Annotated in this window: 51 protein-coding genes, 1 tRNA gene, 1 pseudogene and 1 riboswitch (1 of these 54 cut by a window edge); of the genes and pseudogenes, 18 read left to right on the forward strand and 35 right to left on the reverse strand. The window is 64.7% G+C overall.

Annotated elements, in window-relative coordinates; all coding sequences use genetic code 11:
* Positions 1-235 precede the first annotated feature (235 nt).
* From holA to leuS, 3 genes are all read right to left on the reverse strand, one after another.
* Positions 236-1,264: a DNA polymerase III subunit delta gene (gene holA / locus ABIA90_RS07095; protein WP_354118387.1), complete on the reverse strand. Its 1,029-nt coding sequence runs from the start codon at positions 1,262-1,264 to the stop codon at positions 236-238.
* Positions 1,265-1,395: 131 nt separating this feature from the next.
* Positions 1,396-1,947, reverse strand: a complete 552-nt coding sequence (gene lptE / locus ABIA90_RS07100) for an LPS assembly lipoprotein LptE (RefSeq protein WP_028150179.1) — start codon at positions 1,945-1,947, stop codon at positions 1,396-1,398.
* Complete coding sequence (gene leuS / locus ABIA90_RS07105; protein WP_354118388.1) at positions 1,934-4,558, reverse strand: leucine--tRNA ligase; 2,625 nt, start codon at positions 4,556-4,558, stop codon at positions 1,934-1,936. Before leuS ends, lptE begins: the two co-directional genes overlap by 14 nt.
* Positions 4,559-4,749: 191 nt before the next feature.
* Between leuS and ABIA90_RS07110 the strand changes: the two genes are divergently transcribed.
* Complete coding sequence (locus ABIA90_RS07110; protein ID WP_354118389.1) at positions 4,750-5,796, forward strand: GGDEF domain-containing protein; 1,047 nt, start codon at positions 4,750-4,752, stop codon at positions 5,794-5,796.
* Here ABIA90_RS07110 and ABIA90_RS07115 read toward each other — a convergent pair.
* On the reverse strand, positions 5,793-7,496 hold the full coding sequence (locus tag ABIA90_RS07115; protein WP_085403080.1) for a diguanylate cyclase domain-containing protein: 1,704 nt from the start codon (positions 7,494-7,496) through the stop codon (positions 5,793-5,795). The genes ABIA90_RS07110 and ABIA90_RS07115 overlap by 4 nt on opposite strands.
* A 109-nt stretch (positions 7,497-7,605) precedes the next feature.
* On the opposite strand from ABIA90_RS07115, the gene ABIA90_RS07120 reads away from it, so the two are divergent.
* Positions 7,606-8,295, forward strand: a complete 690-nt coding sequence (locus ABIA90_RS07120; protein ID WP_354118390.1) for a YggS family pyridoxal phosphate-dependent enzyme — start codon at positions 7,606-7,608, stop codon at positions 8,293-8,295.
* A gap of 182 nt (positions 8,296-8,477) precedes the next feature.
* On the opposite strand, the gene ABIA90_RS07125 is transcribed toward ABIA90_RS07120, so the two are convergent.
* Both ABIA90_RS07125 and ABIA90_RS07130 read right to left on the reverse strand, forming a co-directional pair.
* Entirely contained in the window at positions 8,478-9,263 is a 786-nt protein-coding gene (locus ABIA90_RS07125; RefSeq protein WP_354118391.1) for a 2-keto-4-pentenoate hydratase, read from the reverse strand.
* A gap of 6 nt (positions 9,264-9,269) precedes the next feature.
* Complete coding sequence (locus ABIA90_RS07130; RefSeq protein ID WP_354118859.1) at positions 9,270-9,839, reverse strand: L,D-transpeptidase family protein; 570 nt, start codon at positions 9,837-9,839, stop codon at positions 9,270-9,272.
* A gap of 204 nt (positions 9,840-10,043) precedes the next feature.
* On the opposite strand from ABIA90_RS07130, the gene ABIA90_RS07135 reads away from it, so the two are divergent.
* Positions 10,044-10,730 (forward strand): response regulator transcription factor, encoded by a 687-nt coding sequence (locus ABIA90_RS07135; RefSeq protein WP_007598630.1) that lies wholly within the window; start codon positions 10,044-10,046, stop codon positions 10,728-10,730.
* 59 nt (positions 10,731-10,789) lie between these two features.
* Positions 10,790-11,236 carry a cyclic nucleotide-binding domain-containing protein gene (locus tag ABIA90_RS07140; protein ID WP_071908749.1) on the forward strand — a complete coding sequence of 149 codons (447 nt, stop codon included), beginning with the start codon at positions 10,790-10,792 and terminating at the stop codon, positions 11,234-11,236.
* Between the two features lie 14 nt (positions 11,237-11,250).
* Here ABIA90_RS07140 and xth read toward each other — a convergent pair whose 3' ends face one another.
* The 13 genes from xth to ABIA90_RS07205 form a co-directional block, all read right to left on the reverse strand.
* Positions 11,251-12,066 carry an exodeoxyribonuclease III gene (gene xth, locus ABIA90_RS07145; protein WP_354118392.1) on the reverse strand — a complete coding sequence of 272 codons (816 nt, stop codon included), beginning with the start codon at positions 12,064-12,066 and terminating at the stop codon, positions 11,251-11,253.
* A gap of 202 nt (positions 12,067-12,268) precedes the next feature.
* A complete protein-coding gene (locus ABIA90_RS07150; RefSeq protein WP_354118393.1) occupies positions 12,269-13,021 on the reverse strand; it encodes an outer membrane lipoprotein carrier protein LolA in 753 nt (250 codons plus the stop codon).
* A 150-nt stretch (positions 13,022-13,171) separates the two neighbouring features.
* On the reverse strand, positions 13,172-15,649 hold the full coding sequence (locus ABIA90_RS07155) for a DNA translocase FtsK (protein ID WP_354118394.1): 2,478 nt from the start codon (positions 15,647-15,649) through the stop codon (positions 13,172-13,174).
* Positions 15,650-15,658: 9 nt separating this feature from the next.
* Positions 15,659-16,873 carry an aminotransferase class I/II-fold pyridoxal phosphate-dependent enzyme gene (locus ABIA90_RS07160; RefSeq protein ID WP_354118395.1) on the reverse strand — a complete coding sequence of 405 codons (1,215 nt, stop codon included), beginning with the start codon at positions 16,871-16,873 and terminating at the stop codon, positions 15,659-15,661.
* 321 nt (positions 16,874-17,194) lie between these two features.
* The gene (locus ABIA90_RS07165) at positions 17,195-17,599 is read right to left on the reverse strand and encodes a GFA family protein (RefSeq protein WP_354118396.1); all 405 of its coding nucleotides are present in this window, start codon (positions 17,597-17,599) and stop codon (positions 17,195-17,197) included.
* A 137-nt stretch (positions 17,600-17,736) separates the two neighbouring features.
* A complete protein-coding gene (locus tag ABIA90_RS07170) occupies positions 17,737-19,335 on the reverse strand; it encodes a caspase family protein (RefSeq protein WP_135213954.1) in 1,599 nt (532 codons plus the stop codon).
* A 217-nt stretch (positions 19,336-19,552) separates the two neighbouring features.
* Positions 19,553-21,001: an ammonium transporter gene (locus ABIA90_RS07175; RefSeq protein WP_085403070.1), complete on the reverse strand. Its 1,449-nt coding sequence runs from the start codon at positions 20,999-21,001 to the stop codon at positions 19,553-19,555.
* A 37-nt stretch (positions 21,002-21,038) separates the two neighbouring features.
* Positions 21,039-21,377 carry a P-II family nitrogen regulator gene (locus tag ABIA90_RS07180; protein ID WP_008142813.1) on the reverse strand — a complete coding sequence of 113 codons (339 nt, stop codon included), beginning with the start codon at positions 21,375-21,377 and terminating at the stop codon, positions 21,039-21,041.
* Between the two features lie 389 nt (positions 21,378-21,766).
* Positions 21,767-22,369 carry an ATP-dependent Clp protease proteolytic subunit gene (locus ABIA90_RS07185; protein WP_038932646.1) on the reverse strand — a complete coding sequence of 201 codons (603 nt, stop codon included), beginning with the start codon at positions 22,367-22,369 and terminating at the stop codon, positions 21,767-21,769.
* A gap of 42 nt (positions 22,370-22,411) precedes the next feature.
* Complete coding sequence (locus ABIA90_RS07190; RefSeq protein ID WP_354118397.1) at positions 22,412-22,768, reverse strand: SRPBCC family protein; 357 nt, start codon at positions 22,766-22,768, stop codon at positions 22,412-22,414.
* Between the two features lie 12 nt (positions 22,769-22,780).
* Positions 22,781-23,095, reverse strand: a complete 315-nt coding sequence (locus ABIA90_RS07195) for an ArsR/SmtB family transcription factor (protein WP_014490770.1) — start codon at positions 23,093-23,095, stop codon at positions 22,781-22,783.
* Between the two features lie 42 nt (positions 23,096-23,137).
* Entirely contained in the window at positions 23,138-24,439 is a 1,302-nt protein-coding gene (locus tag ABIA90_RS07200) for an ammonium transporter (RefSeq protein ID WP_354118398.1), read from the reverse strand.
* A 133-nt stretch (positions 24,440-24,572) separates the two neighbouring features.
* Positions 24,573-24,911, reverse strand: a complete 339-nt coding sequence (locus ABIA90_RS07205; RefSeq protein WP_008142802.1) for a P-II family nitrogen regulator — start codon at positions 24,909-24,911, stop codon at positions 24,573-24,575.
* Positions 24,912-25,150: 239 nt separating this feature from the next.
* Here ABIA90_RS07205 and ABIA90_RS07210 point away from each other — a divergent pair, with 239 nt between their 5' ends.
* On the forward strand, positions 25,151-26,047 hold the full coding sequence (locus tag ABIA90_RS07210) for a DUF4339 domain-containing protein (protein WP_354118399.1): 897 nt from the start codon (positions 25,151-25,153) through the stop codon (positions 26,045-26,047).
* A gap of 37 nt (positions 26,048-26,084) precedes the next feature.
* Here ABIA90_RS07210 and tesB read toward each other — a convergent pair whose 3' ends face one another.
* Positions 26,085-26,948 carry an acyl-CoA thioesterase II gene (tesB, locus tag ABIA90_RS07215; protein WP_354118860.1) on the reverse strand — a complete coding sequence of 288 codons (864 nt, stop codon included), beginning with the start codon at positions 26,946-26,948 and terminating at the stop codon, positions 26,085-26,087.
* A 216-nt stretch (positions 26,949-27,164) separates the two neighbouring features.
* On the opposite strand from tesB, the gene ABIA90_RS07220 reads away from it, so the two are divergent.
* Positions 27,165-28,385 carry a ubiquinone biosynthesis hydroxylase gene (locus tag ABIA90_RS07220; protein ID WP_354118400.1) on the forward strand — a complete coding sequence of 407 codons (1,221 nt, stop codon included), beginning with the start codon at positions 27,165-27,167 and terminating at the stop codon, positions 28,383-28,385.
* A gap of 112 nt (positions 28,386-28,497) precedes the next feature.
* On the opposite strand, the gene ABIA90_RS07225 is transcribed toward ABIA90_RS07220, so the two are convergent.
* Complete coding sequence (locus tag ABIA90_RS07225) at positions 28,498-28,695, reverse strand: Trm112 family protein (RefSeq protein WP_011083431.1); 198 nt, start codon at positions 28,693-28,695, stop codon at positions 28,498-28,500.
* Between the two features lie 122 nt (positions 28,696-28,817).
* On the reverse strand, positions 28,818-29,348 hold the full coding sequence (locus ABIA90_RS07230; RefSeq protein WP_354118401.1) for a TetR/AcrR family transcriptional regulator: 531 nt from the start codon (positions 29,346-29,348) through the stop codon (positions 28,818-28,820).
* A gap of 107 nt (positions 29,349-29,455) precedes the next feature.
* Between ABIA90_RS07230 and ABIA90_RS07235 the strand changes: the two genes are divergently transcribed.
* From ABIA90_RS07235 to ABIA90_RS07245, 3 genes are all read left to right on the forward strand, one after another.
* The gene (locus ABIA90_RS07235) at positions 29,456-29,806 is read left to right on the forward strand and encodes a hypothetical protein (protein ID WP_071908737.1); all 351 of its coding nucleotides are present in this window, start codon (positions 29,456-29,458) and stop codon (positions 29,804-29,806) included.
* A gap of 216 nt (positions 29,807-30,022) precedes the next feature.
* Positions 30,023-30,301 carry a PepSY domain-containing protein gene (locus tag ABIA90_RS07240; protein ID WP_028150199.1) on the forward strand — a complete coding sequence of 93 codons (279 nt, stop codon included), beginning with the start codon at positions 30,023-30,025 and terminating at the stop codon, positions 30,299-30,301.
* A gap of 44 nt (positions 30,302-30,345) precedes the next feature.
* Complete coding sequence (locus ABIA90_RS07245) at positions 30,346-30,939, forward strand: cytochrome b/b6 domain-containing protein (protein ID WP_354118402.1); 594 nt, start codon at positions 30,346-30,348, stop codon at positions 30,937-30,939.
* 168 nt (positions 30,940-31,107) lie between these two features.
* On the opposite strand, the gene ABIA90_RS07250 is transcribed toward ABIA90_RS07245, so the two are convergent.
* Entirely contained in the window at positions 31,108-31,785 is a 678-nt protein-coding gene (locus ABIA90_RS07250; RefSeq protein ID WP_135213945.1) for an LON peptidase substrate-binding domain-containing protein, read from the reverse strand.
* A 104-nt stretch (positions 31,786-31,889) separates the two neighbouring features.
* Positions 31,890-32,813: a thioredoxin gene (trxA, locus tag ABIA90_RS07255; protein WP_063980302.1), complete on the reverse strand. Its 924-nt coding sequence runs from the start codon at positions 32,811-32,813 to the stop codon at positions 31,890-31,892.
* A 274-nt stretch (positions 32,814-33,087) separates the two neighbouring features.
* Here trxA and ABIA90_RS07260 point away from each other — a divergent pair.
* The 4 genes from ABIA90_RS07260 to ABIA90_RS07275 all read left to right on the forward strand — a co-directional run bounded on the left by ABIA90_RS07260 (position 33,088) and on the right by ABIA90_RS07275 (position 36,676).
* Positions 33,088-33,162 (forward strand) — tRNA-Gly (locus ABIA90_RS07260).
* A gap of 76 nt (positions 33,163-33,238) precedes the next feature.
* Positions 33,239-34,225, forward strand: a complete 987-nt coding sequence (locus tag ABIA90_RS07265; protein ID WP_354118403.1) for an NAD-dependent epimerase/dehydratase family protein — start codon at positions 33,239-33,241, stop codon at positions 34,223-34,225.
* 380 nt (positions 34,226-34,605) lie between these two features.
* Positions 34,606-35,880, forward strand: a complete 1,275-nt coding sequence (locus tag ABIA90_RS07270; RefSeq protein ID WP_354118404.1) for a PQQ-dependent sugar dehydrogenase — start codon at positions 34,606-34,608, stop codon at positions 35,878-35,880.
* A gap of 202 nt (positions 35,881-36,082) precedes the next feature.
* Complete coding sequence (locus tag ABIA90_RS07275; protein WP_354118405.1) at positions 36,083-36,676, forward strand: c-type cytochrome; 594 nt, start codon at positions 36,083-36,085, stop codon at positions 36,674-36,676.
* Positions 36,677-36,885: 209 nt separating this feature from the next.
* Here ABIA90_RS07275 and panE read toward each other — a convergent pair whose 3' ends face one another.
* The 4 genes and pseudogenes from panE to ABIA90_RS07295 all read right to left on the reverse strand — a co-directional run bounded on the left by panE (position 36,886) and on the right by ABIA90_RS07295 (position 40,658).
* Positions 36,886-37,809, reverse strand: a complete 924-nt coding sequence (panE, locus tag ABIA90_RS07280) for a 2-dehydropantoate 2-reductase (protein ID WP_166104984.1) — start codon at positions 37,807-37,809, stop codon at positions 36,886-36,888.
* A 113-nt stretch (positions 37,810-37,922) separates the two neighbouring features.
* Entirely contained in the window at positions 37,923-38,531 is a 609-nt protein-coding gene (locus ABIA90_RS07285; RefSeq protein WP_354118406.1) for a 2-hydroxychromene-2-carboxylate isomerase, read from the reverse strand.
* A gap of 107 nt (positions 38,532-38,638) precedes the next feature.
* Positions 38,639-39,987: pseudogene (locus ABIA90_RS07290) on the reverse strand (MATE family efflux transporter).
* An 89-nt stretch (positions 39,988-40,076) separates the two neighbouring features.
* Positions 40,077-40,658: a DUF2239 family protein gene (locus tag ABIA90_RS07295; protein WP_502916630.1), complete on the reverse strand. Its 582-nt coding sequence runs from the start codon at positions 40,656-40,658 to the stop codon at positions 40,077-40,079.
* Positions 40,659-40,823: 165 nt separating this feature from the next.
* Between ABIA90_RS07295 and ABIA90_RS07300 the strand changes: the two genes are divergently transcribed.
* Positions 40,824-41,489, forward strand: a complete 666-nt coding sequence (locus tag ABIA90_RS07300; protein ID WP_354118408.1) for a glutathione S-transferase family protein — start codon at positions 40,824-40,826, stop codon at positions 41,487-41,489.
* A gap of 27 nt (positions 41,490-41,516) precedes the next feature.
* Here ABIA90_RS07300 and ABIA90_RS07305 read toward each other — a convergent pair whose 3' ends face one another.
* Together ABIA90_RS07305 and ggt are read right to left on the reverse strand one after the other, a co-directional pair.
* Positions 41,517-42,812 carry an MFS transporter gene (locus ABIA90_RS07305; protein ID WP_063980311.1) on the reverse strand — a complete coding sequence of 432 codons (1,296 nt, stop codon included), beginning with the start codon at positions 42,810-42,812 and terminating at the stop codon, positions 41,517-41,519.
* A gap of 97 nt (positions 42,813-42,909) precedes the next feature.
* Positions 42,910-44,661, reverse strand: a complete 1,752-nt coding sequence (gene ggt / locus ABIA90_RS07310; RefSeq protein ID WP_354118409.1) for a gamma-glutamyltransferase — start codon at positions 44,659-44,661, stop codon at positions 42,910-42,912.
* A gap of 100 nt (positions 44,662-44,761) precedes the next feature.
* Between ggt and ABIA90_RS07315 the strand changes: the two genes are divergently transcribed.
* Positions 44,762-46,147 carry an MFS transporter gene (locus ABIA90_RS07315; RefSeq protein ID WP_354118410.1) on the forward strand — a complete coding sequence of 462 codons (1,386 nt, stop codon included), beginning with the start codon at positions 44,762-44,764 and terminating at the stop codon, positions 46,145-46,147.
* Between the two features lie 99 nt (positions 46,148-46,246).
* Here ABIA90_RS07315 and purH read toward each other — a convergent pair whose 3' ends face one another.
* The 3 genes from purH to ABIA90_RS07330 form a co-directional block, all read right to left on the reverse strand.
* Positions 46,247-47,839 carry a bifunctional phosphoribosylaminoimidazolecarboxamide formyltransferase/IMP cyclohydrolase gene (purH, locus tag ABIA90_RS07320; RefSeq protein ID WP_354118411.1) on the reverse strand — a complete coding sequence of 531 codons (1,593 nt, stop codon included), beginning with the start codon at positions 47,837-47,839 and terminating at the stop codon, positions 46,247-46,249.
* Between the two features lie 25 nt (positions 47,840-47,864).
* A riboswitch (ZMP/ZTP riboswitch) is annotated at positions 47,865-47,946 on the reverse strand.
* A 59-nt stretch (positions 47,947-48,005) separates the two neighbouring features.
* Positions 48,006-49,724 (reverse strand): heparinase II/III family protein, encoded by a 1,719-nt coding sequence (locus ABIA90_RS07325; protein ID WP_071917017.1) that lies wholly within the window; start codon positions 49,722-49,724, stop codon positions 48,006-48,008.
* A 155-nt stretch (positions 49,725-49,879) separates the two neighbouring features.
* Positions 49,880-51,226, reverse strand: a complete 1,347-nt coding sequence (locus ABIA90_RS07330) for an RsmB/NOP family class I SAM-dependent RNA methyltransferase (RefSeq protein ID WP_063980316.1) — start codon at positions 51,224-51,226, stop codon at positions 49,880-49,882.
* Positions 51,227-51,413: 187 nt separating this feature from the next.
* Here ABIA90_RS07330 and ABIA90_RS07335 point away from each other — a divergent pair, with 187 nt between their 5' ends.
* Positions 51,414-51,611 carry a DUF1674 domain-containing protein gene (locus ABIA90_RS07335; protein ID WP_028151091.1) on the forward strand — a complete coding sequence of 66 codons (198 nt, stop codon included), beginning with the start codon at positions 51,414-51,416 and terminating at the stop codon, positions 51,609-51,611.
* Between the two features lie 69 nt (positions 51,612-51,680).
* Positions 51,681-52,268: a thermonuclease family protein gene (locus tag ABIA90_RS07340; protein ID WP_135213931.1), complete on the forward strand. Its 588-nt coding sequence runs from the start codon at positions 51,681-51,683 to the stop codon at positions 52,266-52,268.
* Between the two features lie 49 nt (positions 52,269-52,317).
* On the opposite strand, the gene ABIA90_RS07345 is transcribed toward ABIA90_RS07340, so the two are convergent.
* The gene (locus tag ABIA90_RS07345) at positions 52,318-52,833 is read right to left on the reverse strand and encodes a L,D-transpeptidase (RefSeq protein WP_166347026.1); all 516 of its coding nucleotides are present in this window, start codon (positions 52,831-52,833) and stop codon (positions 52,318-52,320) included.
* 411 nt (positions 52,834-53,244) lie between these two features.
* Entirely contained in the window at positions 53,245-55,191 is a 1,947-nt protein-coding gene (gene acs, locus ABIA90_RS07350) for an acetate--CoA ligase (RefSeq protein WP_166105020.1), read from the reverse strand.
* A 410-nt stretch (positions 55,192-55,601) separates the two neighbouring features.
* Between acs and ABIA90_RS07355 the strand changes: the two genes are divergently transcribed.
* Positions 55,602-56,239, forward strand: the 5' portion of a protein-coding gene (locus ABIA90_RS07355) for a DNA topoisomerase IB (protein ID WP_063980320.1). Its footprint extends 532 nt past the window's final position; the window shows 638 of its 1,170 coding nt (coding positions 1-638); its start codon is at positions 55,602-55,604; the stop codon falls past the right edge of the window.

Raw genomic sequence — 56,239 nt, forward strand, 5'->3', positions numbered from 1 at the left:
CCCTCCCACATGGACGGTTGGGGTTTTTTCCGGGGCGGCGGGGGGGGGGCGCGCCCCCCCCCCCCCCCCCGCGCCCCCCCCCCCCCCCCCCCCCCCCAACACCGGGTATTTGGCGCGCATCTGCTTCCACATCGTCATTGCGAGCGAAGCGAAGCAATCCAGATTCTTTCCGCGGAGGGACTCTGGATTGCTTCGTCGCTTGCGCTCCTCGCAATGACGTCGAGAGAGTGGGGCCTTACCCCCGCCGCTTCGCATTCGCGGCAATGGCCATCAGCGTGCGCTGGGCGATGGCGGCGGCTAGCGTTGATTGCTTGCGGGTGTCGAGCGCGGCGGTCGCGAGCTGCTCGATGATTGCGGCGAGCCGCGCCACGCTGAAATTGCGCAGCGCCGTTTCCACCGCGGGCTTTCGCGAAAAATGCAGGCGCGGATAGCCGCCCTCGAGCACCGCGGAGGCAGGCTGGCCGTCGGCGATCGCGAGCGCAGATTTGTGCAGCCACGCGGCCTGGCGCTGCGCGGCGGAGATGATCACGCCGGGATAGGTGCCGGCGATCATGGCCTTTGCAAATTCCGTCTCGACGATGTCGGGCCGGCCGGCGAAGGCGCCGTCGACGATGGGGTCGAGTTTCAGCTCGGACGCATCGGCAACGACGGACATCACGTCATCCAGCGTGATCTCGCCTTTGCCATGCGCATAGAGCGTCAGCTTGCGCAGCTCATTGCGCGAGGCCTGGCGGTCGCCGCCGAGGAATGACATCAGCGCCGCGCGGGCATCCTGCGCGATGCGCAGATTGCCGATGCGGAGCTCGTCGTCCATCAGCTTGGCAAGGTCGCGCTCGGTGTCGGGATAGCACCCGATCGCCACGGCCGTCTTGGCGCGCTCGCAGGCTTTGCGCAGCGGCGATTCCGGGCGCAGCTCGCCGGCCTCGATCACGATCCGGCAATCCCTCACGCCCATCTCCGCCAGCGTATCGATGCCGCTGGCAAAGCTGCGCGAGCCGGCGCGGACGCGGATGGCGCGGCGGCCGCCGAACAACGGCACCGTCATGGCTTCATCGACGAGCCGCGACGGCTCGGCGGAGAGTTCGTCGCCGTCGAGCTTGACGAGGGAGAAGGGATCGTTGGGGTCGTCGACGGCCGAGGCAATCAGTGCATCGGCGCGCTCGCGCACGAGGCCGGCATCGGGACCGTAGAGCAGGATGATCGGTCGGCCCCCGTCGGGACGGGCGAGGAAGGCGTCGATCTCTTTTCCGCGCAGCGCGACCATCGGACCTGACTGTCATTCCAGGGCGCACGAAGCGCGAACTACGGCGCGCAATTGCGCGCCTGAGAATCTCGATCAATAAATCTCTGGATTCCGGATCCGCCCTGCGGGCGCTCCGGAATGACGGGGATGACTTAAGTGCCGGCGATGAAGAACGAGGCGAGGCGAGTGTTGATGTTCTCGGCGATCTCGTTGGCGGCACGATCCTCGGCATCGCGAAGGGCCCGGTTGCGGGCAAAGCGCTGGTAGGAGCCGGGCATGTCATAGGACACGCGCGCGAACGTCGTGCCGGTCATGACCGACTTGCCGCTGACGACCTCGATCAAATTGTACTGGGCGTCGATGCCGTAGTTTTCACTGTTCGGCAGGCCGGTATTGGGATCGACGATCAGCGACGTTTTGCTGCTCGCGAAGCGAATTTCCAGGCGATGGGTCGGCGGCATGCCGGTGGCCGTGCCGTAGAGCTTGAAGGCCAGGGCGTTGCGGACCTCGACGCCGACACGGGCCTCGCGGGAGGCATTGGCCTTGTTGATCGGCGGAAGGTCGACCCCCATCAGCTTCTCGCGCAGGCCGGGGGTGCCGTCACCACGCTCGGCATACATCGGCTGGAAGCAGCCAGCCGTCAGCGCCGCCAATGCGGCGACCGCCAGCAAGCGGGCAGCGATCCGGATCCTAGCCGACAACATTCACGATCCTCTTGGGGACGATGATCACCTTGCGGACGGGCTTGCCGTCCAGGGCCAGTTTTACCGCATCGAGGGCCAAAACGGCAGCCTCGATTTCCGGATTCTGGGCCACTGTTGCAACTGTGACCTCACCCCGCTTCTTGCCATTGACCTGGACCACCAGGGTCACGGCGTCTTCAACCAGCAAATCGCGTTCGATTTGGGGCCAATCGGCTTCGGAAACCAGCCCGCTATGGCCCAGAACCTGCCAACACTCCTCGGCCAGATGCGGCATCATCGGGGAGAACAGCTGAACCAGGATCTGGCTGGCCTCCCGGACCGCCCAGGCGAGGTCAGGTGAGGGCTGGCCGGGGCGCTGGAGCACCTCCGAAAACGCATTGGCGAATTCGCGGATATGGGCCAGGCAGACATTGAAGTGCAGCCGCTCGATGCCAGTGGTGACCTTGTCCAGCGCGCCATGGGCGGCCTTGCGCAAGGCGGTCGCATCCGGGCCGAACGAGCCCGGACGATCTGCCGGCGCGGCCTGGCCGAGTTCCACTGCATCGTTCACCAGCCGCCACAGCCGCTGCACGAAGCGCGAGGCACCCTGGACGCGCTCGTCGCTCCAGATCACGTCGCGGTCGGGCGGGGAGTCCGACAGCATGAACCAGCGGGCGACATCGGCGCCGTAGGTCTCGATGATGTCGTCGGGGTCGACCGTGTTCTTCTTCGACTTCGACATCTTCTCGATCGGACCGATCTGGATGTCTTCGCCTGACGTCAGCAGCGTCGCGCGCCGGCCGTTGCCGCCGACCTCGATCTTCACCTCGGCCGGCTGCACATAGGTGCCGTCGGCCTTCTGGTAGGTCTCGTGCACCACCATGCCCTGCGTGAACATGCCGGCGAACGGCTCGTCCAGCGCAATGTGCCCGGTCGCCTTCATCGCGCGGGTGAAGAAGCGACTGTAGAGCAGATGCAGGATCGCGTGCTCGACGCCGCCGATATACTGGTCGACCGGCAGCATCCGGTTGGCGACAGCTGGCGTCGTCGGTGCGTTCTCGTTCCAGGGATCGGTGAAGCGCGCAAAATACCAGGACGAATCCACGAAGGTGTCCATGGTGTCGGTTTCGCGCTGGGCCTTGCCGCCGCATTTGGGGCAGGTGACGTGCTTCCAGGTCGGGTGATGATCGAGCGCGTTGCCCGGTCTGTCGAAGGTCGCGTCATCAGGCAGCGTCACCGGCAGGTCGGCGTCCGGCACCGGCACCACATCGCATTTGGGGCAATGGATGACGGGAATCGGGCAGCCCCAATAGCGCTGCCGTGAAATACCCCAGTCGCGCAGGCGGAAATTGACCTGACGCTCGCCGACCGGCGCGTTGCCGCGCAGTTCGCCCTCCAGGCGCTTTGCGACCTCGTCCTTGGCCTGCTCGATGGTCATGCCGTCGAGGAAGCGCGAATTGATCATGCGGCCGTCACCGTCATAGGCGGTGTCGGTGATAACGAAGGTCTTCGGGTCCTGGCCCTCGGGGCACACCACCGGCGTGACGCCGAGGCTGTATTTGTTGACGAAGTCGAGGTCGCGCTGGTCATGACCCGGGCAGCCGAAGATCGCGCCCGTGCCGTATTCCATCAGCACGAAGTTCGCGACATAGACCGGCAGCTTCCAGCTCGGATCGAACGGGTGCACCGCGCGGATCCCGGTGTCAAAACCCTGCTTTTCCGCGGTGTCGATGATCTCTTGCGCGGTGCCGATCTTCTTGATGTCGGCGATGAACTGGGCAAGCTTCGGGTTCTTCGCGGCTGCTGCCTGCGCCAGCGGATGATCCGACGAAATCGCCATGAATTTGGCGCCGAACAGGGTGTCCGGGCGCGTCGTAAAGATCTTCAGCTCGCTCTCGCCGGCGGGCGTCGTCGCCTGATCCAGAGCGAAGCGGACCAGCAGGCCCTCGGAGCGCCCGATCCAGTTGCGCTGCATCAGCCGCACCTTGTCGGGCCAGCGGTCGAGCCCATCCAGCGCCGAGAGCAGCTCCTGCGAGTACTTCGTGATCTTGAAGACCCACTGGCTCATTTCCCGTTGTTCGACAACGGCACCCGAGCGCCAGCCGCGGCCATCGATCACCTGCTCGTTGGCGAGCACGGTCATGTCGACCGGATCCCAGTTGAGCTTGCGCTTCTCGCGCTCCGCGAGGCCGGCGGCGAGCATGTCCAAAAACATCTTCTGCTGATGCTTGTAGTAGCTGGGGTCGCAGGTCGCGAATTCGCGCGACCAGTCCAGCGACAGCCCGATCGAGCGGAGCTGCTTCTTCATCGCGGCGATGTTGTCGTAGGTCCAGGCCTTCGGCGCGACCTTGCGCTCGATGGCGGCGTTCTCGGCCGGCAGGCCGAAGGCGTCCCAGCCCATCGGGTGCAGCACGTTGAACCCCTTGGCGCGCATGAAGCGGGCCAGCACGTCGCCGAGCGTGTAGTTGCGGACATGGCCGATATGGATGCGCCCGGACGGGTAGGGGAACATCTCCAGCACGTAGTATTTCGGCCGCGAGTCGTCGTTCTTGGAGACGAAGATCGCCTGCTGGTCCCAGGCGGCTTGCCAGCGCGGTTCGGCGTCGCGGGCGTTGTAGCGTTCGGAGGTCATGGAATCGTTGGGTTTTCGTGGATTCGGCCGTCTAAAGACGGCGGACTAGGCCATAGAAGTCCTTAGGGGGTCAATGGGTTGCCGCTGGCGGCGGCCCCCCGCAAGGCTGCTCCGCTAAAGTACGGACGGCCCATTGGGATCGGATTAAGGGGTCGGTGCGAGGTTGGCCGCCGACAGCACCCCGCCAGGCGATGGAATCAGGCTTCGACGATCTCGATTACGACTATGCCGCGTCCGTCGCCGGACGGGCGGTGCGGAGCATGGTCGAGCAGCGGATTCCGCCGACGCCGACCAATTTTGCCGTCTGGTTCCACTATTTCGCAGGCAGCCATGACGACCTGCGCAATGCCATCGAACTCCTGATCGACCACAACCGTCCGTTCGACGCCAGGATCAACCAGGATCTGTTCGAGACCTATGTCGCGCCCCGGGCGGGCGCCGTCGCCTCCGAGACGTCCGATCGACTGCATACCCTCATGGGGGCGGCGAAGGAGTTTCTGGCGACGGCCATGGCCGACAATCGTTCCCAGATGCAGGCGATCAGCGAGGTCGCTGATCGGGGCAGGGCCGGGGTCGATCCGAAGGCGCTGGTCGCCCAGCTCATGAATGAGCTGGCCCGGGCCGCCACGAGGGCGACGCGGCTCGAGGCCGGCTTTGCCGAAAAGACCCGCGAGCTCGACGTGATCCGCGACTCGCTCTCCAAGTCCGAGGAGCGCGCCCGGACCGATACGCTGACGGGGCTGGCAAACCGGCGGGCGCTCGATGAATTCCTGCGCAAGGCACAGACGACCGCGGATTGGGGCGAGCCGCTCGGCGTGCTGATGCTCGACATCGACCACTTCAAGACCTTCAACGACAATTTCGGCCATGGCGTCGGCGACCAGGTGCTGCGCCTGATTGCGAAAGTGTTGCGCGAAAAAGTTCGCAAGCAGGATCTGTCGGCCCGCTATGGCGGCGAGGAGCTGATTGCCGTGCTGCCGGATGCCGATCTCGCCACTTGCGCCGAGATCGCCGAGCGCATCAGGCGCGCGATCGCCGAATGCACGATCACGCGCCGCTCGACCGGCGAGACGCTGCCCGGCATCAGCGTGTCGATCGGCGTGGCGCAGTACCGGACCGGCGAGACGATCACCGATCTGATCGAGCGCTGCGACCGCGCGCTCTATCTCGCCAAGGGCGGCGGCCGCAATCGCGTGGTGACAGAAGTCGAGCTCGATCGCGCCGCGGCTGCGGGCTAGGCGCTCGCGGCCAGCATCATGGCGGCCGCGCCGTTCTCGATCACCTGGATGCCGTGCTCCATGACATTGTTGCGGCCGCGGTGTTTTGCGGCGTAGAGCGCGGCGTCGGCAGCTTCGATGAGATCGCCGGGGCGCAGCGTCTCGTTCGGCTTCGTTGCGGCAACGCCGATCGAGACGGTGACGATCATGTGGGCGGAGGTGATGTGCGGCAGGCACAGCTTCAGCACGGCCGCGCGCACCTGCTCGCCGATCTCGACGGCGCGGTTCACGTCGGTGTTCGGCAGCAGCAGGCAGAATTCCTCGCCGCCATAGCGGGCCGCAAAGCCCATCGTGTCGGCGGCGATGCCGGACAAGGATTCGCCGAGCCGGGTCAGGCAGGAATCGCCTTCGAGATGGCCATAGGTGTCGTTGAACAGCTTGAAGTGATCGACGTCGATCATCAGCAGCGCGAGCTCGCTGTCATATTGCTGCGCGCGCATCCATTCGAAGTCGAGCCGGCTCTGGAAGCCGCGGCGATTGGCCAGCCCCGACAGCATGTCGATCGAGGCCATCACGGTGAGGCGGTCGTTGCTCGCGATCAGCTCGCGCTCGCGCTGGCTGAGCTGCGCGGCCATCGCGTTGAAGGCGCGGGCCAGCGGCACGAACTCGGCCGGCAGACGGTTGCGTGCGGCGCGGGCCGAGAGGTCGCCCTCGCCGAGGCGTTTGGCCATGTCGGCCAGCATCTCGATCGGCTTGATCACGAGCTTCTCGGCGGCGATCAGCGCGCCGAGCAGGACGAACAGGACGACGAACGCGAGCTGCAGATAGGCGGTGCGGATGTCGCGGCTGACCGCCGCGGACACCTTGTCCTCGTCGATGCTGGCAATCAGGCGGGCATTGGTGCCGGCGATGCGGATATAGCTCACCGCGCGGCGGGAGCCGTCGGCGGCGAGGAAGGAGAGTGAGCCCTCGTCCTGGTCCGAACGCAGCGCCCTGTCGGCGATCGCCGACATCAGCGGCATGTTGTCGAGCGGACGGCCGATCGCGCTGTGCTGGTCAGCCGGCGCGGCGAGCACGGTGCCGGCGCTGTCGACCAGCACGGCAGTGATGCCGGCACGGCCGCCGAGATTGCTCATGACCTTCGACATCCAGTCGAGGTTCACGGTGGCGAGCACGACGGCATCCGCCACACCGCTGAAGGCCGACACCGGATAAACCGCCATGACGGTCGGCGACGGCACGGGCCGCGACAGGATGAAGTCGCTTAGCACGAAGCGGCCGGTTTCCTGCGCCTGCTGGAAGTATGGCCGGTCGCTGAGGTCGAGGCCGACATACATGTTGTTGGTGGCGCACTGGATGCGTCCGTCCTGGCCGGCGATCAACAGCGTGCGGATCCAGGGAAGGTTCGACGGCAGGCTCGCGCGCAGCACGTCGCAGCTCTTGCTGATGCCGCCGGCGGAGGCGCGGATGAAGGCTTCAGATTTCAGGATGGTTTCGACCGACGAGATCACTTCGCGCTGCGCGTCGGCGCTGTGTCTTGCAATGGTGGTGAATTCGGTCGCGGCCTGCGCGATCTGCCGCGCGCGCGTGTCCTCGAGCGAACGGATGCGCTCGAACATCAAAGGCGTCACCAGAATCACCGCGAGCAACGCAAGCCGTGCCCGGATTCCGAGAACCTGCTTGAGTTTCACTCGTTTGCGGTTGAAACTGACGTTTGCCATCTTCGCTGCCCACCCCATCGGCCAAGGTAAAGCGAAGGGTTCAAAAACTCTTTCTTGAACTCGGTAAAATTAGAACTAGCTCCGCAACAATCCAGTCCGAACCGACGTCATGACCGAAACCAACGCCGCGCCGGTAACCGGCCATTCACCAAACGCGCTCGCCGCGGTCGAAGCCGAAATTGTCCGCGCCTGCAAGGAAGCGCGGCGCGATCGTGCCTCCGTGACGCTGATCGCGGTGTCCAAGACGTTCGCCGCGGATGCAATTATCCCGGTCATCGACGCCGGACAGCGCGTATTCGGCGAAAATCGGGTGCAGGAGGCCAAGGGCAAGTGGCCGGCGTTAACGTCCGCTTATTCCGGCATCGCGCTGCATCTGATCGGGCCGCTGCAGTCCAACAAGGCGAAGGAGGCGGTGGCGCTGTTCGATGCCATCCATTCGGTCGACCGCCCGAGCATTTGCCAGGCGTTAGCCAAGGAAATCGAATCCCAGAACAGGCACCCGGAGCTGTTCGTCCAGATCAACATCGGCGAGGAGCCGCAGAAGGCCGGCATCGCTCCCGGCGAGGCCGATGCCTTCATCGCGAGCTGCCGCGACAGCTATGGGCTGACGATCTCCGGCCTGATGTGCATCCCGCCGGTCGACGAGCCGCCGGCGGCGCATTTCGCGCTGACCGCCAAGATCGCAGTGCGCAATGGATTGAAGAATCTCTCGATGGGCATGAGCGCGGACTTCGCCACCGCGATCATGCTCGGCGCCACCCATGTGCGCGTCGGGAGCGCGATCTTCGGGCACCGGTAGTTGCTGTCGTCCCTGCCTAGTGCGCAATTGCGCACGGGGCGCAGGGACCCATATCGCGTGATCTCTGATTGGTGGGTGGTCTTCGTACCGGCGAAAGTGAGGTAACTGCCAGTCTTCGCCAAACTTCTCCCTGGAGTTATGGGTCCCTGCGTCCGCAGGGACGACGGCGGTGTGTACGGTGGTTACGCAAACCCCACCGACACCTGCCCCAGCACGCCAAAATCCACCGCGAAATGATCGCCGGCCTGGATCGGCAGCGGCGGATGGCATGTGCCTGTCGTCACCGCCTCCCCTGCCCGCAAGGTGATGCCGAGCCCGCGCAGCTCGTTGGCAAGCCAGGCCAGGGCAACACGAGGATCGCCGAGGACGTTCTTGCCGTGGCCGAGATAGCGCTGGCCGCGCAGCGTGATCTGCGGTCGCTCCTCGACGAGATCCATGGCGCGCCAGTTCGCAGTCGTCGCGGCGCCCAGCACGAACAGATGCGCGCAGGCATTGTCGGCGATGAGCTGTGCCTCGCCGGCGCTGGCGAAATCGCCAAAGCGCGAGTCGGGAATCTCGATCGCGGGATGCAAGGTGCCGACGGCGGCGAGCGCGTCGTCGACACTGTACGGCGTCGCGCGCGGCGGCAGATCGCGGCCCATGACGAAGGCGAACTCCGGTTCGCCGACGCGCATCTCGTTGCCCTTCATCGACGCGGTGCCGCCGTCGGCGATCACGGTGTCGCTCATGATGCGGCCGGCCAGCGGGCCCGCGACATTGATGTGCTTCTGTCCGGCCTCGCTTGTCGCCGCGATCTTCCAACCGAACAGCTTTCCAAGCGGTTGGTTTTCGAGGACGGCCTGAATGGCATAGCCATCGGCGCGGCTCTGCGGCCGCAACCGCGGCTCCAGCGCGTCAAACTTGGTGCCGTCGCGCCAATGTTTGACCAGGACCTGCGATGCGGCGGCGATCTGATCCTTGTCGAGCATGTGCCCTCACCCGATGATGATTCTTGTTCTTGGTCCCAGTCGCCGCAGCAATTGCAGCATCGCCGCTCTGGTCATCGAGACGCAGCCCGCGGTCGGCCCGAAATTGTCGCGCGCCAGATGCAAAAACACCGCACTGCCGCGGCCGGCGATACACGGTCTGGTGTTGTGGTCGATTTCGATGATGAAGTCATAGAGATGGTCGGTCCGCTTGAGACGGTCACCGCCCTGCTCCGGTCCGAGCCGGATCGCCTGATTGTAGTGGCGATCTCCGGCGTCCTCGCACCAGGCGTCCGTGTCGCCGATGGTCCGGGCCGGAAGAAAGGTCCGCGGACGGCTGTACCGGTCGCCCCGCCACCATAATTGCCTGGGACGGAAGCTGCCCCTCGGGGTGCCGCCATCGCCCTCGCGCTTGTTTGCCAGGATTCCGCCCCGCCCCAGCGCCACAGGGATCGTCAGCGCGCCGGCCGTCAGCCAGCCCCGGCGCGGATTCCCGGCCGCAGGTTTAACGCGGATCGCTCGAAGCGGTCCGGAGCTTCGATTCTTTGGGTAACTAGCTGAATTCGCTTTATTTTTCATGTGAATGTGCGATGTCGAATTCATTACAGGACATTCATCAAAACGGCCTGAGATTTTGAGTTAGAGTGCTTCTGGCTTGTGAATCGGTAACAGCCCACTACTTCAACACGAACAACAATAATAACGGCGACCCCCCTAACTTTCCCTCGCGGCTGGGTGCAGCATGCATGCGCGCCGAGCCGGACTCCAAAAGGATGACCCCCTATGGCCAATGCCCGCAAGATCCTCATCGTGGATGACGATACCGATCTGCGCGATACGTTGGTGGAGCAATTATCGCTGCACGAAGAATTTGAGGCCTCCGCCGTCGATACCGGCGCCAAGGGCGCGAGCGCCGCGAAGGCCAATGCCCCCGATCTGGTCCTGATGGATGTCGGCCTGCCCGACACCGATGGCCGCGAGGTGGTTCGTTCCTTGCGCAAGGGCGGCTTCAAGGCTCCGATCATCATGCTCACCGGGCATGACACCGATTCCGACACGATTTTGGGGCTGGAATCCGGTGCCAACGACTACGTCGCAAAACCCTTCCGTTTCGCCGTGCTGCTGGCCCGCATCCGCGCCCAGCTCCGCCAGCACGAGGCGAGCGAGGACGCAGTGTTCTCGGTCGGCCCCTACTCCTTCCGCCCGGGCTCGAAGATGCTGACCGCGGCCAATGCCCGCAAGGTCCGGCTCACCGAGAAGGAAACCGCCATCCTCCGCTTCCTCTACCGGGCCGGTCAGATGCCGGTCTCGCGCGAGACCCTGCTCCAGGAGGTCTGGGGCTATAATTCCGGCGTCACCACCCACACGCTGGAAACCCACATCTACCGCCTCCGCCAGAAGATCGAGAAGGACGCCGCCAATCCGGAGATCCTGGTCACGGAAGCCGGTGGCTACAAGCTGGTGCCGTGATACGCTTTAGGGGCGTGCGAATCGTTTTAGATCGCATGCCCTTTGAGCCCCGGACCTGAATGTCAATCGACGACGACGTAGCGCTTCTCGAGCGTGTCCCGACACTGCGCTTGTTGGGAGACGCGTCGTTGCGCATGCTGGCGATCGGCTCCGAGCAGCGTAATTTCGTTCGCGGCGACGTCCTGTTCAATCTCGGCGACGAAGCCGATGCCGGATACGTGGTTCAACGCGGCGCCTTTCGGGTCGACGACGGCGCCGGCGCGGAGATGATCGCCGGTCCCGGCGCGCTGATCGGCGAGCTCGCGCTGGTGGTGCCGATGAAGCGGCCGTCGAGCGCGGTGGCGCTGGAGCACGCCTCCGTCATCCGCGTCGCGCGCAGCCTGTTTCAACGCGTGCTCGAGAGTGACCCGGCTGCGGCCGTTCGCCTGCGTGACGAATTCGCGGTGCGCTCCAGCCAGATCGCGAGCGATATCCTGATGGCGGGCGCGAAGCTGACGTCGTCGTAGCCCGGACGGCGCCGTCAAACCTCCAGCGTCACCGTCACCGGCACGTGGTCCGACGGGCGCTCCCAGCTCCGCGCGTCGCGCAGGATCTTGAAATCGCTGACCGCGTCCTTCAGTGCGCGCGAGACCCAGATGTGGTCGAGCCTGCGGCCGCGATCGCCGACGGTCCAGTCGGCGGAGCGATAGCTCCACCACGTATAGACCTTCTCCGACATCGGAAAACGCTCGCGCGCGACGTCGACCCACTCACCGGCTGCCAGCGCGGCTTGCAGCTTCTCGGTCTCCACAGGTGTATGCGAAACCACTTTCAGAAGCTGCTTGTGCGACCAGACGTCGTTCTCGTGCGGCGCGACGTTGAGATCGCCGACCAGGATGTGGCGATCCTCCCCGCGCGGATGCAGCGGCTCGCAGGCCTTCATCTCGTCGAGGAAGCGAAGCTTGTGGTCGAATTTCTCGTTCAGCGCGGCATCGGGAATGTCGCCGCCCGCGGGCACGTAGAAATTATGCAGCACCAGCGGCTTTGCGATGCTGGCCTTCTCGCCGAACGAGACCGAGATGTGGCGCGAATCCACCTTGTCGCAGAAGGTGCGGATGTCTTTCGATTCGAACGGGATCTTCGAGACGATGGCGACGCCGTGATAGCCCTTCTGCCCGTTCAGTGCGACATGCTCATAGCCGAGCCGCTTGAAACGCTTCAGCGGAAAGGCATCGTCGATGCACTTGGTTTCCTGGAGGCACAGCACGTCCGGCCGCGCGCTCTTGAGAAACTTCGCGACCAGGTCGATGCGCAGCCGCACCGAATTGATGTTCCAGGTTGTCAGGGAAAGACGCATGAGGGATGCGTCTTAGCAAGCTCTCGTAGGGTGGGCAAAGGCGCAAAGCGCCGTGCCCACGTCTTTTCGGGTTTGGGTGCAAGGTTCGTAGCGAGCCCTCGTAGGGTGGGCAAAGCGAAGCGCGCCCACCAATGCCTGCCGCAAGGAGAGATGGTGGGCACGGCGCTAATGCGCCTTTGCCCACCCTACGGCAGTAGAGCTTTCAACCCGGCGATGGGCCGTAATTGGTGAAATCGATCTTGAACATGGCAGGATCGAGCTTCTTGCCCGCATCGAGATTGTAGACCGCGATCGTGGTGTCGTAGCCCTGCGGGTCGGTGACGGTCCACTGCTTCAACTGGCCGTCCTTGGCGCCGAACATCAGCAGAAGGCGGCTGGTGCCGACCAGCGCCTGCTTCTCCTCGATGGTGACGCTGACGAAGACGTCGTCGGCCGAGACGTTGACGACGTTGGTGTCCTTCATCAGGTCGATGCGATCGGACAGCAGGAAGCGCAGCGGTGTCTGCGACAGCGGATAGACGTCCTGGGTCGCGAGCTTGCGGTCGCGCACCACCAGCGACGATCCGTCGGCGACGATGTCGATCGGGCTTGGCGCGTCATATTCGAAGCGCACCTTGCCAGGCTTCTGGATGTAGAAATCGCCCTGCGTCTTGCTGCCGTCGGGGCCGACCTGGACGAAATTTCCAACCAGCGTCGACAGCGAGGACAGATAGGCGCTGACCTTGGCCGCCTGCGCCTTCTGGTTGGCGTCAAACGTCTGGAAGATGCTGGTCGGCACGTTGCGGCGCGGATCCGGGATGACCGGGTTCGGCGGCGTCTGGGTCGCGCCGGTGACGGCGGGCCCACCAGCCGAACCGCCATCGCGGCCCTTCGGCGCGGGCTTCGGCACAGGCACGGTCTGCGCGAACGACGCCGTGGTCACCATCGCGGCGGTGACGAGAAGCACACCGGCCATGCGCGCGCTTCGCGCAGCGATGGTGGCAGCGAATCGAATGTCCGGATGTCTGATCAACGCGTCGTCCTGTGTGGCTGGGCGCCCTTTTAGCGTGATTTCGCTACTGCAGATATCGATTTTGCGTGAAATTATGTTCAGAGGCGGCTCGCCTCACATGTGGCTGTCTTCTTCCTCGACCAGAATCTCGCGCTTTCCGGCGTGGTTGGCGGGTCCGACGATGCCCTCGAGTTCCATGCGCTCCATTAGCGAAGCGGCGCGGTTATAGCCGATCTGGAGCCGGCGCTGGATGTAGCTGGTCGAGGCCTTGCGGTCGCGTTTGACGATGGCCACGGCCTGTTGGAAGAGATCGCCGCCGCCATCCGCGCCCATGCCGCTGGCGTCGAACACGGCGCCACCGTCCTCGTCCTCGGTCGGCTCTTCGGCCGTGACGGCCTCGAGGTATTCGGGCTGGCCCTGCGTCTTGAGGTGACGCACCACCTTCTCGACTTCCTCGTCTGACGCGAAAGGTCCGTGCACACGGCTGATGCGGCCGCCGCCCGCCATGTAGAGCATGTCGCCCTGCCCGAGCAGCTGCTCGGCGCCCATCTCGCCCAAAATGGTGCGGCTGTCGATCTTGGACGTCACCTGGAAGGCGATGCGGGTCGGGAAGTTCGCCTTGATGGTGCCGGTGATGACGTCGACCGACGGGCGTTGCGTCGCGAGGATCACATGCAGGCCGGCGGCGCGCGCCATCTGCGCGAGGCGCTGCACCGCGCCTTCGATGTCCTTGCCGGCGACCATCATCAGGTCGGCCATTTCGTCGACGATGATGACGATGTAGGGCAGCGGGTCGAGCGAGAGCTTCTCTTCCTCGTAGATTGCCTTGCCGGTTTCCTTGTCGAAGCCGGTGTGCACCGTGCGCGTCGGTTCCTCGCCCTTGGCCTTCAATTCGAGCAGACGCGTATTGTAGCCGTCGATGTTGCGCACACCGAGCTTGGCCATGTTCTTGTAGCGCTCTTCCATCTCGCGCACGGCCCATTTCAGCGCGACCACCGCCTTCTTCGGATCGGTCACGACGGGCGTCAGCAGATGGGGAATGCCGTCATAGACGGAGAGTTCGAGCATCTTCGGATCGACCATGATCAGGCGGCACTGGTCCGGGCGCAGCCGGTAGACCAGGCTGAGGATCATGGTGTTGATGGCGACCGACTTGCCGGACCCGGTGGTGCCGGCGATCAGCATGTGCGGCGTGCGCGCGAGGTCGATGATCACGGGGTCGCCGCCGATGGTCTTGCCGAGGCAGAGCGGCAGCTTCGCAACCGAATCGACAGTCTCCTTGGCGACCAGCAGCTCGCGCAGATAGACCTTTTCGCGATGCGCATTCGGTAGCTCGATGCCGATGGCGTTACGGCCGGGTACGACGGCGACGCGTGCCGACAGCGCGCTCATCGAACGGGCGATATCGTCGGCGAGACCGATCACGCGCGATGACTTGATGCCGGGCGCCGGCTCCAGCTCGTACAGTGTGACCACGGGACCCGGATTGGCTTTCACGATCTCGCCGCGCACGCCGAAATCCTGCAGCACGCCTTCGAGCGCGCGCGAATTGGCTTCCAGCTCAGCCTTGCTGAGCGGCTGGCGATCGCCCGCCTTGGGCGCGGCCAGCACGGACACAGACGGAAGCTCGAACTTGTCGGAGGATTTCTTGGAAGCGGCCTTTGGTGCAGCCTTCTTGCGCGGGGCGCGCGCGGCCGGCTCCTCCTCTTCCTCCTCGTCTTCCTCTTCTTCGTGCTCGTCCTCGTCAATTTCGTCTTCGGACTGCGGCGAGATCGACGGCGCGGCGCGGCCGGCGCCGAGATTCGGCTCCTGGCGGCTGAACGCAACGGCTTTGGTCTTCGGTCCGCTCGAGACCAGCGAGCGGTAAGCGGTGCCGAGCAGCCAGATCAGCCGCGCCTTCGTGCTCATCAATGCGTGGAACAGCCACCCCAGCGACACCGAGCCGCGATCGCTCTCCTCGTCTTCGTCGAGCGGCTTGTCGTCGTCCTCGATCTCCGCGAACTCGTCGTCATGCGCGCGCGCGCCGAGGCCGCAGGCGATCAGGAAGGTCGCGCCCATCGCGGCGAACAGGATCGTGCCCAGCACCATGCGATAGATCGTGCCCGCCGGTCCGAAAATCACCGCGGGCGCGCGCACCAGCGCATCGCCTACCACGCCGCCGAGGCCGGTCGGCAGCGGCCAGGCGCCGCCATGCGGCCAGCAGCTGGCAAAGCCCGCAGCGATCACGGTGCAGAGAATCCAGGAACCGAGCCGCAGCGCCTCGCGGTCGAACGGGCGATGGGTCATCATGCGCCAGCCCCAGACCGCGACCGTCAGGACCAGCATGATCGCGCCGAGCCCGAGGATCTGCATCGCAAGGTCGGCGCCGATCGCGCCGGCATAGCCGAGAATGTTGCGGATCGGCCGTGAGGTCGCGTGGCTGAGGCTTGGATCCTGCACCGACCAGGTCATCAGCGCGGCCGAGGCGACGCCGGACAATGCAATCAGGCCGAAACCGGTGAGCTCGCGCATACGTCGCGCCAGCCCCTCGCGGATCGACGGTGGCAGATGGCCGACCAGTGGAATGACACGTTCGATTGCCGACATGCTCATGGGCCCCGCCTAACCCAGAGTCTCGACCAGGCGGTGCAGCGCCTGCGCCGTGGTCTCGCCATCCTGCACCAGCGCAAGGCGAATGAAACCTGCGCCCGGATTGAAGCCGTCGGGCTGGAGCCGCGCCAGATAGCTGCCGGGCACCACGCGTACGCCTGCTTCCTTGAAGAGCCTGAGCGTGATCGACACGTCGTCGCCGAGCGCGGACGTGTTGAGCCAGACGCAGAAGCCTGCGTCAGGTCGGCGATAGCCGTAACGATCGCCGATGATCTGGTCGGCGAGATCGAACTTGATCCGGTAGAGCCTGCGGTTCTCCTCGACATGCGCCTCGTCGCCATAGGCAACGGTCGCGACATGCTGGAGCGGTACCGGCACCTGCGGCGCTGCGATGTTGCGCAGCTCGAGGAACATGCCGATGAATCGCTTGTCGCCGGCGGCGAAACCGACGCGCAGGCCCGGCAGGTTGGAGCGCTTCGACAGCGACTGGAACGCAACCACGCGGGTGAAATCAGGACCGGCGCATTCGAGCGCGCTGCCCGGGGCCTCGCGGGTGTAGATCTCGGAATAGCACTCGTCGCTGAGGATCACGAAGCCGTAGCGGTCGGCGAGCTGCTTCAACCGCCTGAAATAGTCGGGCTTGGCGACCGAGCCCTGCGGATTGGCGGGCGAGGCCAGATAGAACGCCACCGTGCGCGCCAGCGTCGCTTCGTCGATGGCATCGAGATCGGGCAGAAAGCCGTTTTCCACGGTGGTCGGCAGGTAGACCGGCTCGCAGGCCGCGGCTCGGGCGCCGGCGCCATAGACCGGATAGAACGGGTTCGGCATCAGGATGGCGGGCTTGCCGGGGCGCGGGCCGACATAGCGCGCGGCCGCGATCGCGGCGAGGAACAGCCCCTCGCGGCTGCCATTGAGGACGAGAATCTCGTTCTCGGGGTCGAGCGGCCGCGGCAGCTTGAAGCGCGACGACAGCCAGGCGCCGGCGGCGTTCCGGAACGGGTCGGTGCCCTTGTTCGCGGGGTAACGGCCGAAATCGGCGATGTGCTTGGCCAGCACCGGGCCGACGAAGTCAGGCACGGGATGCTGGGGCTCGCCGACTGCAAGAGTAATCAAGGGTTTACCCGGCTGATGGGGTGCCAGCAGCTCGTTCAGCCGGACGAAGGGCGAGCGTTCGCTATCGGAGCTTCCACTGTCCTGCGGCGCACGGGATGAAGCGGTTATAGCCATTCTGGACGCCAGCACTCTTGGAACAGCCGGTCGCACCAAGGCGCCGGCGGGAAGCGGTTCACTTCACCATAGATAGGGCGAGGTTAAGACGCGATTAACCATCGGCTTTCCGCGCCATCAAGAGTCATTTCCGTGACCCAGATTTGAGGTCCGGTCCGTCCGGAGCGGGAACAATGAGGCCGAATACAGCGGGCACATGGCGGGCCCGGGTCCCGTCATGGCCGGGCCTGTCCCGGCCATCCCCGGCCCATTCTACCGTACCCAAGAACGTTCACGCCCGGGACAAGCCCGGGCATGACGAGTTTCCGGATAGGGGCGCGCCTAGTGCCCCGGCAACTTCTCGAACGTCGCCATCCCCGCCGGGATCGCATGAAACTCCTGCTTGTCGCAGGTGTAGATCGCCATCTGCGGGTGGAACTGCTTTGGCTCGTCCAGGGTGCCGACCTTCAGGATCGCCGCGGGCAGTCCCGGAACCTTGGTCACCAGATGGGTGCCGCATTCGGCGCAGAATTCGCGCGTGACGGCGCGTTCGAGGTCCTTGCGCGTGAATTGCTTGGGCTGCCCGGTGATGTAGCTGAAGCCGGCCGCCGGCATCGCGATGAAGGTGTTGGGCGCGCCGCCCGAGATGTACTGGCACTCGCGGCAATGACACTGGGCCTGCATCATCGGATCACCTTCGGCCACGTAGCGCACTTCGCCGCAATAGCATCCGCCTTCCAAACGCATGACGACCTCCCGATTTGTTTTTCGTTGTGGTCGATATTTCTGCGCCGGCAATCTGAAATGGCAATCTATTTCTTTTGCGCAACGGTCAAAAAGAACATGGCGTTCTCGATGGGAAGGCTGCGGAGAATGCCTTACGCCTATCGCTTGGCGATGCCGCAGCCGTTGAAAGCTCGACTTCTCCAGCATCCGCTGCTCATGCATTCCGCTTCCTGCCGCACGCAGAAGGTTGAGCCACAATTGGGCTGGCCGCCAAAACTGACGCAAGCCACCGCGCAATTTCTGCGCATCGTGGAGCAGCTCATCCCGTTGCCGCCCGGCGCGGCCTGTCCGCCGTCGCGCCGATCGGAAGGCGCAGCAGCCGCATTGTCATTGCGCTTTGCGGCGCGCTTCGGGTCGGGCTGCCTCCGCTCGGATTCTCCGCTTGGCGCTGATACCTTTGAGAAGTCGTAGCGACACGGCCAATAGGTTTCCGTGCGGACCCCAGCCCCTTTGGAAGCCTTCAGTTCGAGCACGATCTTGTATCGATAGGACGAGCCCGCGGCGCGATTCAGCGGATCCTTGTCGCCAATGATACCGTTGACGGAGATAGTGCTGTTGCCGTCCGCTTCGATCTTGCCGTCATAGCTCACAGAGCCGGGCTTGCCCTCGTCCCCGAGCACCGTGTGCAGCACTCCTTCCTTGATGCGAAAGACATATTGGCGATGGGCTTCCGGAAAAGGCGGTTTGCTCTCGCAGCTTTCGTTGGCGATCCAGGTTCCGTCGAAAGTCGTCGGGCGCTTTGCGCTGTCGATGGATTTCGACAGCAGCTCGATGCGGTATTTCGCCAGGTCTGCAAAGGCGCAGGACGGGAAGCGAAGCAGATGATCCTTGAAGGCCGTGATGGTCCCGAGCGCGTCCGCACCGCGCCAATGGTCGGCGGCCTCTGCGCAAGGGTCAGTCCGAGGTGAAGATGGTGTCAGCGCCGCGGGTTCGGCTTTGCCATTGAGGTAAAACTCGCCGAAGAACGACAACGACAGCTCCGGGACCTGTGATCCCTTGGTGCGCTTGTAGACGCCGGCGCCGATGGTCTGGAACACCGTATTGATGTTGTCCCTGTCGCTGATGTGCTCCAGGAACGAGCTGGTATAGGGACTGTTGCGGCCGTTGCCGTCGTCGGCCGTGCGACCGGCCTGGGTCGCATAGGAGATGATGGTGCCCTCCGGGCTCTCCATCTTGGCCAGCCCGCGGCTGACGGTTACGCCGCGCCCCTGCCCGATGTTTCGCCGGAGCTCGTCCGCGAAGGGATTGTCGCGGCAGGCGTCGAGCACGAGGATGCGCAGGTTCTTGGCCTGCTGCAAATCCGCCAGGATCTCGTCGGCGCGCACCAGGCGCCGCAGATCAACCTCGTCGCGCACGACGGCATCGACGGGCACCAGATAGTTGACGCCTGCGAATTGCAGCGCGTGTCCGCTGTAATAGAACAGTGCGACGTCGGCGCCGCGGGCCTCGCGCGCAAAGCGAAGAACGGTGTCCTGCATGGCGGCCTGATCGAGATCGGTCGCGACCAGGGGCTCGAATCCCGATCGCTTCAGCGCCGCGCCGATGTCGGCCGCATCATTGGTCGGATTGGCGAGCGTGGGAACGTTCCGGTAGGCGCCGTTGCCAATCACCAGCGCAACGCGCTTGTCGGCCTTGGCGTCGAGGGCAGACAGGGCAAGCGACAGCAAACACAAAGCCACGAAACGCAACAGGCTCATGAGACCGTGCTCCGGACGGGAGCATGATATTCACCAGTTTCGGGACAATGCAATTTGGGCTTGGTGCAGGCGTGGCCGCTGCGACGATGCGGCGCGCCAAAAAGAAAGGGGCTCCAGCTTGCGCTGGAGCCCCTCAACGGTCGGGACATTGCCGGGTATGTGCCCCAAACCGTAGTTGTGGGCACGGCCCCCGCGGAGGCCGCGCCCGGGAGGAGAGTTACATGTTGTAAGCGCGCTCGGTGTGTTCGGTGATGTCGAGGCCTTCACGCTCGGTCTCGACATTGGCGCGGAGGCCAACGATCACATCGACGACCTTGTAGAGGATCGCCGAACCGATGCCCGACCACACCAGCGTGGTGCAGACGCCCCAGAGCTGGGAGATCATCTGCGCCGCGAAGTCGTAATCGGCGACCTTCGGCGGGATCGCGGTGTAGTCGATGATGCCCGCACCACCCAGCGCCGGATTGACGAGGATGCCGGTGCCGAGGGCGCCGACGATGCCGCCGACGCAGTGCACGCCGAACACATCGAGGCTGTCGTCGTAGCCGAGCGCGTTCTTCACGACGGTGCAGAAGAACAGGCAGACCACGCCGACCACGAGGCCGAGGACGATCGCACCCATCACGCCGGCGAAGCCGGCGGCAGGCGTGACGGCCACGAGGCCCGCGACAGCGCCGGAGATGACGCCGAGCACCGACGGGTGACCCTTCACGATCCACTCCGCGAACATCCACGACAGCGCGGCGGCCGCGGTGGCGACGAAGGAGTTGGTCATGGCGAGGGCAGCACCGCCGTTGGCTTCGAGGTTGGAGCCGGCGTTGAAGCCGAACCAGCCGACCCAGAGCAGCGAGGCGCCGATCATCGACATGGTCAGCGAGTGCGGAGCCATCAGCTCCTTGCCGTAGCCGACGCGCTTGCCGATCAGCAGAGCGCCGACGAGACCTGCGATGCCGGCGTTGATGTGCACCACGGTGCCGCCAGCGAAGTCGATCGCGCCCTTCTTGAAGATCCAGCCGGCGTCGGCGTTGATCTCGTCGAGCTTGGCCTGCGCCGCGGTCTTCGCAGCCGCATCAGTGGCAGCAGCGAGTGCCTTGGCAGCGTCCTGGATCATGTCCGGGCCGGGCCAGTACCAGACCATGTGCGCGATCGGGAAGTAGATCAGCGTGACCCAGAGCGGGATGAAGAGCGCGATTGCCGCGAACTTCATGCGCTCGGCGAAGGCGCCGACGATGAGGGCCGGCGTGATCGCCGCGAAGGTCATCTGGAAGCACATATAGATGAGCTCCGAGATGTTGGCGTCGACCGAGAAGGTCGCGGCCTTCGAGTCGGTGGTGACGCCCATCATGAAGGCCTTGGAGAAGCCGCCGATGAAGTCGGAGCCGCCGGTGAAGGTGAGGCTGTAGCCGTACACGGCCCAGATTACGGTGACGACGCAGACGGTGTAGAACACCTGCATCAGCACGGAGAGCATGTTCTTGGAACGGACGAGACCGCCGTAGAACAGCGCGAGGCCGGGGATCGTCATCAACAGCACAAGCACTGTCGATGTCAGCATCCAGGCGTTGTCTCCCTTGTTGACCGTTGGCTCGGCATAGGCCGCGGTCGCAGCGAACATGCCGACTGCGAGAGCCGCCAATCCCGCGCCATAGGGACGCTTAAACGTCATTTTATTCACTCCTGATTGGTAAAGGTTGAGCGCGAAATCAAAGGGCCGCGGCATCGGCCTCGCCGGTGCGGATGCGAACCGCATGGTCGAGGTTGATGACGAAGATCTTGCCGTCGCCGATCTGCCCGGTTTTCGCGGCGGACGTGATGGCGTCGATGGTCTTGTCGACCTGGTCGGAGGCGACAGCGACCTCGATCTTGATCTTGGGCAGGAAGCTCACGGCGTATTCGGCGCCGCGATAGATTTCCGTATGGCCTTTCTGGCGGCCATATCCCTTGACTTCCGTCACCGTGAGACCGTGAACGCCGATGGCGGTCAGGGCGTCACGGACTTCTTCCAGCTTGAATGGCTTGATAATCGCCATAACAATTTTCATGGGTCCTATCCCCGCTTGGCCCGGTCCGGACGTGGCCGGGCGTTTCTCGACTGGTTCGCCACGAGGGAGAAGTTCACTACGCGGGCACAGCCAGCACCCTTAGAATCAAATGCCGTGCCAGATCGGGCGCGTTGCCTAACGGACTATGAAAACGGGTGTTTTCGCGTTTGACGCGTGCTGCGGTGCAGTGCGCTAATACGTCGCGCTCAAAACGTGGTCACGCCTGATCAAAAAGCGGGCACGACAGGCTGTCGACACAATTGCTGCTCACGTGTCGGGCAGCAAGAAGGTATTTTATTACAGAAGGGGCCCGACAAAGGGCCCCGCCGCCCTGCGAAATATCGAACCGGCCCTCGGCGTGCTCACGGGATGCGCGCTGGCCTGAATCGTCAGGCGGCCTCGCGCTCCGCAAAGACCCGGTCGATCAATCCCCACTCGACCCCCTGCTGCGCGGTCATGAAGTGGTCGCGGTCCAGGGTCCGTTCCACCTCCGCCTCGGTGCGCCCGCAATGCTGCGCGTAGAGCCGGGTGATGCGCCGCTTGGTCTCCTGCATTTCGTTGGCATGGATCAGGATGTCGGACGCCTGGCCCTGGAAGCCGCCGAGTGGCTGATGCACGTGAAGGCTCGCATTGGGCAGCGCGGCGCGGTGACCCGGCTCGCCGGCCATCAGCAGGAACGAGCCCATCGAGCGCGCGGTGCCCATGCACAGCGTATGAACCGGCGCCTTGATGAACTGCATGGTGTCGTACATGGCGAGACCAGAGGTGACCACGCCGCCATAGGAGTTGATGTAGAGATTGATCGGCCTGTTCGGATTCTCCGCCTCCAGGAACAACAATTGCGCGCAGACCAGTCCGGACATCGCATCATTGACCTCGCCGTTGAGGAAGATGATGCGCTCGCGCAGGAGCCGCGAATAGATGTCGAAGGATCGCTCGCCGCGGGCGGATTGTTCGACAACCATAGGGACGAGCTGAAGCATGTCGCGCATTGGCGACCTCCATGTTTGCAGGTGATGAAGTCTTGTTGGTGTTTAAGCCGCCGCGCGCATCAGGCAGCAATTGCTGTTGGCCGGCTGCGGCAGCTTTGTTCGCTCTTCGCAGGCTTGCTGAATGATGCGGAAGCGAGTGCCGCCGTCCTCGTTCGGCTCGATCCGGAAGATCACGTGGCTCTCGCGAAACGGCGGCTCTGAATCGCGAAGCCGGTAGCGCACCTCTTCGCCTGCGATCGTTGATTCAGGCTCGGCGCCTGCAAGGTCGCAATCCGGCAACCAGCGTTCGCGCAAGGCCGGAATGGTCACGGCGCGCCAGACCTTTGCCGGCGGCGCATCGAAATCAAATTCAAGTACCAGGGCTTCGTCGGGACGATCAGGCTTCGCGGCGTCGCTCATTGATCCCAGTCCTTATTGATCCATGTCCTTGAGGAGATCGGCGAGTGCTTCCATGCGCTTCGGCCAGTAGGCACGGTAGCGCGCAAGCCATGTGCCGATGGCCACGATTCCGTCCGGGTCGACCTCGTAATTCACGAAGCGGCCCTGCCGCTGTTCGCGCACGAGGCCTGCCGCGCGCAGCACCGAAAGATGCTGCGACATCGCCGGCTGGCTGATCTCCAAACCGTCGCGCAAAGCGCTGGCATTCAGGCTTCCGCCGGCGAGCTTCTCAAAGACCTTTCGGCGCGTCGGGTCGGCCAGCGCCTTGAAGATGTCGGCTTCGATCATGCCGACACATAAGCATGTACTTATGTGTTGAGCAAGCCCCGATTACTGAAGCGCTTCTCCGTGCTGCGAAATGTCCAGCCCCTCGAGCTCGTGCTCACGGGATACGCGCAAGGGCACGAACAGGGAGACCAGCTTGAGCAGGACAAAACTCACGCCGGCCGCCCAGACGAAGGTGACGGCGACCCCGTAGAGCTGGATCAGCAATTGCTGCGGATGGCCCTCGAGCAGGCCGGCGGTGCCGCCGATCGCGCTGGTCGCGAACACGCCGGCCAGCAACGTGCCGGTCAGGCCGCCAATGCCGTGGACGCCGAACACGTCGAGGGAATCGTCATAGTTGAAGCGGTGCTTGAGCCAGGTGCAGGCCCAGTAGCAGACCGCGCCGGCGACAATGCCGATGACGATGCCATGCCAGGGCGCGACGAAGCCCGAAGCCGGCGTGATCGTGCCGAGCCCGGCGACCGCGCCGGAGATCATGCCGAGCACCGAAGGCTTGCGCCGGGTCGACCATTCGATCGCGCCCCAGGTCAGCGCGCCGGAGCAGGCCGCAAGATGCGTCGCGATGATCGCCAGCACCGCGCGCGAATTGGCAGCGCCCGCCGAGCCGCCGTTGAAGCCGAACCAGCCGACCCACAACAGGCCGGTGCCCATCACCGCGAGCGACAGATCGAACGGCGACAGATTTTCGGTGCCGTAGCCGTGGCGGCGGCCCATCACCTTGGCGGCGACGAGGCCGGCGGTGCCGGCCGACAGATGCACGACGAGGCCGCCGGCGAAATCCAGCACGCCCATGCTGGCGAGGAAGCCGCCGCCCCACACCCAATGCGCCAGCGGAATGTAGACGAAGATGAACCAGGCGACCGAGAACACCAGATAGGCGGAGAATCGCATCCGGTCGGCGACCGAGCCCGCGACCAGCGCCACCGTGATGATGGCAAAGGTCATCTGGTACAGCATGAACAGCGCTTCCGGGATCGTCTTTGCCGCCGGGTTGACGCTGTCCATCGTCATGCCCGCGAGGAACCAGCGGTCGAGCGTTCCGATCCACGGCCCGTCGCCGACGAAGCAGAGCGAATAGCCGAACGCCACCCAGAGGATCGAGATCATCGTCACCGCGGCGAGGCTCTGCGCCATGGTGGCGAGCACGTTCTTCTTGCGCACCATGCCGGAATAGAACAGCGCCAAGCCGGGGATCGTCATCATCAGCACCAGCGCGGTGGCGACGATCATCCAGGCGGTGTCGGCGGTGTTGATCTCGGAGCCCGCGGCGTATGCGGGCGCCGCAACGAACGTCACAAATCCGAGCGGCGCAGCCATAACAGCTGCGCGGCGCAACAATCCCGCCATGTCATTCCCCCCGGCATCAATTGGCGTCGCACGCTGTGGCGTCGTTGCCCGGTGCGATCGAAGAAGGATCAAAGCGTTTTCGAGCGAAGTGGATACCGGTTCGCGTGAAGAAAACGCGTCAAAACAAAAAGCCTTAAAGCGCGTCGCTGTCGGTTTCGCCGGTGCGGATGCGCAGCGCGTGGTCGATCGGCGTGACGAAGATCTTGCCGTCGCCGATCTGTCCGGTGCGCGCCGTCGCGGTGATCACGGCGACCGCCTTGTCGGCGACGTCGGAGGCGACCGCGATCTCGATCCGCAGCTTCGGCAGGAAGTTCACGACATATTCCGCGCCGCGATAGATCTCGGTATGACCCTTCTGGCGGCCGTAGCCTTTCACCTCGGTCACGGTCATGCCGTGGACGCCGATCGCGGTTAGCGCCTGGCGGACTTCATCGAGCTTGAAGGGTTTGATGATCGCGACGACGAGTTTCATGGTCAGGCCTATTCCCCGGGGATGCGCCACGCCGTATGTCCCCGGCGCAGCGTCAATCTGGCATCTTTCCGGGCAAATGGCATAAAAAACTTGCAGACTGAAGCGGAAAAACGTTTGGCCATGTGAACCGCCGCCTCTGTACAGGGCATCCGTTCATCCTTCACAATGCGTTTTTGGCATGGATGCGGTGAACCGAAGCGTCCCGGCCGGTACAAAAGTATGTTTGAGGGGGACGCTTCATGGCGAGTTGGTTCTACGCATCCGAGGGCAAGCAACAGGGGCCCTATCCGGAAGGGCAATTCCGCGACCTGGTCGCGCAGGGAGTTGTGCGCCCGGATACGCTGGTGTGGTCCGAGGGCATGGCCGGCTGGCAGAAGGCCGCCGAAATCCCCGGCCTGATCGGCGGCGGCGGTGCGCCCCCGATGATGCCGGCCGGCGGTCCGCCGATGATAGGCTCCGGTGGTTACGCTGGTGCCGGCAGCGGCAGCGGAGGAGCGCTGGCTGTCGATTTCGGCATCCTCGAGTTCACCTGGCGCAGCATCGTGATGCTGATCGGCATGTGCCTCATCATTCCGGTGCCATGGGTGTTCGTCTGGTACACGAAATGGATCGTGTCCTGCGTGAAGGTGCCCGGCCGGCCCAATCTCAGCTTCACCGGCAATGCGATGACGCTGGTGCCCTGGTTCTTCGGCTTCATCGTTCTGGCGATCGCGATCGGCGTCATCGGCAGTGCGCTGCTCAGCAATCTGCTGTTCATCGCGCAGATCGTGCTCTACTGGCTGCTGATCAAATGGATGGTCGCGAACCTCGCCTCCAACGGGCAGCCGCTCGGGCTCAGCTTCTCCGGCTCAGCTTGGGCCTATATCGGCTGGAATCTGTTGTTCGCGATCTCGATCATCACGATCATCGGCTGGGCCTGGGTCGCCGCGGCGCAGATGCGCTGGTTCTGCCGCAGCATCGAAGGCACGCGCCGTGAGATCGTGTTCAAGGGCAGCGGTCTCGGCATTCTCTGGCGCGGCATCGTCGCCGCGATCCTGTCCAGCCTCATCATCCCGATCCCGTGGGTGTATCGCTGGATCATGAACTGGTTCGCGTCGCAGACCGAGCTCGCTCCGCGCGGGTCGCTCGGAGCTTGATCGCAAATCCCAGGCGCGACGAACTCGCGCCTGGGCTCTAGGACTTGCGCTCGCGCACAGAACCTTCCTGCGCGACGGAGGCCACCAGCGTGCCGTCGGGCTTGAAGATCGAGCCGCGGGTCAAGCCGCGGCCGCCTCGCGCGTTCGGCGAATCCTGCGCGTAGAGCAGCCATTCGTCGGCGCGGAACGGGCGGTGAAACCACATCGCGTGGTCGAGGCTCGCGGGCATCATGCGCTTGTCGAACAGCGTGCGGCCGTAGCGCGCCATGATCGCGTCGAGCAGCGAAAAGTCCGAGGCATAGGCTAGCGCGCACATGTGCAGCGCCGGATCGTCGGGCAACTTCGCCGCGGTCCTGATCCAGACGTGAATGCGGCCGTCCTCGATCTTCTCGCCGAAATAACGGCCGAGCTCGACCGGGCGCAGCTCGATCGGACGATCGGACTCGTAATAGCGGCGGATGAACTCCGGCATCTCCTTGAACATCGGCTGCTTCGCCACCTCCTCCGCCGTCAGCTTCTCCGGTGGCGGCACGTCGGGCATCTTGTCCTGATGATCGAACGCGCTCTCCTCATCGGTGTGGAACGACACCATGATCGAGAAGATCGCGTTGCCGTGCTGGATCGCGGTGACGCGGCGGGTCGAATAGCTCTTGCCGTCGCGCAGGCGCTCGACCTGGTAGATGATCGGGATCTGCGGATCGCCCGGCAGGATGAAATAGCAATGCAGCGAATGCGGCAGCCGGCCCTCGACCGTGCGGCAGGCCGCAACCATCGCCTGCCCGATCACCTGGCCGCCGAACACCCGCTGCCAGCTCGTCTTCGGGCTGTTGCCGCGGAACAGATTCACCTCGAGCTGTTCGAGGTCGAGAATCGAGATCAGGTCGATCAGGCCTTTGGACATGATGGTGCTTTCGAAGGATCTCGTCATTCCCGGGCATCGCGACAGCGATGACCCCGGAATGACGAGCCGATAACCTCTGGATTCCGGGTTCGCGCCTGTGCGCGCTCCGGAATGACGGAATGAGGCAGTTCCGCCCTTGTTTCACCGCACTGTTTCGCCCACCTCAAGTCTGCTAGCAAGGCCTGGAAAAGCCGAAGTGTGAGCCAGGAATTTGGTATGCCGGTACAGGGTAGCATTGTCATTGGTGGCGGCGCGTTTGCCGGCCTCGCGCTGGCCCTGGCGTTGCGCCAGGGGCTCGGGCCCGAGATTCCCGTCATCGTCGCCGACCCCGCGCTCGCGACCCGTCCGAGCCGCGACCCGCGCGCGACCGCGATCGTGGCCGCCTGCCGCCGCCTGTTCGAGGCCATCGGCGCCTGGGACGCCGTCAGGGGCGAGGCGCAGCCGATCCTCGACATGGTCGTCACCGATTCAAAGCTGGAAGACGCCACCCGTCCGGTTTTTCTGAACTTTGCCGGCGATGTCGCGCCCGGCGAGCCGTTTGCGCATATGGTCGAGAACCGCCGTTTGATCGACGCGCTGGTGGTGCGGGCCGAAGCCGAGGGCATCGATCTCCGCGCCACGACGGTCGCGTCCTATGACGCGCGCCCGGAAGGCGTCGACGTGACGCTTGGCGACGGCAGCGTGATTGCGGCAAGCCTGCTGGTCGCCGCCGATGGCGCGCGGTCGAAACTGCGTGAGCGCGCCGGTATCGTCACCCATGGCTGGGAGTACGATCAGTCCGGCATCGTCGTCACCGTCGGCCATGAGCGCGATCACGACGGCCGCGCCGAGGAGCACTTCCTGCCGGCGGGTCCCTTCGCGATTCTGCCGCTCTCCGGAAAACGATCCTCGCTGGTGTGGACCGAGCGCCGCAGCGAGGCCGCGCGCATCATCGAGTTGAGCGACGAGGAGTTCCACGGCGAGCTCGAGCGCCGGTTCGGCCTGCATCTCGGCGAGGTCAAGGCGCTCGACAAGCCGCGCGCGTTCCCGCTGTCCTATTTCGTGGCGCGTTCCTTCATCGCCGAGCGTCTCGCGCTGGTCGGCGATTCCGCGCATGTCATCCACCCGATCGCGGGCCAGGGCCTCAACATGGGGCTGAAGGATGTCGCAGCACTGGCCGAAGTCGTGGTCGATGCCGCGCGGCTCGGCATGGATCTCGGCGGTGCCGACGTGCTCGAACGTTACCAGCGCTGGCGCCGCTTCGACACCATGGCGATGGGCCTTGCCACCAACTCGCTGAACTTCCTGTTCTCCAACCAGTCGACGCTGCTGCGCACGGTGCGCGACATCGGCCTCGGCCTCGTCGACCGCGCCCCGCCGCTGAAGAACCTCTTCATCCGCCAGGCCGCCGGTTTGACCGGTGAGATCCCGCGGTTGCTGAAGGGCGAGGCGTTGTAGGAGTTCGCGCTGTGTCTTCGTAGCCCGGATGGAGCGCAGCGCAATCCGGGGCCGCCGTATCGTCAGCGCGAAGTCCCGGATTTCGCTGCGCTCCATCCGGGCTACAAGAACCTCAATCGATCTTGCGCGCCTCTTCCGGCAGCATGATCGGGATGCCGTCGCGGATCGGGTAGGCGAGCTTGGCGCTGCGCGAGATCAGCTCCTGCTTTGCGGAATCGAACTCCAGCGGACCCTTGGTCAGCGGGCAGACCAGGATCTCCAGCAATTTGGGATCGACGCTGGTTTCGGGGCGTTCGGTGGGAGCGTTCATTGGGGTCTCCGAAGATCGCTTGCCTCTAGCACAGAAAATCGCGGTCGCCCATTGCGCCAACAGAGCGTTTTCGAGCGAAGTGGGTACCGGTTCGCATAAAGAAAACGCGTCAAAACAAGAATCTAGGCAGAGACCATCCGCATGATCTCGTCGAGCAGGCCCTGCAGCCGTGCCGCCGGCACCGGCGTGCCCGACAAGGCAAAGCCCAGGAATGTCCAGTACAGGATCTGCGCGCGCGCCTGCGCCTTCGCCGGCTCAAGCCCCCGCATCGCGAGCAGCGTCTCGATATAGTCGATCCTGCGGCGGTCGATCGCGCGGACCGCGCCTTGCGCGGCCGCATCGAACGCCGCCCAGCTGCGCACGGCGCGCTCCAGGTCGAGCCGGGCGCCAAAGGATCTCCGCAGCAGCGCCTTCAGCGGCTCGTCGCCGGCGGCCTCGACGTCGGCGATGATCTGTTCGGCCGCGATCTCGCGCCAGCGCTTCAGGACAGCGGCGTGGAACGCGCCGAGATCGGCGAAGTGCCAATAGAAGCTGCCGCGCGAGACGCCCATGGCCCTTGCGAGCGGATCGGCTTTCAGGGCCGTGAAGCCGTTCCTGGCCAGCGCCTTCAGGCCCTGCTTGATCCAGTCGTCGGCGGAGAGTTGTTCGGTCATGACCGGTTCCGGAAAATTGGCCATACACTAGTGTATTGACAGGCGGCGGGCCAGCGCCTATCTCACCATACACAACTGTACGGACGAAGCTTCAAGGAGCTGTGCCGATGCGTGATCTCTTGCTCCAGTGCTCCGGCGTCGTGGCCATTGCCGTAGCCCTCATCCATGGCGTTCTCGGCGAGACCAAGGTCTTTGCCCGCGCCCGCATCGAGCCGGAACGGCTCCGCACCCTGATTCGCCTGGTCTGGCAGGCCTCGACCGTCGCCTGGATCGGTGGTGGTGTGCTCCTGATCGCGGCGCCCTGGATGGACTCGGAGCTGGCGCGCCGCTGGATCGTCGTCACCATGGTCTGTGTGTTCGGTTTCTCGGCTGTCGCCAACGCGTGGGCCACGCGCGGCCGGCATTTCGGCTGGATGGCGCTCAGTGCCGTCGTTGCGATGGCGGTTGCCGGCTATTGAGGTGCCGCGCCCAGAATGCCGGCCGTCAAACCGTGAGGCGTAAGGCCGCAGCGGCCGCTCAAATGCCTGCTGCCTACGGAGCCAACTGATCTTTTCCGGATCGTTAGAATAACTCTAAAGCCATCCGCGTCCAAACCGGATTGACTTCATCATCGCCTTTGCTTCCCTCGCTCCCGCTTCGCGCCACGCGCGCACACGACAGAGGAGGAGACGTTCGTGAAGGTCATTCGTGTTGTTGCAATTGCACTGACGGTCGGCATGGGTATGAGCTCGGCGGCCATGGCCGACGGGTTCAAGGATTGCACCAAGCTCGACAAGGCGTCGTGGAAGCCGGCCGCCGAAGCCGAAGCCAAGGCCAAGGCGCTGGGTTACGAAGTGCGGCGCTCCAAGATCGAAGGCTCGTGCTATGAGGTCTACGGCGTCAAGGAAGGCAAGCTCTACGAGCTGTTCTACAGCCCGGAAGATCTTAGCCTGAAGAAGACGGTTGCCAAGTAAGGTTTCAAGCAAGGGCTTGAGCAAGGCTTGAGGATAGTCACGGCTTGATCGACGAAGCGGTGCCAGAAACGCGCGGGGCGTCCGACGGGACCCCCGCGGATCGAACGGCTTCGCGGACGGTCGCAGTCTGGGACCTCCCGCTACGCCTCTGGCACTGGGCCCTCGCGGTCAGCATCTTGGCCGCGTGGTTCACGCCCACCGTCTACGATACCCTTCACCGCATCGTCGGCTATACGGTGCTCGGGCTTCTCGCCTTCCGCCTGGTCTGGGGTTTTTGGGGAAGCCGCTATTCGCGCTTCCGCATGATCGGCGTCCGGCTTCGGGCCGCGCCACACTATCTCTGGAATCTACGCCGCGGCATGACCGGCCGCTATATCGGCCTCAATCCAGCCGGCACCTTGATGCTGGTGGCGCTGCTGCTGGCGATCGCCGTCTCGGCCATCACGGGGGCGATGTCGGTGACCGTCACCTTCTTCGGCCTGTGGTGGGTCGAGGACACCCACGCGATAGCATCCGACGCCGTCATCGTGCTGGCCGTGGTACACGTGCTGGGCGTCGTGCTGATGGGGCTTCTCCAGCGCGAGAACCTGATCCGCGCGATGTTCACCGGACGCAAGCGCATCCGCCATCATCAATAGGGTTTCTGAGGCGGCGCTCTCTCCTCGTCATGGCCGGGCTTGTCCCGGCCATCCACGTTCTTTTGTGCCTTTCAGACGTGGATGCCCGGGTCATCGGCGAGCGAAGCGACGCCGTCCTTCGGACGGCTATGCCCGGGCATGACGGAGCGTGACGCGGCAGCGCGCGCCTCACTGCAACGGCGGATCGCCGCTGGTGCGCTTCTTGGCGAGATCCATCTCGGTCACCGCGATCAGGATTTCGGCGCGGGTCTTCAAATCCGGCGCCTCCAGCATGGCCTGCTTTTCCGCAGGGCCATAGGGCGACATCATCGCCAGCGCGTTGACGAGCGCTTCGTTGGGCGCGCTCTCGACGCCTTCCCAGTCGACCTTGAGATTGTTGGCCTTCAGGAAATCCGCCAGCACGGTCAGCAGCGCCTCGCGATCGACCTCGTCCTCGCCCATGCGCGCGGTGAAGTCGTCGACGAAGGTGAAGAAGTCCACCTTGCACTGGCGGTAGGCGGTCAGCACTTCGAGCTCCTTGACCACCTTGAAGCGCGAGACGCCGGTGAGCTCGAGGAGGTAGCGGCCGTCGCCGGATTCGGCGAGCTGGGTGATGCGGCCGACGCAGCCGACGCGGAACAGCGCCGGCCTGTCGGAATTCTTCGGCGAGTGCGCGACATCGGGCTGGATCATGCCGATCAGGCGATGGCCGTCGCGCAAGGAATCGTCGACCATCGAAAGGTAACGCGGCTCGAAGATGTTGAGCGGCATCTGGCCGCGCGGCAGCAAAAGCGCGCCCGGCAGCGGAAATACCGGAATGATCTCCGGCAGGTCGGCGGGGCCGCGATATTCGATGTTGATCGGCATCTGGACCCCGCTAGACTCGCTAGAGCATGATCCGGACCCGGAGGGCCGCGTTAGCGCAAAGTGTGAAGCGGTTTTCCGACAAGATCATGCTCCAACAATAACCCTTACGAAAACAGGATCGTCGACAAGCGCTTTCGTCCCTCGACGGTAGCATCATCCGTGCCACCCCAGGCCTCGAAGAATTGCACGAGCTGCTTGCGGGCGCCGTCGTCGTTCCACTTGCGGTCGCGCTTGATGATCGCCAGCAACTGCTCGGTGGCTGCCGCCCGGTTGCCTTGCGCATTCAGCGCGGTCGCAAGGTCGAAGCGAGCCTGATGATCGAGCGGGTTTGCGGCGACTTTCTGTTCCAGCTCGGCCACCGGCCCCAGCTGCTCCGCCTGCTCGGCGAGATCGATCGCGGTCTGCACGGCTTTCACGGCGGGGTCGTTGCGCTTCGATTCCGGCACCATCGCCAGCGTCTGCTTGGCCTGCTCCATCGCGCCGGAGACGGCGTAGCATTTCGCGAGTCCGGCAAGGGCCGCGATGTTGGTCGAATCGTGCTGCAGCACCTCGGCATAGATCTGCGCGGCGGCGGCGGCGTCCCCCTCGGCGAGCACCGCCTCGGCCTCTTGCAGGATCTCGGCGATATTGGGCTCGCCCGGCGCCGTCACGCCCTTGGTCACCTTTTCAATGAAGGCGTTGACCTGGCTCTCCGGCACTGCGCCCATGAAGCCGTCGGCCGGCTGGCCGTTGACGAAGGCGATCACGGCAGGGATCGACTGGATGCCCATCTGGCCCGGGATCGCCGGATGCTGGTCGATGTTCATCTTGACCAGCTTGACCTTGCCCTTGGCCGCCTTGACCGCCTTTTCCAGCACGGGCGTGAGCTGCTTGCAGGGGCCGCACCACTCCGCCCAGAAGTCGATCAGAACCGGCTGGCGCTTCGATTCCTCGATGACGTCCTTCACGAAGGTCTGGGTGGTGGTGTCCTTGATCAGATCGGCCGCGGCCGCGCCCGCCGCTCCGTTACCCTGGTCGATGATCGTCACGGGATCCCCTCGTCTGATGTCTGGAATGGCGGCTCTTTAGCACGTCGCCAAATCATATGCTTCGTTGTCGGCTCCTAGATTGGGCCGAATGGGCCGAATTTCAATCCATCAGGGCCGATTCGCCGGTTCCGGGACGTTTTCGGGCGATTTGGCCGCGTTCGGGGTCCATATGGCCCTTCAATTGCGAATCTATGCTGCCGGTAGCTGTTGCATTCGCCGTCCGCTTTTGGCATACGACAGCCGTTGCCGGCGCGTCATGCGACCGACACAGGATGCGGGTGTAGCTCAGTGGTAGAGCACGACCTTGCCAAGGTCGGGGTCGAGGGTTCGAGCCCCTTCGCCCGCTCCAATTTTTCCCAAAGCATCCAGCCAAACCGGGTCGGGCCGTGGTTTTCCACGCCGCTGGCGGCTGTATTGGGTCTCAAATGACAATACTGGTCACGGGCAGCGCGGGCCACCTTGGGGAGGCCGTTCTCCGTATGCTCCGGGGACGCAGTTTCCCCGCGCGTGGGATCGATCTGAAGCCATCGCCCTTCACCGATGCCGTCGGCTCGATCGTCGATTCCGACTTCGTGCGGCGCCAGATGGAGGGCGTCACCGCCGTGATCCACTCCGCGACGCTGCACAAGCCGCATGTGGCGACCCACGGCAAGCAGGATTTTGTCGACACCAACGTCACCGGCACGCTCAATCTGCTCGAGGCGGCCGTAGCCGCCGGCGTGCGCAGCTTCGTCTTCACCAGCACCACCAGCGCATTCGGTTCGCAGCTTCGACCCGGGGCCGGACAGGCTGCAGTGTGGGTCACCGAGGATCTGGCGCCGGTGCCGAAGAACATCTACGGCACGACGAAGCTGATGGCCGAGACGCTGTGCGAGCTGTTCTTTCGCGAGCGCGGCCTGCCCGTCGTGATCTTGAGGACCTCGCGCTTCTTCCCTGAGGACGATGACGATCCGGCGATGCGCTCGGCTTACCCGCTGGACAACGCACAGGCCAATGAGCTGCTCTATAGACGGCTGGATATAGCGGATGCGGTGAGCGCCCATCTGCTCGCCGTCGAGCGTGCGCCGAAGATCGGTTTTGCCCGTTACATCATCTCCGCCACGAGCCCGTTCGAGCCCCGTCATCTCGCGGCGCTCGCGCGCGACGCGGCCGATGTCGTGCGCGAGCTCTACACGGATTGCGCGCCGCTCTATGCGGCGCGCGGATGGCGGCTATTCCCCGAGATCGACCGCGTCTATGTCAACGACCGTGCGCGGCACGAACTAGGCTGGCGGCCCGAATTCGACTTCGCGCATGTCCTGAGCAGCCTGCGCGATGGCCGCGATTTTCGCAGCACGCTGGCGCGCGAGATCGGGTCGAAAGGCTATCACGACACGGTATTCGACGACGGACCCTATCCCGTCGCCTCGTAATCGCCGTCTTTGCCGTTTTGCTCGACGCATCAAATGTCTGCCCGGCATCACCGGGAGCAGACCGGGCTGAGCCGTTCTACTGTGCATGGGGTTGTTTTCGCAATTTTGTGCGACCGCCCCCCTGCTGCCTGCAAATCAGTCACGCGCCATTTTTTGATTCCGCGTTGCAGCGAGACCGTGATCGTCGCCGAGCAAATCTTCGTGGCATTCAGTCTCAATTTCTATTGAGTCTGACTGCAGTGCTCCCGACGCGCTTCTCACCGTCCGCAGATGTGCTAACCTTTTTGCGTCTGTCGTCCTGACAGAGTCCGAACTTCGCCTCTCGACTAGCAAAACAAAATAACGTGCAGCCCTGACGGCTGCCTTAGGGGAGTGACGCGATGAAATTCCATCGATCCGTCTTTCAATCCGTCCTGGCGCTTGCAGCGGTTGCCCTTCTTGCGGGGACAAGCGCCGGTCATGCGCAGGACAAGAGCAAACCGCTCAAGAAGTACGAATCCGGCACCAAGGAATTCTGGACCCATCCACCGGATGACTGGTTCCTCGGCGACGAGACCGAGGCGCAGAAGGGCCTCGCGCCGCCATCGGGGCCGCCGACCGGCGCGTCGGAGGCCGAGCTCGCCGCGATGATGAAGAAGATCAAGCTCCCGGCCGGCTTCAAGATCGAAGTCTATGCGCCCGGCGTTCTCGCCGCGCGACAGATGGCCTGGGGTGACAAGGGCACGCTGTTCGTCGGCTCGTTCGGCCTCGGCAACGTCTATGCCATCAAGGATAACAACGGAAAGAAAGAGGTCAAGACCATCCTGAAGGGGCTGAACATGCCCACCGGTCTCGCCTTCAAGGATGGCGCGCTCTACGTCATCGCGGTCGACAAGCTGATCCGTTACGACAACGCCGAAGCCAATCTCGACAAGCTCGGCGACGGCAAGGTCGTCTATGACGACATGCCCTCCTATGCCGCGCATGGCTGGAAGTACATCGCGGTCGACAAGGAAGGCTGGTTCTACCTGCCGTTCGGACCGCCCTTCAACGTCGGCGTGCCCCCGACCAGTGTCTCGCAGATCCGGCGCGTCGATCCCAAGACCGGCAACGCCGAAATCTATGCGCTCGGCGTTCGCAACTCGGTCGGCGGCGACGTCGATCCGCGCACCGGAAAATACTGGTTCACCGAGAACGCGCGCGACTGGATCAGCGACGATCTTCCCTCAGACAAGCTGAACATGATCTCGAAGATCGGCGAGCATTTCGGCTATCCCTACTGCCACCAGGGCGACCTGCTGGATACGAAGTTCGCGATGGGTCACAAGTGCTCCGAGTTCACGCCGCCCGTGCTGAACCTCGGCGCGCATGTCGCTCCGCTCGGTATGAAGTTCTATACCGGCGATCAATTCCCCGCCGAGTACAAGAATAACATCCTGATCGCCGAGCATGGCTCCTGGAATCGTCACAAGTACCAGGGCGGCAATATCACGCGCGTGATCGTCGGCCCCGACGGCAAGAACGCCAAGAAGGAGGTGTTCGCCTCCGGTTGGATCGAGGGTGACCAGGGCTATCTCGGCCGTCCCAACGACATCATCCTCGCCAAGGACGGTTCGATCCTCGTCGCCGACGACTGGGCCGGCGCGATCTATCGCATCAGCTACAGCAAGAAGTAGCGTAAGACGACACGAGGCTGCGACCGGATGACGGTCGCAGCCTCTTTTTTTTGTGGCAGGCTTGCAGCGGAACGCGTTCGTCATGCCCGGACTTGATCCGGGCATCCATCAAACGAGAAACCTCTTTGCAAACGGGATGGATTGCCGGGCCTACGCCAAGCAGGCGGGTCAAGCCCGGCAATGACAGTCGGAGAAATCAGCCATGCGAGCCGTTCGGTTTGGAATTCTGTCTGTGACGCTATCGCTCGCAGCACTTGCATTCGTCCGCGCTCAGGCCGCCGATAATGCCGCGATCCAGGAGAAGGCCGCCGTCTGCTCCGGCTGTCACGGCGAGAACGGCATTTCGCAGACGGGGAACATCCCCTCGCTGGCTGGCCAGCCCGATCAATTCATCCAGTGGCAGCTCGTGTTCTTCCGCGCCGGCTCGCGCAAGAACGACCAGATGCAGCCGATCGCCGAGGAGATCACCAACGAGGACATCCGCAATTTCGGCGCCTATTTCGCGCAGATGACGCCGCCGAAGGCCGCGGAAGACGCGGATCCGGACCTGTCGAAAAAAGGCGCGCAAGTTGCCGTCGGCCGCCGCTGCGCCTCATGCCATACGGATAGCTTCGCCGGAACCAAGGCGGTTGCGCGGCTCGCGGGCCAACGCGAGGAATACCTGGTCAAGGCGCTGCACGACTACAAGAGCAGCCAGCGCGTCGGCGGCGGCGGCGCTGCGATGGCCGATGTCGCCTATCACATGAGCGATGAGGAAATCACCGCCGTCTCGCACTATCTCGCGTATTTCAAGTAACGCGGAGTCGTTGCGGCAAACGCCGCTGTCGTCCCGGGGCGCGACGAAGTCGCGAGCTACGATGCGCAATTGCGCATCTGAGGACCCATAGCCACAGGATCAAGTTTGGCGAAGACTCGTGGTGACCAGCTCGCGTCATAACCACTCCCTGTGGTTATGGGTCCCGGGCTCGCGCTCTGCGCGCCCCGGGACGACAGCGAAGTTTGGAGCTACCCCGCCCGCTGCCTCTCATACGCCTTCAGATGCGTATACGCGATGCGCAGCTTCGGCACCGGCACCTTGGCGGCGTCGGCGCGCGCGATGAGGTCGCCAATGACGTGATCGGCCTCGACCGGCAGGCCCGCCTTGATGTCGCGGAACATGGATGCCGTCATCGGCGATCCCTCGGTGGTGAGGTTGCCCTTCACGCGCTCGAAGAACGGGCCGCCCGGCGTGTAGCCCGACGCGGTGGCGATCGCGCTGGTCTCGTCCAGCATGCCGAGCAAAAAGTCTCGGCCGCCGGGGGCCGCGAGGATGTTGCCGACGGAGGTGCGCATCAGGCTGGTGCTTGCGGCGAGCGAAGACAGGAACACCCACTTCTCCCACATGTCCTGCATGATGTTCTGGCTGGCGGCGGCGCCATTGATACCGCTCTTGAAGGCCTCGTCGATCGCCTTGACCCGGTCCGAGAGCTTGCCGTCGCGCTCGCCGTAACTGAGCGACTGCATCGGCTGGAGCTGCACCACTTCGCGCTTCTCGTTCAGGGTCGCCGCGATGGCGCAGAGGCCGCCGAGCACGCGCTCCTTGCCGAACTTTTCGTCGAGCGTGTCGAGATGCTTCATGCCGTTGAGCATGGGGATGATCGCTGTATCAGGTCCGACCGCCGCCGCGAACGACTTGATGGCGTCGTCGAGGTCGAACGCCTTGCAGCTCAGGAGCACGACGTCGAACTTTTCCTTGAGCGCGTCGGCCTGAACGGTCGGCGGATTCTTCAAAGTCACGTCGCCGTTCGGGCTCTTGATGACGAGGCCCGCGCTCGCGAGCTCGCTGGCGCGGCGCGGCCGGACCAGGAAGGTGACGTCGCGGCCGGCCTGTAACAGCCTGCCACCAAAATAGCCGCCGATGGCGCCGGCACCGACCACGAGGATACGCATGGGATTGTCCTTATTGTTGCTATTGGCGGTTTATCTATAGTCGTCATTGCGAGCGAAGCGAAGCAATCCAGAATCCTACCGCGATCACATTCTGTCGCCGGAGAACGAACGGACTACTTCTCCAGCACCATCTCCTCGACCTCGCGCAGCTGCTCCTTGCCGAAGAACATCTCGTTACCGACGAAGAAGGTCGGCGAGCCGAACGCGCCGCGGGCAACGGCGTCCTCGGTGTTCTTGATCAGCTTGCCCTTGACCTCGGGCTCCTGGGCGCGGGCGAACAGTTTTTGGGCATCGAGGCCGGAGGACGCGAGCGCCTTCGCTGCGACTTCCGGGTCGTCCATCTTCTTCGGCTCGCGCCACATGTGGTGGAAAGCGGCCTCGACATATTTTTCGAACACGCCCTCCGCCTGTGCCGCGATCGCGGTACGCATCAGGTTCAGCGTGTTGACCGGGAAGAACGGATTCATGACATAGGGCTGGACCTTGAAGCGCTTGACGAAGCGCTCGGTCTCGACCGCCTGGAATTCGCGCTTGTTCTTGACGCCGGCGAGCGTCTCGGCCGGTGACTTGTTGTTGGTCGACTTGAAGATGCCGCCGAGCAGGATCGGCACGTACTCGAATTTGACGCCGATGCGCTGCTCGATCGCCGGGATCGCGAGGTGACTGAGATAGGCGTTCGGGCTGCCGAAATCGAACAGGAATTGCGGGGCTGTGCGGGTCAAAATCGTTCTCCCTGACCTGGCTTTTGATCTGGCTTTTCGTCCATTGTGGCGCAGCGCGCGCCACGGGTCCACCGTTTAATGATGGTCATAATATCTTGATGATCCGGTCAGATCAGACGCCGGATCGCGCGCCTGCGCCACACCGCGAGGTAATAGCCCATCTGCAAAACGACATGGCGCAGAACACGATCGGATAGGCGGCCCACACGCCCTTCAGGCCGATCGTACGGCTCAGGATCACCGCGGCCGGCAGCTCGATTGCGACAATGGCGAAGATCGAGAGCAGCATCGGCGTCAAGGCCACGCCGGCCGCGCGCATGGCTCCGGAAAACACGGTAGCCAGGCCGAACGGCACCGAGCTCCACAGCGCGATGTGAAGCAGTCCCCCGGCGAGGTCGAGCACGGCACTGTCGGTGATGAAGAGGCCGAGCACGGTCCGCGGCGCCAGATAGATTAGCCCCACGAGCCCGCCGGTCAGGACGATGTTGAACATGAGGCCGGTGCGCACGATGCCATCGAGCAGCGTCCTGTTGCCGCCGCCGATGGCCTGTGCGCCGAGGATCGAGACCGCGATCGAAATCGACATTGCCGTGAACTGCGTGTAGCCCATCACCTGGTTGACCGCGCCGTACGCGGCGGTTGCGTCCGATCCAAAGCCGTTGACGAGTCCGAGTAGCACGAGCTCTGCGATCGCCATCACCACCATGCCGACCGCGCTCGGCAGTCCGATGCCGAGGATGTTTCCGAGCACGGCACGATTGAGCCGCAGATGACGCAGCAACGCGGCATCCGGTGCCAGTGCATGCTTCGTCCGCAGCAGATAGAGGGCCAGCGCGAGCAGCGTCAGCGCGTTGGCAATCGCGGCCGCCCAGGCCGGACTGGTGATTCCGGCCGCAGGCAATCCGAACGCGCCGCGGATCAGTATCGGCGTCAGGATCAGTCCGATGGTGGTTGACAAGGCCAGCGCCAGCAGCGGCGTCACGGCGTCACCGACGCCGCGGATCATCGCCGTCATCAGCAGGAAGACGAAGCTGAGCGGCATGGTGAGCAGCATGATGCGCGCATAGGCACTCGCTTGGTCGAGGATGTCCGCTGGCGTCGCGAGCATCGTCATCAGTTGCCGGCTGAAGAAGCCGCCGACCAATGCAACCGAAAGCGAGAGCAGCAGGCCGATCGCAAGCGTCGTGCCGACGACGATCCTGATCCTGCCATGCTCGCCAGCGCCAAAGGCCTGGCCGATCAGCACAGTGGCGCCGGTGCTCAGGCCCATGACGAAGGCGAACAGGAAGAACATCACCGGGAAGAACGCCGACACCGCTGCGAGCGCGTCGACGCCGATCATCTGGCCGAGATAGACGTTGCTGACGGTCCCGAACAGCGATTGCAGCGCGTTGCTCAGCACCAGCGGCGCGAGGAAGCGGAGGAATGTCGTCCAGAGCGGCTTTGGCGCGGACATGGATAGGCCTTTCATCGGGGCGTGCGAAGCCGTTGCCGCGCGATGCGCGCGCGGCTCGGCCGTCGATGGGGTGAGAGAAAGTGCTGCGCCTAAGCGCGGTCGCTGTAGGCGAGCTTGACGATGTGGTCGCGGACGTCGACCGGCCAGTCGGCGATCAGTCCGGTGAAGCGCCGCCGGTCATCCGCGAACAGGGCGCGCGACGCTTCTTCGAACTGCGGCAGATTACCCGCCATGGTCGACATGAAGTGATAGGCCGCATCGCGCGCCTGCCGCTCGCGGTCCTTGTCGCCGCTTGCGCGTCTCGCCTCGTCGACGAGCTTTCGCAGCGCGACCGAGGCGCCGCCCGGCTGGGCTCCGAGCCACTCCCAGTGCCGCGGCAGCAGCGTCACCTCGCGCGCGACCACGCCGAGCTTCGGCCGGCCGCGCCCGCGCGGCTCGCTCAGTGGCGCGGCCTCCTCGACCGGCGGCGGGACAAGCTTCGCCACCCGCGCCAGCACCTCGCGATCCCCGCCGCGCAGATCGAAGTCGATCGGTCGGCCCGTGTTGTCCTCGAAGATGATGATGGGCTCGTCCGGCGGTGGCGTGATCCGTTTGACGACCAGCGCGACCTCTCCCGCTGGCCCGGACGCCAGGCGGCGATGGCCCTGGAACGCCGTGAAAGTCCGTTGCATTGAAATCATTGCCATATTGATGACGTTGGCCTTTTAATATCCGGGTAAATTGCTGGCGTCAATATACCCGGGTGAAATTATCCGTCTGGATGGCTCGACATTGTGTTCCCGGGCTGGCACGAACGGCGCGGCCGACCGACCACGCCTAGCCTGGGGACCTCAACGATGCTGACCGTTCACCACCTCAACAATTCCCGCTCGCAGCGGGTGCTGTGGCTGCTCGAGGAGTTGGGCGTGCCCTACGAGATCGTGCGCTATCAGCGCCAGCCGGACATGCGCGCGCCGAAGGAGCTGCGCGCCATCCATCCGCTCGGCAAGTCGCCCGTCATCACCGACAACGGCAACACCATCGCCGAGTCAGGCGCGATCATCGAATATCTCATTGCGACCTACGGCAACGGCCGGCTGATCCCGCCGCCGAACACGCCGGAGCGGCTGCGCTTCACCTATTGGCTGCACTATGCGGAGGGCTCGGCGATGCAGCCGCTGCTGCTCAAGCTGCTGTTCACGCTGATGCCGAAGCGCGCTCCCGCGCTGCTTCGCCCGCTGGTGCGCAAGGTCTCGAACCAGGCGCTCACCGCGCTGGTCAATCCGCAGCTCAAGCAGCACATGGATTATTGGGAAGGCGAGCTCGGCAAGAGCGAGTGGTTCGCCGGCGGCGAATTCACCGCCGCCGATATCCAGATGAGCTTCCCGCTCGAAGCCGCGCAAGCGCGTGGCGGGCTCGAGCTCGGCCATCCCAAGGCGATGGCATTCCTGGAGCGCATCCACGCGCGGCCGGCCTACGCCAGAGCGCTGGAAAAGGGCGGGCCGTATCAGGTGGGACGGTAAGTTTCCTCACCGCCCCGGTATGACCTGCTAATCCGCGTGCAGCACGCGCCCGCGCGTCTCCGGCAGCGCGAAGGCGGCAATGAAGAACAGCACGTAAGCCACCACCGCGAACATCGCGATCGCATTCGCGAGCGACGTCGTCGCCGAGAGCGCGCCGACCAGGAATGGAAACAGCGCGCCGATGCCGCGGCCGAAATTGTAGCAGAAGCCCTGGCCGGAGCCGCGCAACCGCGTCGGATAGAGCTCGGTCAGGAACGCGCCGATCCCCGAGAAATAGCCCGAGGCGAAGAAGCCCAGCGGGAAGCCGAGCACCCACAGGATCTCGTTGGTCAGCGGCAGCTGCGTGTAGAGCAGCACCACGGCCATGGCGCCGATCGAGAAGATCAGGAACAGATTGCGCCTGCCGATGCGATCCGCGAGCCAGGCTCCGACGAGATAGCCGATGAAAGAGCCGATGATCAGCGTCGAGAGATAACCGGTCGAACCGACGATCGACAGGTGCCGCTCCTTGGTCAGGAACTGCGGCACCCAGAAGGTGACGGCGTAGTAGCCGCCCTGGCAGCCGGTCGCCATCAGCGAGGCCAGGATCGTGGTCTTCAGGATCGGGCCGGAGAAGATTTCCCAGAGCGCAGGACGATCGCCGCTCGCGGCCTGTTTTGCGCGGGCCTCGGCCGCGATCTCCGGCTCGGTGACGGAGCGGCGGATGTAGAACACCAGCAGCGCCGGCAGCGCGCCGATCACGAACATCCAGCGCCACGCCGTCTCCGGCGGCAAAGCCGAGAAGAGGATCGCCTGCGACAGTACGGCGAGACCCCAGCCGACCGCCCAGCCCGACTGCACCGAGCCGACTGCGCGTCCGCGATATTGCGGCCGGATCGCCTCGCCCATCAGCACGGCGCCCGCCGCCCACTCGCCGCCGAAGCCGAGACCGAGCACGGCGCGTGCGATCAGGAGCTGGTCGAAATTCTGCACGACCGCGCAGACCAGCGAGAAGAACGAGAACCAGATGATGGTGATCTGGAGTGTCCTGACACGTCCGATATGATCGGAGAGATAGCCGCCGAGCCAGCCGCCGATCGCGGAGGCCAGCAGCGTCACGGTGCCGGCGAGTCCGGCCGAGGCCGCATCGACCTTCCACAGCGCGATGATGGTGCCGATCACCAGCGGATAGATCATGAAGTCCATGCCGTCGAGCGCCCAGCCCGCGGCGCAGGCCCAGAACGTCCGCCGCTCCGGCGCGTTCATGTCGCGATAGAAGGCGAGAAGGCTGGTGTCTTCGATCTCCGCGCGCTCAATGCGCTGGGTCGGATCGGCTGTGCTCATGTGCGTTTCCCCGGCGGTCCCTTAAAGCTGCGCGGTGGTAGCACGCACGGCAGCCCGCGCAAGCAGGCGCGCGCTGCCGTGCCATGCAACGGCGAGACTACTGTCCCGCGGCCTCCGCGCCGCGGGTACGCGGATCGGGCGCGCCGAGTGGACCGTTCGGCGTCACGAGAATCGAATTGGCCGAGGTCTGTCCCATCGGCTCGACGATGAGGTGATCCATCGCCTTCAGCTCGAACAGCACATCGCCGGGAAAGCCACTCTCGACGCGCACCTCGTCCGGCAGCCATTGGTGATGCAGCCGTGGCGCAGCGACGGCGGCGGCCACATCCATCTTGTAGTCGAGCACGTTGACGATGACCTGGAGCACGGTCGAAATGATGCGGCTGCCGCCGGGCGAGCCCGTCACCAGCACCGGCTTGCCGTCCTTGAGCACGATGGTCGGGGACATCGAGGACAACGGCCGCTTGCCGGGTCCGGGCAGATTGGGCTCGAAACCGACGAGGCCGTAGGCGTTGGAAGCGCCGACCGCGGCGGTGAAATCGTCGAGCTCGTTGTTGAGCAGCACGCCGGTTCCGTCGGCAACGAGGCCGACGCCATAGCTGAAATTCAGCGTGGTGGTGTTGCTGACGGCATTGCCGCCGGCATCGACGACGGAAAAGTGCGTGGTGTTGGTGCCCTCGCGCGGCGCGGGAGGGGCGGAGACGAGCTGCTTCGACGGCGTAGCGCGCTCGGTGGAGATGCCGGCGCGCAGCTTGGCGGCGTAGTCCTTTGCAGTAAGCGTGTCGATCGGTGCATTGACGAAGGCGGGATCGCCGAGATAGCGCGCACGATCCGCATAGGCGCGCTTCATGGCTTCGATCAGCAGATGCAGCGAAGCGGGCGACCCCTGTTTCAGATCGGCCAGCTGAAAGCCCTCGAGGATGTTGAGCGTCTCCACCAGAACCACGCCGCCGGAGGAAGGCAGCGGCATCGAGACGATGTCGTAGCCGCGATAGGTGCCGCGCACCGGGGCACGGATCACGGCCTGATAGGATTTCAGATCGGCCGGCGTCATGATGCCGCCGGCGTCAGTCACGGCCTTGGCGAGCTTGTCCGCGATCGGTCCCTCATAGAAGCCGCGTGGCCCCTGAGCGGCGACGGCCGACAGCGTTTCGGCGAGATCGCTCTGCACCAGCCTGTCGCCTTCGCCGAGGGGCGTGCCGTCGGGGCGCGAGAAGATCCTGGCCGACGACGGCCAGCGCGCCAGCCGCCGGTGCCAACCCGGCAGCGTGTCGGCAACGTCGTCGGTGACGACAAAACCGTCGCGGGCGAGCCCAATCGCGGGCTCGAGCAGCTGTGCCAGCGTGAACCGGCCCGAGCCGTATTTTTCCAAGGCCAGCACAAGACCTGCGACGGTGCCGGGCACGCCGACGCCGAGCGCGGAATCCCGCGACTTCGCCGCATCGGGCTTGCCGTCAGCGCCGAGGAAGATCTGCGAGGTGGTCGCAGCCGGCGCGGTCTCGCGATAGTCGATCGTGATGTCCTCGTTGCGCTCGGCCGAATGGATCACCATGAATCCGCCGCCGCCGATATTGCCGGCGCGCGGATACGTCACGGCCATGGCAAAGCCGGTGGCGACCGCGGCATCGACCGCGTTGCCGCCGCGGCGCAGGATGTCGGCGCCGACTTGCGCCGATATCCTTTCCTGCGCCACCACCATGCCGTGCTCGGACGGAACGGCGTGCACCGTGTCGAGCGCGGGTGGGACATAGGCTCGCCGTGCATCCTGTGCGGTGGCAGACGCAAAACCAAACGCCAGAGTGGCAATGAAGGCGAAAAATGTCCGCCGTGTCGGATATGACGACATCATCAAGCTTCCGTCGCGGCCTCAGGCCAGTTCCCACGCGTCGCTTCAATGCTATACGCTTTGCCCCAACAGAGGCAAAACTGTTCGTGATGGGGACTGGAATATGACGACGATCGCCTCGGATGCGCGCTTGGCCGGCGCGCAGCGAACCTATCCGCCGCGCGCCGCCGTTATCAGCTGGATCTTCTTCGATTGGGCCGCGCAGCCTTATTTCACGCTGATCACGACCTTTGTTTTCGCACCCTATTTCGCCACCAGCATTGCGCCAGATGCCGCCACCGGCCAGTCGTTGTGGGGCTTTGCGATGGCGGCCGCAGGCCTCGCGATCGCGCTGATGTCGCCGGTGCTCGGCGCCATTGCCGATGCCTCGGGCCGCAGGAAGCCGTGGATCGCGGGATTCGGCGCACTGCTGGTGCTGGCGGCCTGCACGCTGTGGATCGGCAAGCCCGGCGATCCCGCCATCATTGCGCCGCTGCTCACGGCGGTCGCGCTCGCCAGCGTCGGCGCGGAATTCGCCACCGTCTTCAACAACGCGATGATGCCGACCCTGGTGCCGCCTGAGCGGATCGGCCGGCTCTCCGGCACCGGCTGGGCCACGGGTTACATCGGCGGCATCGTCAGCCTCGTCATCGTGCTCGGCTTCCTCGCCGCCAATCCCGAGACCGGCCGCACGCTGCTCGGCTTCAAGCCGCTGTTCGGGCTCGATCCGGTCAGCCATCAGGGCGATCGCATCGTGGGACCGCTGACCGGGCTGTGGTTCATCATCTTCGTGACACCGTTATTCCTGTTCACGCCGGATTATCCGGCGAAGCATCCGGTGCGCGAGGCGCTGCACGAGGGATTGTCGGATCTCAAGCAATCGATCAAGGGCCTGCCGCAGCGGAAATCGCTCGCGGCATTCCTGCTCGCCAACATGATCTACACCGACGGCCTGGTGTCGCTGTTCGCGTTCGGCGGCATCTATGCCGCCGGCACCTTCGGCTGGCACACGATCCAGATCGGCACCTTCGGCATCATGCTCGCGATTGCCGGCGCCCTTGGCGCATGGCTTGGCGGCAAGCTCGACGATGGTCTCGGGCCGAAGCGCGTCATCGCCGGCAGCCTGCTTGTTCTGTTGCTGGCGGTGGCGGCGATTCTTCTGGTCGACAAGGACAGCGTCCTGTTCGTCAAGGTTGCGCCGCCTCTTCCGGGCGCGCCCCTGTTCTCGAGCGCGGCCGAGCGCGCTTATCTCGTTTTGGGTTGTCTCATCGGCGCTGCCGGCGGCCCGCTTCAGGCCGCCTCGCGCACTCTACTGATCCGTCTCGCGCCGAAGGATCGCATCGCGCAGTATTTCGGCCTGTTCGCGCTGACGGGGAAGGTAACGTCCTTCATCGGCCCGCTGCTGATCGGCATGATCACCGCGGTGACGGCGAGCCAGAAGGCCGGCATGGCCGTGCTGGTGGTGTTCTTCGTCGCGGGGCTGGGGTTGTTGATGCGGGTACGGGATTAGTGGCGTAGCCCGGATGGAGCGAAGCGCAATCCGGGGCCGCTGTTGCTGAGACGTGAAACCCGGATTTCGCTGCGCTCCATCCGGGCTACGCAAATCGCGTTAGTGCCGGAAGTGCCGCGTGCCCGTGAATACCATGGCGATGCCGTGCTCATCGGCGGCCTTGATCACCTCGTCGTCGCGCATGGAGCCGCCGGGCTGCACCACGGCGGTGGCGCCGGCCTCGATGCAGGCGAGCATGCCGTCGGCGAACGGGAAGAACGCATCCGACGCCACCACCGAGCCCTTGGTGAGCGGCTCGGCGAGCTTGAGCTCATTGGCCGCGTCCTGCGCCTTGCGCGCTGCGATCCGCGCTGAATCCACCCGGCTCATCTGGCCCGCGCCGATGCCGACGGTGGCGAGATCCTTGGCGTAGATGATGGTGTTGGACTTGACGTGCTTTGCCACGCGGAACGCGAATTTCAGATCGCGCATCTCGGCGTCGGTGGGCGCACGTTTGGTCACGACCTTGAAGGTCATGTCGTCGACCACCGCGTTGTCGCGGCTCTGCACGAGCAGACCACCGGCGACGGTCTTGGCGGTGAGGCCGGGCGCGCGCGGATCGGGCAGGCTGCCGGCGAGCAGCAGGCGCAGATTCTTGCGCGCGCCGATGATGGCGATCGCCTCCTCGCTGGCATCGGGCGCGATGATCACTTCGGTGAAGATTTTTGTGATCTCGCGCGCGGTGTCGGCATCGAGCGCGCGATTCATCGCGATGATGCCGCCGAAAGCCGAGGTGGAATCGCAGGCCAGCGCCTTGCGATAGGCGCTGACGAGATCGGAGCCTTCGGCAACGCCGCATGGATTGGCGTGCTTGACGATGACGCAGGCCGCGGTGCGCTTGGCGTCGAACTCGCCGATGCACTCATAGGCCGCATCGGTGTCGTTGATGTTGTTGTAGGAGAGCTCCTTGCCCTGGAGCTGGCGTGCGGTCGAGACGCCTGGCCGCTTGTCGGGCGTCGCATAGAACGCCGCGGTCTGGTGCGGGTTCTCGCCATAGCGCAGCGACTGGATCAGTCTGCCGCCGAAGGCGCGGAAGTCGGGCGCGTCGATTTCGAGCTGGCGGTTGAACCAGTTCGAGATCGCGGCGTCATACGCGCCGGTGCGCGCATAGGCCTTTGCGGCAAGCCGCCGGCGCAGTTTCAACGTCGTCGATCCGTTGTTGGCGGCGAGCTCGTCGAGCACGGCCTTGTAGTCCTCGGCCTCGACCACGACGGCGACGTCGTCATGGTTCTTCGCCGCGGCGCGGATCATCGCGGGGCCGCCGATGTCGATGTTCTCGATGCAATCCTCGAAGCCCGCGCCTTTGTCGACGGTCGCTTCGAACGGATACAGGTTGACGACCAGGAGATCGATCGGCGCGATGCCGTGCGCCTTCATCGCCTCCGCATGTTCCTTGTTGTCGCGGATCGCGAGCAGGCCGCCATGCACCTTCGGATGCAGCGTCTTGACGCGGCCGTCCATCATCTCGGGGAAGCCGGTGAGGTCGGAAACGTCCTTCACCTTGAGGCCGGCCGCGGCGATCGCCTTGGCGGTGCCGCCGGTCGAGACCAGCTCGACATCGTGCGCGGCAAGCGCCTTTGCGAACTCGATCAGGCCGGTCTTGTCGGAGACGGAGAGAAGAGCACGGGTGACGCGGCGGGGATGGTCAGTCATGAGCAAGATCCTCTGTCTTAAGGAGTGTCTATGCCCAGGCGCGCGGCTTCTATATCTCGCGCTTCCCGATGGTGCTCCATCCAAGGTCGCCAGTCGCGCGAGCGAGGGCTCGATAGCAGCTTTCGGCCGTTTTCACAACGATGAGATGGGGCCGAATCGTGCGCGTTTACAGCGGAAGTTCCGGCTCGCGCCGGGCGTTGCGGCGGGCATTGGTGACCGCAGGCGATGCAGTGGAGCGGACGAAGCTCCAGCGGATCGACGGCGCCTGCCGCGCATCCTGCCGGATCACGATCTGCGCGGTGCGGCGCGGGCCGTCATTGCCGGCCAGGAACACGCTGTCCTCGAGGTCGACCTTGTCGTCCAGCGCCTCGAAGGTCCAGACGTCGCGGTTCGGCAGCACCAGCATGACGCCACGGGCATCCGACAGCCGGCTCGCCTTCACCGCCGGATGCAGATGGAAGCGCAGCGCGAAATCGGCATCCGCGCCCTTGAAGCGTCCGCCCTGCGGCGGCGACAGCGTGTCCTCGCCGTCGATGCGTGCGCCGTCATTGGCGATCATCAGCACACGGCGATGGATCGCGCCGAACTTCGCGAGATAGCCGTCATGCGAGGTCGTGAGCAGCGTGCCGTTCTGAACGATCTCGCGATAGCTCTCGACCTCGACGGGGCCGCTGGTGACGGGTGAACCGTGCAGGAGGCGCTTCATCGCCGACATCTCGACGAACTGGCATGAGGACGTCTCGTGATAGGTCAGCGTCGAATGCGCCGCGGTGCCGCGTGCGAACGGCCGCCAATTGTCGCGGCCCGTGGTCGGCATGCCGCAATTGGTGACGATGCGGCTGATGCCGGAAGACAATTCGAACGATAGGCAGCCGGCATGGGCGTCGTGGCTGACGCCGGCCGGCGGCGGCGGGCCGGTGTCGATGATCAGCGTGGTCTGGCCGGCGTCGAGACGCTGGAAGCCGGTATGCGGCATGTTCGCCATCGGCGCGCCGTGGGTGTCGTCATAGGCGAGCAGCGTGGCGAGGAGGTCCGAAGGCGTCGCGCTCATGCCGTTGAACAACGCGAAATTGCCGTCGCCGTGCCGGAAGAAGCGCAGCATCGGCATCATGCGGTCGATCGCATTGAGCAGCGCCGGCGGCGGCGCGATGTTGCGCGCGGCAAAGGTCTGCCGCAGCGGCAACAGGTCGATCAAGAGCTCGATCAGCGCGCCCGGATTGCGCGAGATGTGGCCGCCATCGGGCAGGATCTGCCGCTGCAACTCGTCCGAGAGCTTTTTCGAGGCACTGCGGATCTGTCCCGCCTGGTTGGCAAGGCACAGCGCCGCGTAGCACAGCGCGATCAGCACCTGGAGCTTCGGCACCCCGTCGGGCATGTTGACCATGGTGTAGCGCAGGAGGCGGATCTCCCGCGCCAGCGCCCGCAGATAGCGGCGGTAGAATTTGTTGTCGGTGTCGTTGAGCACCAGCGGCGCCTGCGACAGCAGCGAGATCACACGCCGCGCCAGCACGTCGGCACGCCGCGCGACGGCGCGGCGCTTGTTGGCGGGGTTGGCGATCCAGTCTTCGACCAGCGCGCGCGCATTGGCCCGCGTCAGCGCGGTGTCGGCGGCGCGCAGATGGCGCAGCCAGCCGAAGCCGAGCAGCGCGACCTCCCAGTCTTCCGACGGCGGTTCGAGATCGAAGATCGAGCGGCCGTGGCAATTGACGATCTTGCCGGCGAAGACGAAGCGGCCGGCATAGATCTCTGCGGCGCGGGTCGCATCCGCGGTGCGCAGGTCATGCGGCGCGATGATCAGCCGGTCGGTACGGCCGGGCCAGACCCGCGACAGCGCAACGGAACCGCCGCTCGCGCGCGCGAGCATGTTCCGCGCGAAGCGGTTCATCACCAGCGTCGAGATACGTCTGCGTTGAGCGACCGACACGCCTTGCCTTGAAGGGGGAGAGGATGAACGACGAATCCTTCTTAATCCCAAAATCGGACGTCTGACACCATCTTGAAGCGTCGCGAATCAGCGCTGGCGCAAAAACCGGTGCAAAATCAGGATTTAACGAGCCGGGCTGCGTAGAAACCGTCGAGCCCGCCGAGCTTGGGATCGGCGTTCGGCAGGTGGCTGGGCAGCGTGCGCAGGTCGCCTTCCGTGGTGATGATCTCGCTGAGCCCCGAGACCTCGGAAGCTTCGATCGGCACGCGGCGCAGGCCGCCCTCCGTGGCCAGCAGCGCCGCGATCGCCTGCTCGCCCTCTTCGGGTTCCAGCGAACAGGTGCAGTAGACCAGCGTCCCGCCCGGCTTGAGCAGCGAGACGGATTTCTTCAGCAGCCGCTGCTGGAGCGCGGTCAGGGCGGCGACGTCGGATTCCTGCCGGAGCCAGGCAACGTCGGGATGGCGCCGGATCGTGCCGGTCGATGTGCAGGGCGCATCGATCAGGATGCCGTCAAAGCCCTCGGCAGGGCCGGCCCATTCCACGGCGTCGGCGACGACAGTCTCGGCCTGGAGCGACAGCCGCGTCAGATTCTCGCGCAGACGCGCCACCCGGGCGGGTGAGCGGTCGATCGCCGTGACATGCGCGCCGGCCTGTGCCAGTTGCGCGGTCTTGCCGCCCGGGGCGGCGCAGAGATCGGCAATGGACTTGCCTTTGATGTCGCCAAATAGCCGAGCCGGCAACGCGGCGGCGGCATCTTGCACCCACCATTGCCCCTCGGTGAAGCCGGGCAGCATGGTCACGGCGCCGTGCAGCACCGTGCGCACCGATCCGGTCGGCAGCACTTCACCGTGCAGCCGGCTCGCCCATTGCGCGGCGTCCGACTTCACGGTGAGATCGAGCGAGGGCTCGTGGCCGAGCGCCAGCGCCATGTCCCTCGCGGTCGCCTCGCCGTAATGCGCGCTCCAGCGCGCGAGCAGCCAGGGCGGCAGGTCCAGCGATTGCGTGGCAACTTCATCCACCAGCGCCTTGCCCTCGCGCGCGCAGCGGCGCAGCACGGCATTGACGAGGCCGGCATAACGCGCGGCACGCCGGTCGGATTGGACAAGGCGGACGGAGAGATCGACCGCGGCGTGATCGGGCACGTCCATCCAGAGGATCTGGGCGGCGCCGATCAGGAGTGCGCTCTGCGCGCGCGGCGCTTCGGAGGGAATGCCCTTGTCGAGCAAGCGGGACAGCACATGGCCGAGCGTGCCGAGCCGACGCAGTACGGTCGCGACCAGGCGGCGCATCAGCGCGCGGTCGCGGTCGGCGAGCGTCTTCAATCCGGGATGGGCACCGCTGCCGTCGAGCTGATCGTCAAGCGTACGGTGCTTGTGCAGCACGCCGTCGACGATGTCAGCGGCGATCCGCCGCGCCGCGAGACCGGGCACTTCGGACGGAGGAGCGAAACGTTGAGATGGCATGCGGCTTAAGGTTCTTGGCGAGCGGCAGTTCCGCCGCAATGGGCGCATGCCTCGAGAGACCTATCTCTGGCATGCGAATATGCCAAATGTAAGAATGGCCTCTCGCGTTTACAGCCCGCCATGACCATCTCAGCAATGCGTTATTGGACGTCGCACACCCCGTGATCCTGCGCTAGGAACCGCCGAGATGAGTGACCAGCCCCCCGTTCCCGATCGCAAGCCGCTCCCGCCGGCCGCCCAGCGCGCGCTGGCCGAGGCGGAAGCGCGCCGGCAGGCTGCTGCTGCCCACGCCGCGGCGGCGCCGAAGGAATTGCAGGGACCGAAGGGACCTGAGCCCACCCGCTACGGCGATTGGGAGCGCAAAGGTATCGCCTCGGACTTTTGAGGCTGGCGCTTGAAGCTGGCTTTTGAGGCTATCTTGCCGGATCGCCCGACTCAGCCCTAGCGTGCGCGGATGCCGCGTTTCGATCCCAGCCATCCATACCGGCCCTCATACAGTGGTTCGCCGTTCGGCCGTCACTTCTCGGGGCTGTTGCCGTGGATGTTCGTGGTCGCAATCGTGGTGGCCGTCGTGCTTACGTTCCGGCACGGGATGAACTGGCCCTTCCCGCATGCGATCGACGGTCAATCGCGAGATGCCCAGATCATTTTGCAGCAGGCCAATCCGGACATCCGTCAGCCGGTCGACGTCATTCGCACGATCGACGGCGATACCTTTCTCGCTCGCGTGCACCAGCGCGACGGACGCGTTCTCGTTGCGCGCGTTCGCCTGCGCGGTATCGATGCGCCGGAGATGAAGGCATCCTGCCAGGATGAATTGGACAAGGCTCAAGCGGCGACCGGCGCGCTGCGCGATCTGCTCGGCCAGGGCGGCGTGACGATCACCAATCTTGGCCCCGACAAATACGGCCGCGTTCTCGCCAACGTCGCGACGAAGCGAACCGCGGACGTATCTGCCGCGTTGCTCGCCGGCGGTTACGCGCGCAGCTACAACGGCGGCCATCGCGACGGCTGGTGCGCGCGCGGCTGGCGCTTCTGGTAACAAAAAGCCGCGTCGAAAGACGCGGCTCTTGCTTGCCTGATCCCGGCGATCAGCGCGTCACGACCACCGTCGTGCCGACCGAGACGCGGCTGTAGAGATCGGTGATGTCGTCGTTGAGCATGCGGATGCAGCCATAGGAGACGAAGCCGCCGACCGAGCCCGGCACATTGGTGCCGTGGATGGCATATTCGCCGCCGGCCAGCGTCATCGCCGCAACGCCCATCGGGTTGCGCGGCGAGCCGCCCGGAATGACGTCCGGGATGCTGGGCTTGTCGCGCTTCACTTCCGCAGGCGGCGACCAAGCCGGGTTGATATATTTGCCGTCGATGCGGGTGGTGCCGGCCCATTGCTTGCCGGACTTGCCGACACCGACCGGATAGCGCACGGCGTGGCCGTTATCGAGGATGAGATAGAGCCGCCGCTCGTTGGTTTTGACCACGATGGTGCCCGGCGAATAGTCGGCCAGGTGCGTCCCCACCATTTCCGGCCGCGCCTCTGCGGCCGTCGACGTCAAGACCCCTGCCCCGATGGTGGCGGCGAGCGCCACAGCAATCCTTACCGACATCAATTTTTCCTCTGCCCCGAACGGATCGTCCAAAACTACGCAGCACCGGCAATTGCCCGCTTGCCCGGATATTCTTAACCGCGCCTGTTAACCGGATGGTTTCCACGCGCGGCCGCCAAGGGCCCGCCAGCACGCGGAACAAAGAAAATGTTCGAAATAAAGTAAATGACAAGAAAACAACACTTGGCTGGAAAGACGCGGGCGCGACGGATCGCGCCCTGACAAGTGCGTGAGGGTGTGAACGGCTGTTATTTCGGGGGGGCTCTGTGTCCCGGACGCGCTGCAGCGCCTTGGCGCTGCTGCGCAGAGCCGGGACCCGGGAGGCCACACGCTCTGCCATTGGATCGGCCCCGGCTCTGCAGCGCACCGCTGAAGAAGCGCTGCGCCGCGTCCGGGGCACGAGAGCGTGCCTTACGCCGACTTCTTGTTCTGCCGGTTCTTCACGAGGTCGTCGACCACCGCCGGATCGGCGAGCGTCGAGGTATCGCCGAGGCTGCCCGGCTCGTCCTCGGCGATCTTGCGCAGGATGCGGCGCATGATCTTGCCGGAGCGGGTTTTGGGCAGGCCGGGCGAGAACTGGATCTGGTCGGGCGCGGCGATCGGGCCGATCTCCTTGCGCACCCAGGTGACGAGCTCCTTGCGCAATTCGTCGCTCGGCTCGACGCCGGCCATCAGGGTGACATAGGCGTAGATGCCCTGGCCCTTGATGTCGTGCGGGTAACCGACCACGGCGGCCTCAGACACCTTCTCGTGTGCGACCAGCGCGCTTTCGACTTCCGCGGTCCCCATGCGGTGGCCGGAGACGTTGATGACGTCGTCGACGCGGCCGGTGATCCAGTAATAGCCGTCGGCATCGCGCCGGCAGCCGTCGCCGGTGAAATACTTGCCCTTGTAGGTCGAGAAATAGGTTTGCTCGAAGCGGGCGTGATCGCCATAGACCGTGCGCATCTGGCCCGGCCATGACCGCGTCAGGCAGAGATTGCCTGATGTCTCGCCGTCCAGCACCTTGCCGTCGGCATCGACGATCTCAGGCACGACGCCGAAGAACGGCTGCGTCGCCGAGCCCGGCTTCAGCTTGGTCGCGCCCGGCAGCGGCGTGATCAGGATGCCGCCGGTCTCGGTCTGCCACCAGGTGTCGACGATCGGGCAGCGGTCGTCGCCGACGACGCGGTGATACCACTCCCAGGCTTCGGGATTGATCGGCTCGCCGACCGAGCCAAGCAGCCGGAGGCTTGCGCGCGACGTCTTCTTCACGGGCTCGTCGCCGCTCTGCATCAGTGCGCGGATCGCGGTCGGCGCGGTGTAGAAGATGTTGACCTTGTGCTTGTCGATCACGTTCCAGAAGCGGGAATTGTCCGGGTAATTCGGCACGCCCTCGAACATCAGCGTGGTCGCGCCGTTCGCCAGCGGCCCATAGAGGATGTAGCTATGTCCGGTGACCCAGCCGACGTCGGCGGTGCACCAGTAGATGTCGCCGTCGTGATAGTCGAAGACGTATTGATGCGTCATCGCGGCGAATACGAGATAGCCGCCCGAGGTGTGCAGCACGCCCTTGGGCTGGCCGGTCGAGCCCGACGTATAGAGGATGAACAGCGGATCCTCGGCGTGCATGTGCTCGGCCCGGCATTCCGTCGTCACCATCTTGGCGGCGTCGTGATACCAGAGATCGCGCGACGGATTCATCTCGACCGTGCCGCCGGTGCGCTTGACAACGACGACCCAGTCGACGCCATCAGCCTTGGCGAGCGCTGCGTCGACATTGGCCTTCAGCGGCACCTTCTTGCCGCCGCGCAGACCTTCGTCCGCGGTGATGATCACCTTGGACTGGCAGTCGTTGATGCGCTGGGCGAGGCTGTCCGGCGAGAAGCCCGCGAACACCACGGAGTGGATCGCGCCGATCCGCGCGCAGGCCAGCATCGCGTAGGCCGCTTCGGGAATCATCGGCAGGTAGATGGTGACGCGGTCGCCCTTCTTGACGTTGCGGGTGCGCAGGATGTTGGCCATCCGGCAGACCTCGTCGTGCAGCTCCTTGTAGGTGATGTGTCTGGATTGCGAGGGATCGTCACCTTCCCAGATGATCGCGGTCTGGTTGGCGCGCGTATGAAGATGCCGGTCGATGCAGTTCCAGGCGACGTTGAGGATTCCGTCCTCGAACCATTTGATCGAGATGTTGCCGGGCGCGAAGGAGACGTTCTCGATCTTCGTCGGCGCGTGCATCCAGTCGATACGCTTGGCCTGCTCCGCCCAGAACGCGTTCGGGTCCGAGATCGAGCGGGCGTACATGTCCTTGTACTTGGCCTGGTCGATCCAGGCGCGCTTGGCCCATTCCGCGGGGACGTCGTAGGTCTTCTCGGACATGCTTCCCTCCAGATACGGCAAGCCGAGCCCAGGTGACTGGCGAGCCGACGTCATCATTGAACCGATTATGCGTCCGCCTAACCGGACCCGACAAGGAGCACAAGCTGGACCTTCGACGAGCAGGCGGCCATGCGGAAGATCAACGCCGCCTGGCGCGACTGTCGCAGATCTGAAACAGGCCGGCGCTGCTTTCCAGGCCTTTACCAAGACGCCGGAAGAGGCCTGTGCAGGGCGCCCATGCGCCGCAGGAGGTATTTAGAAACCGTCTGTCACTGATTCGGGACTCGCAATGCGGTTCGGAACACCCTAAATGGCCAACCCGGGTCCAACGAGACCGTCCAAGAGACCCTTGGAACAAAAATCAGAACAGCGGCATTGACCGATAACAGACAGGGCTAAGGCTTAAGACTATGATGGATCAGCAGAATCTCGGGACGATGCGGCTCGCTTCGGCCGATCCTGCTGCTGTCGCGCTGGCCAAAGCCCTCGGACAATGGCCGAAACCGGCCGGTTCCGCCCGTCTCAGCCCGAAAAAGGTCTTCGACACCGCGCCTGCGACCTCGGTTGAGGCGATCGCCAAGGAGCTGGGCCTGCGGCTCGGCGACCAGAACGAGCTGACTATCCGGCGCATCAAGCGCGGCAAGGGCTATTCCTTCGTCCGTCCCAACGGCGCGCATATCCGCGACGCCCGCACTATCCGCCGGCTGCACGCCATGGCGGTGCCGCCGGCCTATCGCCAGGTGCGCTACTCGGCCGATCCGAGCTCGCATCTCCAGGCGGTGGGACGCGATGCCGCGGGCCGGCTGCAATACCGCTACCACGCCGATTGGGAAAAGGTCCGCGAGCACCGCAAGGCGCACCGGCTGGAAAAGCTCGTCGGCGCGCTGCCAAAGATCCGGCGCAAGGTCTCCGCGTTCCTGTCGGGTGACGAGCCGACGCGTGAATTCGCACTCTCGGCCGTGATCGAGCTAATCGCGCGCACCGCGATCCGTCCCGGCAACGAATCCTATGCCCGCCTCAACGGCACCCGCGGTGCCACCACGATGCT

The sequence above is a fragment of the Bradyrhizobium sp. LA6.8 genome, assembly GCF_040547935.1.
GTDB lineage: Bacteria > Pseudomonadota > Alphaproteobacteria > Rhizobiales > Xanthobacteraceae > Bradyrhizobium > Bradyrhizobium barranii.

Coding starts and splice junctions, on each gene's coding strand:
- holA (WP_354118387.1), bottom strand. CDS start 1,264: ATGGTCGCGCTGCGCGGAAAAGAGATCGACGCCTTCCTCGCCCGTCCC.
- lptE (WP_028150179.1), bottom strand. CDS start 1,947: ATGTTGTCGGCTAGGATCCGGATCGCTGCCCGCTTGCTGGCGGTCGCC.
- leuS (WP_354118388.1), bottom strand. CDS start 4,558: ATGACCTCCGAACGCTACAACGCCCGCGACGCCGAACCGCGCTGGCAA.
- ABIA90_RS07110 (WP_354118389.1), top strand. CDS start 4,750: ATGGAATCAGGCTTCGACGATCTCGATTACGACTATGCCGCGTCCGTC.
- ABIA90_RS07115 (WP_085403080.1), bottom strand. CDS start 7,496: ATGGCAAACGTCAGTTTCAACCGCAAACGAGTGAAACTCAAGCAGGTT.
- ABIA90_RS07120 (WP_354118390.1), top strand. CDS start 7,606: ATGACCGAAACCAACGCCGCGCCGGTAACCGGCCATTCACCAAACGCG.
- ABIA90_RS07125 (WP_354118391.1), bottom strand. CDS start 9,263: ATGCTCGACAAGGATCAGATCGCCGCCGCATCGCAGGTCCTGGTCAAA.
- ABIA90_RS07130 (WP_354118859.1), bottom strand. CDS start 9,839: ATGAAAAATAAAGCGAATTCAGCTAGTTACCCAAAGAATCGAAGCTCC.
- ABIA90_RS07135 (WP_007598630.1), top strand. CDS start 10,044: ATGGCCAATGCCCGCAAGATCCTCATCGTGGATGACGATACCGATCTG.
- ABIA90_RS07140 (WP_071908749.1), top strand. CDS start 10,790: ATGTCAATCGACGACGACGTAGCGCTTCTCGAGCGTGTCCCGACACTG.
- xth (WP_354118392.1), bottom strand. CDS start 12,066: ATGCGTCTTTCCCTGACAACCTGGAACATCAATTCGGTGCGGCTGCGC.
- ABIA90_RS07150 (WP_354118393.1), bottom strand. CDS start 13,021: ATGGCCGGTGTGCTTCTCGTCACCGCCGCGATGGTGACCACGGCGTCG.
- ABIA90_RS07155 (WP_354118394.1), bottom strand. CDS start 15,649: ATGAGCATGTCGGCAATCGAACGTGTCATTCCACTGGTCGGCCATCTG.
- ABIA90_RS07160 (WP_354118395.1), bottom strand. CDS start 16,873: ATGGCTATAACCGCTTCATCCCGTGCGCCGCAGGACAGTGGAAGCTCC.
- ABIA90_RS07165 (WP_354118396.1), bottom strand. CDS start 17,599: ATGCGTTTGGAAGGCGGATGCTATTGCGGCGAAGTGCGCTACGTGGCC.
- ABIA90_RS07170 (WP_135213954.1), bottom strand. CDS start 19,335: ATGAGCCTGTTGCGTTTCGTGGCTTTGTGTTTGCTGTCGCTTGCCCTG.
- ABIA90_RS07175 (WP_085403070.1), bottom strand. CDS start 21,001: ATGACGTTTAAGCGTCCCTATGGCGCGGGATTGGCGGCTCTCGCAGTC.
- ABIA90_RS07180 (WP_008142813.1), bottom strand. CDS start 21,377: ATGAAAATTGTTATGGCGATTATCAAGCCATTCAAGCTGGAAGAAGTC.
- ABIA90_RS07185 (WP_038932646.1), bottom strand. CDS start 22,369: ATGCGCGACATGCTTCAGCTCGTCCCTATGGTTGTCGAACAATCCGCC.
- ABIA90_RS07190 (WP_354118397.1), bottom strand. CDS start 22,768: ATGAGCGACGCCGCGAAGCCTGATCGTCCCGACGAAGCCCTGGTACTT.
- ABIA90_RS07195 (WP_014490770.1), bottom strand. CDS start 23,095: ATGATCGAAGCCGACATCTTCAAGGCGCTGGCCGACCCGACGCGCCGA.
- ABIA90_RS07200 (WP_354118398.1), bottom strand. CDS start 24,439: ATGGCGGGATTGTTGCGCCGCGCAGCTGTTATGGCTGCGCCGCTCGGA.
- ABIA90_RS07205 (WP_008142802.1), bottom strand. CDS start 24,911: ATGAAACTCGTCGTCGCGATCATCAAACCCTTCAAGCTCGATGAAGTC.
- ABIA90_RS07210 (WP_354118399.1), top strand. CDS start 25,151: ATGGCGAGTTGGTTCTACGCATCCGAGGGCAAGCAACAGGGGCCCTAT.
- tesB (WP_354118860.1), bottom strand. CDS start 26,948: ATGTCCAAAGGCCTGATCGACCTGATCTCGATTCTCGACCTCGAACAG.
- ABIA90_RS07220 (WP_354118400.1), top strand. CDS start 27,165: ATGCCGGTACAGGGTAGCATTGTCATTGGTGGCGGCGCGTTTGCCGGC.
- ABIA90_RS07225 (WP_011083431.1), bottom strand. CDS start 28,695: ATGAACGCTCCCACCGAACGCCCCGAAACCAGCGTCGATCCCAAATTG.
- ABIA90_RS07230 (WP_354118401.1), bottom strand. CDS start 29,348: ATGACCGAACAACTCTCCGCCGACGACTGGATCAAGCAGGGCCTGAAG.
- ABIA90_RS07235 (WP_071908737.1), top strand. CDS start 29,456: ATGCGTGATCTCTTGCTCCAGTGCTCCGGCGTCGTGGCCATTGCCGTA.
- ABIA90_RS07250 (WP_135213945.1), bottom strand. CDS start 31,785: ATGCCGATCAACATCGAATATCGCGGCCCCGCCGACCTGCCGGAGATC.
- ABIA90_RS07265 (WP_354118403.1), top strand. CDS start 33,239: ATGACAATACTGGTCACGGGCAGCGCGGGCCACCTTGGGGAGGCCGTT.
- ABIA90_RS07270 (WP_354118404.1), top strand. CDS start 34,606: ATGAAATTCCATCGATCCGTCTTTCAATCCGTCCTGGCGCTTGCAGCG.
- ABIA90_RS07275 (WP_354118405.1), top strand. CDS start 36,083: ATGCGAGCCGTTCGGTTTGGAATTCTGTCTGTGACGCTATCGCTCGCA.
- panE (WP_166104984.1), bottom strand. CDS start 37,809: ATGCGTATCCTCGTGGTCGGTGCCGGCGCCATCGGCGGCTATTTTGGT.
- ABIA90_RS07295 (WP_502916630.1), bottom strand. CDS start 40,658: ATGCAACGGACTTTCACGGCGTTCCAGGGCCATCGCCGCCTGGCGTCC.
- ABIA90_RS07300 (WP_354118408.1), top strand. CDS start 40,824: ATGCTGACCGTTCACCACCTCAACAATTCCCGCTCGCAGCGGGTGCTG.
- ABIA90_RS07305 (WP_063980311.1), bottom strand. CDS start 42,812: ATGAGCACAGCCGATCCGACCCAGCGCATTGAGCGCGCGGAGATCGAA.
- ggt (WP_354118409.1), bottom strand. CDS start 44,661: ATGATGTCGTCATATCCGACACGGCGGACATTTTTCGCCTTCATTGCC.
- ABIA90_RS07315 (WP_354118410.1), top strand. CDS start 44,762: ATGACGACGATCGCCTCGGATGCGCGCTTGGCCGGCGCGCAGCGAACC.
- purH (WP_354118411.1), bottom strand. CDS start 47,839: ATGACTGACCATCCCCGCCGCGTCACCCGTGCTCTTCTCTCCGTCTCC.
- ABIA90_RS07325 (WP_071917017.1), bottom strand. CDS start 49,724: ATGAACCGCTTCGCGCGGAACATGCTCGCGCGCGCGAGCGGCGGTTCC.
- ABIA90_RS07330 (WP_063980316.1), bottom strand. CDS start 51,226: ATGCCATCTCAACGTTTCGCTCCTCCGTCCGAAGTGCCCGGTCTCGCG.
- ABIA90_RS07335 (WP_028151091.1), top strand. CDS start 51,414: ATGAGTGACCAGCCCCCCGTTCCCGATCGCAAGCCGCTCCCGCCGGCC.
- ABIA90_RS07340 (WP_135213931.1), top strand. CDS start 51,681: ATGCCGCGTTTCGATCCCAGCCATCCATACCGGCCCTCATACAGTGGT.
- ABIA90_RS07345 (WP_166347026.1), bottom strand. CDS start 52,833: ATGTCGGTAAGGATTGCTGTGGCGCTCGCCGCCACCATCGGGGCAGGG.
- acs (WP_166105020.1), bottom strand. CDS start 55,191: ATGTCCGAGAAGACCTACGACGTCCCCGCGGAATGGGCCAAGCGCGCC.